This is a genomic window from Psychromonas sp. SP041, assembly GCF_000470315.2.
In the GTDB taxonomy this organism is placed as follows: domain Bacteria; phylum Pseudomonadota; class Gammaproteobacteria; order Enterobacterales; family Psychromonadaceae; genus Psychromonas.
In genome coordinates this window covers 1-40,987 of the sequence record NZ_CBRF02000041.1, presented here as the reverse complement: position 1 = coordinate 40,987, position 40,987 = coordinate 1, and the positions used below count along the sequence as shown (strand labels likewise).

Below are 40,987 nucleotides of genomic sequence, written 5' to 3'. Positions count from 1 at the left end.
AATCAACACCAATTCTAGTATTATTCATTTATTGGACTCCATTTAATATTTTTGTGTGGTAACAATGATATTAGCCTACACGTTGGTAATGGTGTAGGGGAGTCCAATTATCTATTTAGCTCAATTTTCGCCTTGAACTAACTCATTTTTCCTGCGCAAAATTTAGATCACTTATTTAATGTAATCGGTATAATTATTTATTTAAATTCAAGTAATTAAGTGTCTGTTAACTGCTTAGTACAAAGCGCTATTAAATTACAAAATGGCTTGATGCTTGTCTATTTTTTGTGTTTAAAAGTAAAAACTTACCCACAATTAACAATCCTTTCCTGATGTTATTTTTTATTTTTATTTTTATTCTCTTTCTCTTAGGTCAAATATCATTATTTATTCTAAATAGAAAGAAATAATCGTATTTAAAATGAGCCTAGAGATAAATTTTTAAAGGTCATCAATTATAAATTGACAAATTAGTTGCCTAGGCAGTAACATATTTTTATTGTTAGTTGCCTAGGCAAGTAAGTGAGAAAAATAATGCATAACTTAAATACTAAATCATTAGGTATACCATTAGGGAAACTAATAGGTTTAGTTAATCTTCATAAAGAACAATTATTAAATCAATATCTTGCTCCTTTGGGGATGTCATCAGCACAATTTAAAGTGTTAGTGGCTATCCATTACTACGAGATGAACTCCCCAGCTGAAATATGTAAATACCTAAACATTAATGCAGGTTCAATGACCAGAATGGTCGAGCGTTTAGTTAAGAAAGTTTTAATAGACAAGCAGCCGAATCTAGAAGATAAACGTGGTGTGTTATTAAACCTGACTCCTACTGGTGAGTCTTTGTTAACACAATGCATGGACACAATGGAAAATGATGTAGGGCCTTTACTCATTGGCGACCTCTCTCCAAAAGAAGTAGATCAACTTAGTCAATTATTGACACGTTTATTACCTTAGTTTTCTTCACGTTCCATTTAAATTTAAGCTAATCCTAGCCTTTAACCTATAAACAATATGATGAGTAATTCAGTCATGGAAAATACAGAAACTAATACAGCGCCTAATACGACTAAAAGCAAACGTAAAACCTCTTTTATTATATTATTTATCGCACTGGTCGTTATTGGTGTGGCTTGGTTTGCCTATTATGAAGTTTATTCTAAATATTCAGAAGAGACTGATGATGCGTATGTTAATGGTGATTTAGTGGTTATTTCACCGCAAATTTCAGGAACGGTTACCATGGTGCTGCCTGATCAAGGTGACTACGTTGAAAAAGGCCAGGTCATTGTCACTTTAGATTCGAGTGATACTAAAATTGCGTTGCAGGAAGCAGAAGCTAAATTAGGGATTGCAGTACGAGAAGTACGTAGTTTATATGCGGCAGCTGATAACGAAAAAGCAAAAATGCAATCGAGTAAAGTTGCCTATCGACAAGCAGTTAATGATTATAAACGCCGTCAAAATATAGCTAAAGCAGGTGCTATTTCAAAAGAAGATTTAACGCATTACCAAGACTTAGTTGATACAACTAATAGTGCTTATTTAGCATCACAAGAAGCGTTTAAAATGACATTAGCATTAGTTGATAATACCGCAATAGAGAATCACCCAGCAATAAAGTGGGCTGTAGCAGGGGTGCGTAAAAGCTACCTTAATAATATGCGCACAAACATTGTTGCGCCAGTGAGTGGTTATGTTGCTAAACGAGCAGTGCAATTAGGGACTCAAGTGCAACCAAGTAGTCAGTTAATGGTTATTGTGCCGTTGCATGATGTTTGGGTAGATGCGAATTTTAAAGAAAGTCAGATGAAAGATATGCGTATCGGGCAAAAGGTCACGTTAGTATCTGACCTTTATGGTGATGACGTTAAATATAAAGGGGAAGTAGAAAGTCTTGGCATTGGTACTGGCAGTGCTTTTTCATTATTACCTGCGCAAAATGCTAGCGGTAACTGGATCAAAATAGTACAACGTTTACCGGTTAAAATTCATTTAGAAGAAGATAACCAAGCAGAATTCCCGTTAAGAATTGGGCTTTCTATGGTTGCTACAGTAGATATTGAAGATACGACCGGTAATGTGCTATCTCAACATGTTCAACAGGAAGCGCGTCTTGATACTAATGTTTATCAAAAATCATTAGAGGAGGCGGATAAACTCGTCGCCAAGATCCTACACGATAATGTCGGTGTTACTCTTCCTGAAGAAAAATAGAGGCAGTTATGCAGGATCAAACCTATAAGCCGCCAAGTTTAACATTAGCGGTTATTGCTTTAGCATTAGCGACATTTATGCAAGTACTCGATAGTACCATTGCCAATGTTGCTTTACCTACGATTGCCGGTAGTTTAGGTGTCAGTTCAGAACAGAGCACCTGGATTATTACGTCATTTGCCGTCTGTAATGCAATTGCGTTACCGCTGACGGGGTGGCTCTCTCGTCGTATTGGCCAGCTTAGATTATTTATCGTTTCCGTTTCATTATTTACGTTAACTTCTTTTTTATGCGGTATCGCAACCAGTATGCCTGAGTTGATTGCTTTTAGAGCGTTACAAGGCTTCTTTGCTGGACCGATGTTTCCTATGTGTCAGACCTTGTTACTTGCTATTTTTCCCTCTGTAAAGCGTGGGGCAGCATTAGCATTGATTTCTATGGTTACCGTGGTCGCTCCTATTGTTGGACCCATAACAGGTGGTTGGATCACTGATAACTACTCTTGGCCTTGGATATTTTTTATTAATATTCCTATTGGTATTTTCTGTTGTGTCGCCGTATGGCAACAATTGAAAGGACGCGTAGATACTATCGCTAAAATGCCAATTGATTTTATTGGGATAGCTTTACTGGTGTTAGGCGTCGGTATGTTACAAGTAGTGCTCGATCTTGGTAATAATGCGGATTGGTTTGAATCATCTCAAATAGTGATCATGACTTGTATTTCTGTCGTGGCGTTAATTTCTTTTGTGATTTGGGAATTAACTGAAAAAAATCCTATTGTGAATCTATACCTGTTTAAAGATCGTAACTACACCTTTGGTACGATTGCATTGGTACTTAGTTATGCTGCCTTTTTTGCTATTAATGTTATTTTGCCACAGTGGTTACAAATCTACATGGGTTACACGGCTATTTGGGCGGGACTTGCTTCAGCACCGATGGGCATTTTACCGTTAATATTTGCACCGTTAATTGGTAAATATGCACATAAAATGGATATGCGGATTTTAGCCAGCATCTCTTTTGTTGTAATAGGTCTCTCTTGTTTCCTTCGTGCTAACTTTAATACTTCTGTCGACTTTGCTTCTGTTGCTGAAGTGCAGTTATTTATGGGTATTGGTATTGCTTTCATGTTTATGCCATTGACGACTATTTTCTTGTCTAACTTAAACCATGATCAAGTTGCAGATGCTTCAGGCTTAACTACTTTCCTACGTGTATTAGGGGCAAGTTTTGCTTCTTCATTAACGACTTGGATATGGAATCGTCGTGCGGATTTTCATCATGCAAACTTGAGTGAACACGTGAATATCTATAATCCTGGCGCGGTAGAGTATTTAGATAAAATGGGCGGCGCTACGCAGACAAACCTTGCATCGGTTAATTCAGTGGTGACATCGCAATCCTATATGATGTCGTTAAATGATTACTTTTATATGTTAGGTATTTTATTCTTTGTATTAATTGGGATTGTTTGGTTTAGCAAAGGGCCTTTTATAAAGTCTTCTAGCTCGACGTCAGATCCTAAACTACCTACAACTGAAGCTTCTGCTGGGCATTAATCGATGACATAGACTATTTAGCCTTTATATTTTTGATGTCACTTTTTGTCTAATGGCGTTATGCTAACTCAAACTTTGTAAGCTATTGAATATAAAATAGATTGATTAAACATGATTAAAAAGACTCTTAAGAACAAGGCTCTATAAAGTATTAATTAGCACGTTATGCCCAGTAATATATTCTATACAGTATAAATAGAGGAAATAATTTTATGACCGATTTAGAACAACAATTAGCTTTTATTATTGAAATTGACAAACTAAAAGCCGTTTATCGTCAAACCACTGTCAAAGAAGATAAAGATAGATATGAGAATAGTGCAGAGCATAGCTGGCACATCACATTAACGGCACAGTTATTACAAGATTATGCAGAACAACCTATTGATATTAGTCGTGTCGTTAAAATGTTATTGATTCACGATATTATTGAAATTGATGCCGGTGACTTATTTGCTTTTGCCGCATCACAAGATCATGAGCAACAAGCATTAAAAGAAGAAAAAGCCGCTCAACGTTTATTTGGTCTATTACCAGCTGCTCAACATGAACACTATAAAACGCTATGGTTTGAGTTTGAAGAAGCAAAAACAAATGATGCACAGTTTGCAAAAGCGATGGATAGAATATTGCCGTTAGTACAAAACATGAATAATCAAGGTGGTAGCTGGGCTAAGCATAAAATTAGCCAATCACAGGTATTAGAGCGTAATAAATACCTAGAATATATGGCACCTAAATTATGGCAATATGTTTTGGAACAGACCAATACTGCCGTTGCAAAAGGTTGGTTGTTGTAACCATTAATATTTATGCTTCGTGAGGGAATCACTTTTAGTGTTAACGCTGAAAATGGATTCAACCACGAAGTTGTTTCATGTATTTAATATTAAATACAAAAAATAAACATAAAAATAAACGTAAAAAGCAAAGGTAAGTATTAAGCTAACTTCATACTGTTAATCTATTATTTTATGTACTCTTCTTTTCTTTCACTCTTTTATTTTCATTTATATTTATTATGGCGCTAACTAACATTATTATTTGTGCCTCTCTGGTTTTTCTCTTGTAGCTTTCACACTTTGTCCGATGTATTGTTGATCGTTGTTTTACTTTTAAATAAATAAATAAAGTAAGCAACTTATTTGAACAACATGTTACGCAAAATGTAATCCGTAAAAGAGAGATAATATGACCAATAAAGTCGATGCGATTAAGCCTACTGCTGATATTCAACTTCATGTACATGAAACCCATGGGCATCAACGTGAAGATAAATATTTTTGGTTACGTGATGATAATCGAGAAGATCCAAAGGTGCTGGCTTATTTAGAAGAAGAAAATAATTATACAGAACAGCAAATGGCCCCTTTGGCTGAGCTACAACAAAACTTATACGATGAAATGGTAGCAAGACAAGAGCCAGAACTAGAGTCAGTACCTTATTTTAAGAAAGGCTTTTGGTACACCTCTCGTTATGATGAAGGCAAAGACTACAGTGTCTATTCTCGTCGTAAAGGTGTGTTAGACGCTGAAGAAGAGATCTTTTTTGATTGTAATGAACGCGCTGAAGGATTTTCTTATTATCAATTGGGTGATTTAAGTCTGTCACCCAATTCAATGTTATTAGCGTTTACTGAAGATACCGTTAGTCGTCGTCAATACACATTACGTTTTAAAGACTTAGCCACCAATGAAATATTGAGTGAAAGTATTGAAGATGTCACAGATGTGGTGTGGGCAAATGATAATAAAACATTATTCTATGTTAAACAGCATCCGCAAACTTTACTTTCATATCAAGTTTATCGTCATATATTAGGTGATTCTTCTGCTAACGATGAGCTTATTTATGAAGAGAAAGATGATACTTTCTACCTTAATTTATATAAAACGCGTTCAGAAGATTATTTAGTTATTTGTGCTGATAGTACGATGACCTCTGAGTGTCTGATTTTAGATGCAAACCAACCGCAACAAAACTTTACCTGCTTTTTACCAAGACAAAGAGATCACGAATACAGCGTTGATCATTTCCAAGATAAGTTCTTTATTCGCAGTAACTATAGCGGTAAAAACTTCGCGTTACATACACTTGGATCTGATGTTGAAACCTTCCAAGTTGTTGCGCCAAGTGAATGGCAAACATTAGTCCCAGCAAGAGAAAAGGTACTGCTTGAAGGTTATGAACTAATGGATGATTGGTTAGTGGTTGAAGAGCGTTCATTGGGCTTACCGGTTCTACGCCAAATTCATTTTAAAACGGGTGAGTCACGAGAGCTGACTTTTAATGATCCCGTTTATACTGTGTTTAGTTATTATAATCCGCAGTCAAATAGCACTAAGTTTCGTTACCAATATACTTCATTCACAACCCCTTCAAGTGTCTATGAGTTAGACCTTGATAGCGGTGAAACAACGTTATTAAAACAAAGCAAGGTCATGGGCGATTTTGATAGTCAAGATTACCAAAGTGAACGAGTTTGGGTAACGGCTAGAGATGGCGTGGAAGTGCCTGTTTCATTAGTTTATAAGCGTGCTTTATTTAATCATAACAATCCATTGTTGGTTTATGCCTATGGTTCATACGGACATAGTTTAGATATTGGTTTTAGTTCTGCTAACTTAAGTTTGTTAGACCGTGGTTTTGTTTATGCCGTCGCGCATGTTCGCGGTGGTGAAGAACTTGGACGAGATTGGTATGAACAAGGTAAGTTACTGCAAAAGAAAAATACCTTTAATGACTTTGTTGATGTTTCAAAAGCGTTAGTCGAAAAAGACTATGGCGCAAAAGATAACGTTTTTGCAATGGGAGGAAGTGCTGGTGGATTGTTAATGGGAGCCATCGTCAATCAAGCACCTGAACTGTATCGTGGTGTTGTTGCCGCAGTTCCTTTTGTAGATGTCGTGTCGACAATGTTAGATGACACTATTCCATTAACAACGGGTGAATATGATGAATGGGGTAACCCCAATGATCCTGAATATTATCATTATATACTCAGCTATAGCCCTTATGATCAAGTGTCTGCCCAAGCTTATCCAAACATGTTAGTGACAACGGGTTTACATGATTCACAGGTTCAATACTGGGAGCCTGCTAAGTGGGTTGCTAAGCTACGTGAAGTAAAAACCGATGATAATCAATTGCTATTATATACCGACATGGAAGCAGGACACGGTGGTAAGTCAGGGCGCTTTAAGCACTTTGAAGATATTGCGAGAGAGTTTGCCTTCTTGATTGATTTAGCAAGTTAAGAAGTTAACTCATAAAGAGTTGTTGAGGCTAGAAGTTAACGTATTGTAAAAAGGAATACATTGCTGAAGTAAAATACCTCATAGAAACTGACTTACCGTTTTGGTAAGTCAGTTTTTTATTTAGCTAGTCAGTTTATTTAGTCAGAAATTTACTCGCCGTAAATATCAAAACTAAAGTATTTAGCTGCGATTTTATCGTAAGTACCATTTTTACGGATTTCAGCTATCGCGGTATTGAATTTTTCCGCTAGCTTTTTATCTTGTTTACGTAACGCTAATGCTGTGCCTTCACCAACGTAAGCTTTGTCAGTTACTAATTTGCCTTTTAAAGCAAAGTTAGCGCCATTGTCTTTTTGTAAGAAAGCTAACACTAACTGATCTGAGTTTGCGAATGCTGCATCTAAACGGCCATTTTCTAAATCAATGTAAACTTGATCTTGTCCTGTATAACGTTTAATTTCCGCAACGTCACCGTACACATCGGTTACATAATTATCATGTATTGTACCAACTTGAACGCCAATCACTTTGCCTTTCAAACCTGCTTTATCAATGGTAAAGGTTGCTGTTTTAGCTGCTACAAAGCTAGCAGGTGTTTGATAGTATTTATCAGTAAACAGTACGCGTTTTTGACGTTCTTCTGTAATACGCATAGAAGCCATGATCACATCTGATTTTCTTGATAATAACCCCGGGATTAAACCGTCCCATGCAAGTGTGACCCATTCACATTTTAGTGCCGCTTGAGCACATAAAGCATCTGCAATTTCTATATCAAAGCCAATAGGTTTACCGTCTGAATTTTTGTAGTTAAATGGTGGGTAAGTAAAATCAGAAGATAAACGAACGGCCTTTGATTCTGCTGCCTGTAATGGGGTCATAAATATTGATGACAATAATGTTGATGATAATAGTACTGCTATTTTTAACGATTTCATCGTAAGTTCCTTTTAGAGATATTGTTAATTGTTATAAATGGTTAATTTAAGTTTTTTAGAGCGTTTAAGGTTTCAAGCATGCTTTCTTTAGATCCAATAGTAATACGAATACAATCATTTAAAGCAGGCTCATGGATTTGATTTCGCGTTACAATGCCTTGTTCAATGAGATACTGATAACTGTTTACATTATTACTAAATCGAATCAAAACAAAGTTGGTTTCACTACCAAACACATGCTGTACAGAATCTAATAACATTAGCTGACCTTTAAACCATTCACGTACTTGTATAAGTTTACTTGTTTGTTGTTGCATAAGGTGTATTCCATTTTGAGACAATGCTTTTAGCGCAATCTCTGCCGTCGGATCTGCAATTGGGTACGGTGCAATCAGACGATTGATATAAGCCATGACACTGGTGTCTGCAAGTAAAAAACCACAGCGAATTGCAGCCAATCCAAAGGCTTTTGATAAGGTGCGTATAACAATTAAGTGCGGATATTTATGCATTAAATGTAATGCACTGCCATGCTTTGAAAATTCAATATAAGCTTCATCAACCACCACTAATGTAGAATCTTTACTCGCTTCTAATAGGTCAACAATATCGGCTTCATTAATGCCATTACCCGTCGGGTTATTAGGGGAGCATAAAAATAGTAAGGTGCTGCTTGGTAACTGTTTTTTAATGTTTTCTACATCAAGTTGAAAGTTTTCTAATAATGGTACTTTACAGGTTTTTACAGAAAATGAATCAGCACAAAACTCATACATGCCATAAGTGGGAGGGCATATAATGATTTGATCGTTACCCGGACTACAGAAAGTACGAACCAATAAATCAATGGCTTCGTCTGCGCCGCGTACAGCGACTATTTCACAATCTAGTTTGCCCGATTGTTGTTCGCAGTAGTTGAGGTAAGCTTGTGCCGTATCATGGGGTAAAAAATCAGGATAACGATGATAGTGCTCATTACTACCTTGGCTTAAACCTCCATATTGAGCACAGGTTTCAAGTTCATTCGCATTTAGCCATAAATGCCCATTGCCACCAAGGCGACGTGCAGATTGATAAGGGACAAGCTTTTGTACTGCGCTAGGGACTAATTTTGATGCTAATGATTGCATTGACCAACTTCCAACTTAAATAAAAATACAGTGTTATAAATAATTGAATATTTACGCTTTAAATTAGAATAATTATTCATTTTTATTGTTAGCTTGATTAAAGCAAATCTTCATTGAAAGATGAAACGAAAAATAGGTATACTAGCTATGAATAAAAATCATAGCTAGTTATGTGAAAGAAGCATAATCGGTTACTTGTTCGTTCTATTTGCATCAGTCAGTACGAGATAATAATGAATAATCGTTTACCTTCCACTAAAGAGATGCAGGCCTTCATTGTGACTGCGGAGCAACTAAAATTCACACTAGCAGCGCAAATATTGAATGTGACCCAAGGTGCGGTTAGTCGACAAATTATCTCTTTAGAAAAAAAGCTTGATATCACTTTATTTCATCGACATGCGAGAGGCTTAAGCTTAACCGAGAAAGGTCTGCGCTTTTTACCGTTAATAAAACAAGTACTTCAACAAATGAAAAACGCTGTTGAACAAGTTTCAGCTATAAAACCTATCATTAAATTAAAAGTACCTAGCTGTATTACCACTTGGTTACTGCCAAAGGTGATGGCTTTTCAACAAGCCTATCCCGAGATAAAAGTAGAGCTGACCTCTTCCATTAAACATGATATTAATTTCTCATCAGAATCCTTCGATGCGGCTATTTGTTATTGCACTGAGATAAAAGATAAAAGCTTAACGAGCGATCTATTGTTCGAGGAAGTATTAACGCCCGTATGTGCATCTTCCTTATTGCCTGAAGGAACAACTCAGCTAAGCATAGATGAAATGAAAAATATGCCATGGTTGCATTCTACACCGCAGCAAAGTGATTGGTCTTTATGGTTAACTCATGCCAATAGTGCTTCATTAGTTTCAAAACATAATCAACACTTTGCGACTTTGGATGTTGCTGTGAGTGCTGCCAAGCAAGGGTTTGGTATTAGCATTGGTGATCTTGTGTTAGCTTCGTTAGATGTTGAATCTGGTGCACTAGTGATGCCGCATTCATTACAGGTAAAATCAGGTAAAGGTTATTATTTAGCAAGTTCAAAAACATCTAACAATTTGTCATTACCCATATTAGTCGCTTGGCTTCTAGAGCACACTAGATAACATATTTAATGTAATCGGTAATAACTGCCTGACATCAAACTCATTACTGAGCATAAAGTGGCATAAACAAAGAGAGCTGAGTAGAACAGAGAGGGTGACTAAATGTTGTTTGATAAAGGTGAGTCTTACATTTATAAGCATTATATTTATAGATAACACACTTATAGATAATTCGTTTTAATAGATAATTAAAATCTGAACAATGATTATACCAATCTGGATAAATAAATGGCCTATTTAGGCATTAGGGGAAATGGATGCTAGCAAGGCGTTGATTGCAGTAACTAGTTATTCTCATTACAAAATAAACAACGAAGCTAGGGTTCATTTTAACAAGCATAAATGACTAGATAATGACTTAGATTGATATTAACAGCCCTAAAACAAAAAAAGCCCGAGAACAATAAGTTGCCTCGGGCTTTTTTACGCTAGCTGAAAAGTTTATTCAACTGAATCTTCACGTGGAGTACGTTCGTTTGCTTCACGTACTTTTAATGAACGTTCTTGGAACTCTTGTTCATTTAATGCTTCAATTGCGTTTGCTGCATCGCTTTCAGGCATTTCAACAAAACCAAAACCACGGCGCTTACCTGTGTGTTTGTCTTTCATTAAACGTACTGAAATAACTTTACCGTGTTCTGCAAATAATGTGCGAATAGCCATTTCGTTTGCGCGGTAAGGTAAGTTACCAACATATAGTGTTGTCGTTGCAAAATCAGCTTCAGGCGCTGTTGCTGTTGTAGCCGTTTTGCTTGTATTTGCAAATTGAATAAGAAAACCAACTATCACTGCACCAGCGGCGAATAATATCGCGCCATTTAGGCTGATTGAAAGTAGGGTGATGGCAGCTGCACCAATAACGGCAACTGCAACAGAAAGCAACACTGGAGTGTTTGACTTCATAATTTAATAACCTCAAAAATAATAAAAGAAAAGAACTAGAAACGTAAGCGTAGATTCGATATCCCGAAAATAGCTCATAATGCTTTTTTTGAGAATGGTGGCATAATCCCTGCCATTATCAATCCATGAAAAGCAAGCTCTATTGTATGTCAAAAAAACTAATTAGCGTTAATAGATTGCTTGATCATCTTTGATCTTATTGAAGAAAAGTTAAAAATGTGAGGGAAGCCTCGCTGTTTGTGAGGGAAATGTGACCATTTAGTGCTGATTTTTTGTTCTCAATATCTTTTTGAAGATAAATGTTTACTTTTTATTCTGACAAAAAATATAACACGCAGTTAACTGCTAAAGCATTACGACTATAGGTGTTTAAAGATGGAGATTAAAACAGAAATTCGCTAGAATGCACGGCAATTAGGATGCGCAAATTAGGCGTGTTAAAACCAGACATCAAAAGTAAGCATTAAAGTTGCTTAAAACGTATAGAAAATAGCGTTTAAGTTGGCTGCGATAAAGTGGTAATTAAGTAATGATCAACCTGTATCGCAATGCAATATGTAGTCACTAATAAGGTATTAAAAGTATTCATGAAAAATATTCGTAACTTTTCAATTATTGCCCATATCGACCATGGTAAATCAACATTGTCAGATCGTTTAATCAGCACTTGTGGTGGTTTAACTGAGCGTGAAATGGCCGCGCAAGTAACTGATTCTATGGATATCGAACGCGAGCGTGGCATTACCATCAAAGCGCAAAGTGTCACATTAGATTATAAAGCGAAAGACGGTGAAACTTACCAATTAAACTTTATCGACACACCAGGGCATGTAGATTTCTCTTATGAAGTATCACGCTCTTTAGCGGCTTGTGAAGGTGCTTTATTAGTTGTTGATGCAGGTCAAGGTGTTGAAGCTCAAACACTAGCAAACTGTTATACCGCATTAGAAATGGACTTAGAAGTTGTCCCAATCTTAAATAAGATTGATTTGCCAGCAGCGGAACCTGATCGTGTTGCTGAAGAAATTGAAGACATTGTGGGTATCGATGCCACAGACGCAGTGCGTTGTTCTGCTAAAACAGGGCTAGGTATTGATTTAGTGTTAGAAGAGATCGTTCGCATGATCCCGCCGCCAGAAGGTAATTTGGATGGCCCTCTACAGGCATTAATTATCGACTCATGGTTTGATAACTACCAAGGTGTTGTTTCATTGGTACGTATCAAGCACGGTCAAATTAAAGTCGGCGATAGAATGAAAGTAATGACCACAGGTCAAGTTCATTTAGTGACAAAAGTGGGTTACTTTACGCCAAAACAGAAAGAAACAGGTATTTTAAAAGCCGGTGAAGTTGGTTATGTTATTTCTGGTATTAAAGATATTTTAGGTGCGCCAGTAGGGGATACGTTAACACTTGCTGATAACCCATCACCAAAAGCATTACCTGGTTTTAAACGTGTTCAACCGCAGGTTTACGCTGGTTTATTTCCAGTAAGCTCTGACGATTATGAAAACTTCCGTGATGCACTGGGTAAATTAAGTATTAATGATGCGTCATTATTGTATGAACCAGAGAACTCGTCGGCACTAGGGTTTGGTTTCCGTTGTGGTTTCTTAGGTTTACTACACATGGAGATTATTCAAGAGCGTTTAGAGCGTGAATACGATATTGATTTGATTACAACGGCACCAACCGTAATCTATGAAGTTGAAAAAAATAACAACGAAATTGAATACGTAGATAGCCCTGCTAAATTACCAGCGACAAATGATATTAAAGAGATCCGCGAGCCAATTGCTGAGTGTAATATTTTAGTACCTCAAGCTTATTTAGGTAACGTAATCACTTTATGTATTAACAAACGTGGTGTACAAACTAAAATGGCTTATCACGGTAACCAAGTGGCATTAACTTACGAGATCCCAATGGGTGAAGTAGTCATGGACTTCTTTGACCGTTTAAAATCAACAAGTCGTGGTTATGCGTCATTGGAATATAACTTCATTCGTTTCCAATTAGCTGAAATGGTACGTGTTGATGTCATGATCAATGGCGATCGTGTTGATGCATTAGCATTGATTACACATCGTGATAATGCAGAAGGTTATGGACGTGAATTAGTAGAAAAAATGAAAGAATTGATTCCTCGTCAAATGTTTAATATTGCAATACAAGCTGCGATTGGTAGTAAAATTATTGCCCGTTCAACGGTTAAGCAATTAACTAAAAACGTATTGGCAAAATGTTACGGTGGTGATATCAGCCGTAAGAAAAAACTGTTAAAGAAACAGAAAGAAGGTAAGAAGCGAATGAAGTCTGTTGGTAACGTTGATGTTCCTCAAGAGGCTTTCTTAGCGGTGTTACATATCGGTAAAGATAAGTAGTGTTTGATTACTAATTCTTTTGAGTTTGATGATAGAAAATAGTAATTAAAGAATGTTAATGCGCTGGTGTTTAGCCCGCGCATTTTGTATTTTAAACGAGTCATATTAGTTAAAATCCATTAATTAATATGATTTATAAGTGGATAGGAAAAAAAATGGCAAATTCATTTGCATTGATATTAGTAATTTTGACCTTAGTAACCGGTCTGGTTTGGGTTTTCGATAAAATTAAATGGGCTAAAAAACGTAAGCAGGCTTATGCCGATTTACAAGCTCAATCTGAGATTGAGTTAGACGATAAAACTCTGGCAAAAATGGTTCCAGAAAATCCAATTATTGAAAATGCACGTAGTTTATTTCCAGTTATCGCAACCGTCTTTATTTTACGTTCTTTTATTTATGAACCGTTTCAAATTCCATCGGGTTCAATGATGCCAACGCTACTCGTTGGTGATTTTATTTTAGTTGAAAAATTCTCATACGGTATTAAAGAGCCGGTTTGGCAAACAACGTTAATCCCAACTGGTCACCCTGAGCGTGGTGATGTTGCGGTATTTAAATACCCTGAAGATCAACGTGTAGACTTCATCAAACGTATTGTTGGTTTACCGGGCGATAAGATCGTTTATAAAGATAAAGAATTATATATCTTACCTGCATGTGGTGAAGCAAGTTGTGGCGATTATAAAAAACTAGATACCTCGTTCATTGGCGATCAAGATTTCAAACATGAAAGTAACACCGTAAAAGTTTACTCTGAAGTATTAGGTGATGCAGAGCATCAGTTGTTGATTAATCCTTTACGCAGAGAACAAACGCAAGCTTATTACCAACAAAAAGACGTATCAACTTACACTTATGAATGGGTTGTACCAGAAGGCAATTACTTTGTAATGGGTGATAACCGCGATAATAGTCGTGATAGCCGTTTCTGGGGATTTGTACCTGAGCGTAACTTAGTTGGTAAAGCCGTTGCTAAATGGATTAGTTTTGAATTTGACCGTGATGCGAGTGACTTTTTACCTAATTGGGTGCCAAGTAATGTACGTTTTGAACGTATAGGTAGCATCAAATGAAGATGAAAGAACAAGAGTTAAAACGTTTAGAGAAACGCATCGGTTACGAATTTTCAGATTTTTCATTATTGAAGCAAGCTTTAACACACCGAAGTGCGCTTGGTTTACATAATGAACGTTTAGAGTTTTTAGGCGATTCAATTTTAAGTTTTGCTATCTCAACTGATTTATATAAACGTTTTCCTAAAGTTGATGAAGGCGACTTAAGCCGTATGCGTGCGACCTTAGTCTGTGGAAAAATGTTATCAGAAGTAGGGCGTGAATTTGTATTGAGTGATTGCTTGATCTTAGGGCCTGGCGAATTAAAGAGCGGTGGCTTCCGTCGTGATTCAATTATCGCTGATGGCGTTGAAGCTATTATTGGTGCTGTTTTCTTAGATTCTAATATCGATGTGGTGAATAAATTAGTATTAAGTTGGTTTGAAAGCCGTCTTAATACCATTCAACCTGGTATTGGCCAAAAAGATCCTAAGACACGTTTACAAGAGCATTTACAATCTCGTAAACAGCCTTTACCACTTTATGAAGTGCTTGATGTTAAAGGTGAAGCTCACAATCAACAATTCACTATGAGCTGTGAAATTGAAGGTATGCAACAAGTGCAAGGCAAGGGTACTAGTCGTCGTAAAGCTGAGCAAGTTGCTGCACAAACTATGTTAACCGCATTGTTAGGTGACAAATAATGTTACTTCTTAATGCTATTTATTTACCTGTATTACTAACTTTAACTTTCATCTATTTAGGAGCTAAATAATGACACAAAAATGTGGCTTAGTCGCAATCGTCGGGCGTCCTAATGTAGGGAAATCAACGCTTATTAATGCATTGCTTGGTCAAAAAGTAAGTATTACTTCACGTAAAGCACAAACAACGCGTCACCGTATTCTTGGTATTGATACTGATGGTGATTATCAAACCATCTTTGTTGATACACCTGGATTACATATTGAAGAAAAACGTGCCATTAACCGTTTAATGAATCGTGCCGCATCAAGCTCAATCAATGATGTAGAAATGATTGTGTTTGTAGTTGAAGGGACACATTGGACTGCTGATGACGAAATGGTATTAAGAAAATTTGAATACCTAAAATGCCCAGTGATTTTAGCGGTTAATAAGATTGATAACGTCGAAGATAAAGAATTATTATTACCGCATCTACAGAAGATCGGTAAGCTTTATAACTTTGCGCATATTTTGCCTATGTCAGCTAAATCGGGTGATAACGTTGAAAAAATTCGTGAGTGGGCTAAAGGCGTTTTACCTGAATCTGAGTTTTATTTCCCAGAAGATTACATTACAGACCGTTCTTCACGTTTCATGGCATCTGAAATTGTACGCGAAAAGCTAATGCGCTTTTTAGGTGATGAATTACCGTATTCAGTCACCGTTGAAATCGAACAATTTAAACAAAAAGCTAATGGTATTTTGCATATTAATGCTCTGATCTTAGTAGAGCGTGATGGTCAAAAACGTATGGTTATCGGTAATAAAGGCGAAAAGCTGAAAGCGATAGGCATGCAAGCACGAATCGATATGGAAGAGCTATTTGACTCTAAAGTATTCCTAGAAATTTGGGTTAAAGTTAAATCTGGTTGGGCTGATGACGATCGTGCATTACGTTCATTGGGTTATGGCGATGATTATAACGGTTAATAGACGTTAATAGGTTTTAGCTTAGCCATTTACTGGCAAAAGCTTTGACCTTTCAAATGGTTATTTTCTGCTTATAGAGGCTATTTAATGTCTATTGAGTGCCACAATGCTTTTATACTTCACCGTCGTCCTTACGGTGAAACTAGTCAACTTGTTGACCTGTTTTGCCAAGACGTCGGTAAAGTAAGCCTTATTTTTAAAGGCGGACGTAGTAGTACTCGCATGAAACGCGGCATGGCTCAGCCATTCACGTTATTGCTCGCCAGTTATTTTGGCCGTGGTAGTTTAAAAACGGTTAAGTCTCTAGAGGCGCAAACTCAAGTTGTACCTCTACATGGGCAACGTTTATATATTGCGATGTACGTTAACGAGCTGCTATATCGTTTATTGCAAGCTGAGACGGCCTGCGATGGTCTTTTTGAATGTTATCAACGTACTCTTATTAGTATTGCCCGTGATGACGACCCACAAAAAGCACTACGTTTATTTGAATTAACATTATTAGAAACATTAGGTTATGGTATTAACTTCGATCATGATGTTTACAGTGATGACATTATCGAATCAGGTTTTCAATATCAATATCAACAGCAACTTGGTTTCTTTGCTAAACAAGCTATTTGTAAACCAGAACAGGTTTATGATGGGCAAGATATAATTAATCTATCGCAACGCGAACTAGATAGTGAAGCAACTTTAAAAATGGCAAAACGTTTTTGCCGTCAAGCATTAGCCAATTTGTTAGGTGATAAACCCTTACATAGTCGTGCACTTTTCGCCGCTAAATAAAAAGTTTGGGTCATTTCAACGCGTTAAAAATCAGACCAAAGTAAAGAATTAATAGCAACAGCATAAAGGAAATAACATGAGCAAAATTTTATTAGGTGTAAATATCGACCATGTTGCAACACTTCGTAATGCACGTGGTACATGTTACCCAGAACCAGCACATTTAGCCGCAGTAGCAGAAACCTCTGGTGCTGATGGTATTACTATTCATCTCCGTGAAGATCGTCGTCATATCCATGATCGTGACGTTGCCGTGTTAGCACAAACATTACAGACTCGTATGAATCTTGAAATGGCAGTAACCGATGAAATGGTCGAAATTGCACTAAAAACTAAACCAACATTTGTTTGTTTAGTCCCAGAAAAACGTGAAGAACTCACCACTGAAGGTGGTTTAGATGTAGTGGGTAATTACGATAAAATCGCTAATGCAGTAAGTCGTTTAAATGCGGCGAACATTCAAGTGAGTTTGTTTATTGACCCTGAAGCGGCACAAATTGATGCTGCCGTTAAAATGAAAGCGGCGTATGTTGAATTACATACAGGTCAATATGCAGATGCTAAAAATGACGATATCCAAGAAGCTGAGTTAGCACGTGTTGCTAAAGCGGCAACCTATGGTCATAAAGCGGGTATTAAAGTTAATGCCGGTCATGGTTTAAATTATCACAATGTTAAGCCTATCGCAGCGTTACCTGAAATCATCGAGCTTAATATTGGTCATGCCATTGTTGCTCGTGCATTAATAGATGGTTTCTCTGTTGCAGTAAGTGAGATGAAACGTTTGATGATTGAAGGTCGTAATCATAGTTTATAGGCAATAACGTATAAGTAAGCTATAAGTAAGTATTTATAAGTCATTATTTGACTATTAATAAGCATTAATCGAACTGAATGATTAATGCTTATAATTCTGCTTTTATACTTAAGCTGACTTACAGTCTACTTATATTAATCATAATATATTTATTGTTTCATTCCCCGTTGTAGAGGTGTCACGTGAGTTCAGATCTTTATATTGAGCAGTTACGAACCCAATTTCCTATTTTAGATCAGCAAGTAAATGAGCATCAGCTTGTTTATCTCGATAACGCCGCCACTACGCAAAAGCCACAATCAGTCATTGATGCTATCTGCCATTATTACCAAACCAGTAATGCCAATGTGCATCGAGCTAGTCACGCGTTAAGTAACCAAGCAACGTCATTATTTGAACAAAGCCGAGTCAAAGTACAAACATTTATTAATGCACAACGTTCAGAAGAAATCATTTGGACAAAAGGCACAACCGAAGGCATTAATCTATTAGCTAACGTATTTGCAGATCAGTTACAGGCTGGCGATGAAATTATTATTAGTGCTTTAGAGCATCATGCCAATATTGTACCTTGGCAAATGCTTGCTAAAAAAACAGGTGCAATGCTTAAAGTCATTCCTTTAACTGAACAGCATTGTTTAGATTTAATTACCTTTCAATCTTTACTCACATCAAGCACTAAAATTGTTTCTATTGCGCATGTTTCCAATGCACTTGGTGTTATTAATCCCATTAAAGAAGTGATTGAATTAGCACATCAACAAGGCGCTAAAGTGATTATAGATGGGGCACAAGCTGTTGCGCATATTGATGTAGATGTACAACAACTTGATTGTGATTTTTACCTCTTCTCTGGGCATAAATTATTTGGCCCAACAGGTATCGGTGTGTTGTATGGGAAACAGGATTTATTAAATCAACTTCCTCCATGGCAAGGCGGCGGTGAAATGATTCAAACTGTCACCTTTGAAGAAACCACCTACAACCAACTACCTTTCAAATTTGAAGCGGGTACGCCTAATATTGCAGGTGCTATTGGCCTAGGCGCAGCCATTGATTTTGTAAATGCTCTAGACACTGAATGTTGTCAAAATCATGAACAAAGCTTAATTGAATATACTGAAAACGCCCTAAGTGAGATGCCTGAAATAAACCTATTTGCCAAAGGATTAACAAAGTCAGGTGCCATCAGCTTTATTGTGAAAGGTGAGCACAGCGCAGATATTGCCATGTTATTAAATGCACAGGGTATTGCTGTTAGAAGTGGAACGCATTGTGCGATGCCATTAATGTCAGTATTAAATTGTAGCGGTACAGTGAGAGTATCTTTTTCTGTTTATAACACATTGGACGAAGCCAAAGTGTTTGTCGATGCATTACAAAAGGTGATTGAGCTTTTAGGTGATTAAGTAGACTCTCAATTAAATTCTTAACTAAACCAAAGTATCGATTAGACTATTAAGTAAGGTTTTAATTAAGCGATTAATTAAGTCCATTTTTCTTCGAAGTATTTATTTAGGAACTATTATGTCAGCAAACTTAACGCAACTATTATCAATCATGCAGCAACTACGTACACCTGAAACAGGGTGCCCATGGGATCTTAAGCAAACCTTTGATAGCGTGGTGCCCCATACCATTGAAGAAGCTTATGAAGTGGCAGATGCTATTGCGAACAAAGACTTTGATGACTTAAAAGGGGAGTTAGGGGACTTATTATTCCAAGTTGTTTTTTATGCTCAGTTAGCAAAGGAACAAGGTTTATTTGAGTTTGATGACATTCTAGAAGTATTAAACGAAAAGTTGATACGTCGACATCCTCACGTGTTTTCTACTTCAGAGTTTACAACTGATGCAGAAATCAATGCCAATTGGGAAGCAGAAAAAGAAAAAGAGCGCCTTAAAAAAGCCAAGTCTTTAAACACAGAAGAAAGTATTTTAGATAACATTCCACTTGCTTTACCTTCATTAACACGTGCTTATAAAATTCAAAAACGTGCCGCGAGTGTTGGTTTCGATTGGGCTGAATTAGAACCTGTTATTGCTAAAATTCATGAAGAGATTGATGAAGTCTTAGTCGAAGTCAAAAGAACTGACTTAACTGAAGCGCAACAAAAAGAAAGAATTGTTGATGAGTTAGGTGATCTATTATTTGCTAACGTTAATCTCGTTCGTCATTTAAAAGCGAATCCAGAACAAGTACTAAATCAAGCGAACCAAAAGTTTTCATCAAGATTTAAGCTTGTAGAGCAACACGTTAAGTCTTTAGGAAAAGAGATGGGTGATTGCACATTGAATGAGTTAGATTCAATTTGGAACGAAATCAAAAAAGTTAAAAAATAGTACCTCATTTATTATCATGGTCGATGTTGGCATTATTTTTAATAGTAATTGCCAATTTTTTATTCTTGATGGTGGTCAATAAGATGTTTGCTTAGCTTTTTTAATCAATTATTTGTCACTCCAAGTGATATGAAAGTTAAGATATTGAGTATTATCAGTTAATATGGCAAGAATTAAGCATTTAAAAATTATTTTTTACCTCCATTACTATTAAAGTATTAGCATTTGTTTTTATTGGTAAGAGGCTGTCTCAACTCGTGAATATTGTGTTAGCAATAGTGCAGTAGTCGCGATAAATAGTTAAGTGCTTATAAGCGTTAAACATTCAAATAATTAGTATCGATTTTATTAAATCTGTCATCTACTTAGGTTAATAACAAATAGCTGCAAAGTGGGTGTGAGTTTCCTTTATTTATTGAAAGAAGTGATTTATGGCATTAGTGGTTGGTCAAAACATCTTAATTGAAAAGATTGGTTGTGTTGAAGTTGATTTTGCATGGCGTAGCTTGAAAAGTGACTTGAATTTGACTATTCATGCCGTCGCTTTCTCTAATGGTGCTGTGCTTGCAGAGTCCCCTGTTGATCCCAAAAAGTGGACACAGCCTGATGCCGTAAATCAAGATAATTCTGGACGGCATTTTACTATTCAATTTCCACAACTTGCTTCAAAGGTTGATAGGATTGCTTTTTATGGTTTTTTACCTGAAAACAGTCATTATTCTTTAAAACAGATGAGCCATTTTCAAATTAGAGTTAACGATTTATCCCTCGGTCGATTAGCTAAAATGGATGTGCAAGCGTTTAATGATACACATAAAGGTGTGTTGCTTTTTGAGTTTTATAAACATAACAACATGTGGAAGTTAGGCTATAAAAGTTTACCTTTGAAGACCAGTTATTTAACGACTTTAACCCAGTTAGGGCTCCGTTTTATTAAGTCGGCTGCGTCTGGAGACTCACAAGCTGCATCAATGCCTCAGCATGAAGAAAGTGAAGTAGAAACGGTGACTCATTCATTAAATAATAGTTTTATTGATAATGTTGAATTAAAAAAAGGTCAGAACTTATCACTAAGCGAGCACTTTAATCACTGCTCTGCGATCTCCTGTAAGCTTAATGTCGTGCCTAAAATTGATGATTTAGCATTAAATGTGGTCGCCATCAATCGTGATAATAAAGTCAATAATATTAAAGATTTTTTATATCACGAAAATACAATATTACGTGGAGAGGGGGTTAAACTCGATGATTCGGAGATTTCGATTAATCTTGACCTCTTGCCATCAGATGTCACTAAAATTCAAATTTTAATAACCAGACGAGCTAGCAGTAAGCGTATTAATAGTGCTGACTTTATTGAGTTGAGCTTGAGCAATACCTACACTGAACAGAAAATGGCAAAGTATGTCTGCGAAACGACTGATAAAAATTATAATACGATGGTGTTGTTAAACTTTTATCGTCATCACAAAGGTTGGTCAATTCGAGCTGTTGGGCAAGGTTTTTCAAGTGGTTTAGAGAAAATCGGAGAGCGTTATCAATTTTCACCCCCTAAATTACGTTATGTCCCTCCTCAAGCACCATTATCATCCATATCATTAGAGCAAGAAATTGCAGCTTTTGAAGCAGAGAATAAAACGGCAGTAGATAAGCATAAAAAAATGCAGTCTTTATCTTATATGTTGATGGGGATAGCAGCATTACTTGTGCTGTTAACGTTTAGCCGTTTATTGTTTTTACCGCTTGCATGTTTATTAGGTGGGCTCGGATGGTATTTATTCCAGCGTGCTTCTAAAGCATTAAAGGTAATTCAAGATGAGCGTTTTGAACGTTTAGTTTTAAATATGATCAAAGGCAATAATTATCAACTAACCCCCTTTGATATTGCGACTCACTGTCGAGTTAATATTGAAAGAGCAACAGAAATGTTAGACAAGCTTTGTGACCAGGGGCTAGGACATACTGCGATTAATAGAGAGGGGGCTATTTTTTATGATTTCTCTAGTCTTAAAAACTCAACGCGGTGATTTGTTTAAACATAAATATCAAATGCAAAAATAACCACCCCGTACCGGAGATCTTTCTATTCAGGGACTGATAGGCTTTTATGAGTTGTTTTTAACGTCATAAAAGTCGTCAATATAATAGGATTTCGGCCGCTTAAATGTTGTTTTTACAATAGAAATAAATATTATCGGTAAATATAGAGAAAAGATTGTCGAAAATCAGCGCGCTTGCTATAATATCTTCCCATCTAAATGTTCAATATTCTTCATTTTTGATAACAATGCCACATAATTTATAAACATCACTTAAATTAACTAAGTTGATGCTTTTTGCTGTGTGATTGTTTTTATGTGGGATACCGGCTTCTTTCTACTCTTTAATTCTCAGGGTTATTATGACAACAAAATATATATTCGTAACTGGTGGTGTGGTTTCATCACTTGGTAAAGGTATTGCAGCAGGTTCTCTTGCCGCAATTTTAGAAGCGCGTGGTTTAGACGTAACGATTCTGAAACTTGACCCATATATTAACGTTGACCCTGGGACGATGAGCCCAATTCAGCATGGTGAAGTATTTGTAACCGACGATGGTGCAGAAACGGATCTAGACTTAGGTCACTACGAACGCTTTATTCGTACCAAAATGACTAAACGTAATAACTTTACAACAGGCCGTATTTACTCTGACGTACTGGCTAAAGAACGTCGTGGTGATTACCTTGGTGCAACTATTCAGGTTATCCCGCATATTACTAATGAAATTCAAGCGCGTGTTATTGCTGGCGGTGAAGGACATGATGTAGCGATAGTTGAACTAGGTGGAACGGTTGGTGATATTGAATCACAACCTTTCATTGAAGCTATTCGTCAATTAGGTTTAAAAGTAGGCCAAGAAAATGCAATGTTCATGCATTTGACTCTATTGCCTTACTTGAAAACAGCGGGTGAAATTAAAACTAAACCAACACAACATTCTGTAAAAGAGTTGCGTAGTTTAGGTATTCAGCCTGACATTCTTATCTGTCGTAGTGAAGTAAGCTTCCCTGCGAATGAACGTGCGAAGATTGCATTGTTCTGTAATGTGCAAGAGAAGTCAGTTATCTCATTACGCGATGTAGATTCAATCTACAAAATCCCAGCATTATTAAAACAACAAGGTTTAGATCAAATCTGTGTTGAACGCTTTGGTTTAGATTGTCCTGAAGCAGATTTAAGCGAATGGGAAAAAGTAGTTTCTGAAGAAGCCAATACAACCAGTGAAGTTATTATTGGTATGGTGGGTAAATATACTGAATTACCTGATGCTTACAAATCAGTGAATGAAGCATTAAAACATGGCGGCTTAAAAAATGCTGCGACAGTTAAAATTAAATACATTGATTCACAAGACGTTGAAATCAAAGGTCTAGGTGTATTAGAAGGCATTGATGCAATCCTCATCCCAGGTGGATTTGGTGAACGTGGTGTAGAAGGTAAAATTTTAGCGGCACAATATGCACGTGAAAACAAAATTCCTTACTTAGGTATTTGTTTAGGTATGCAAGTGGCACTTATTGAGTTTGCACGTAATGTCGCAGGTCTTGAAAATGCACATTCAACAGAATTTAATGCTGATACAAAATATCCAGTCGTTGGTTTAATCACTGAATGGATTGATAAATCTGGTGAAGTTGAACAACGTACTGAAGAGTCAGATCTTGGTGGTACGATGCGCGTTGGTTCTCAAAAATGTCATTTAGCGGACAAATCTAAAGTATTAGAAATGTACGGTAGTAAAGAAATCTTTGAACGTCATCGTCATCGTTATGAAGTTAATAACAATCTATTACCAGCGATTAAAAAAGCAGGGTTGAAGATTACTGGCTTGTCAGAAGACAAAAAATTAGTAGAAATAATTGAAAATCCAAATCACCCTTGGTTTGTTGCTGCGCAATTCCATCCGGAATTCACATCAACACCGCGTGATGGTCACCCATTGTTTAAAGGGTTCATAAAAGCTGCGATAGATCATCAACAAGGTCGTTTTTCATAGTTTTTGTTGACCAGGTCACGTTATTTTGTTAAAAAATTGCACAATAAAATGTTGTTTAATTTATTGAGCAACTTGTTACAAAGAATTTTAAAATTTAATTTTTATTAAAACAAAGGAATAATCATGTCAAACATAGTTAAAGTACTTGGTCGTGAAATCATGGATTCACGTGGTAACCCAACTGTAGAAGCTGAAGTTCATCTTGCTGACGGTTCTATCGGTATGGCTGCTGCGCCTTCTGGTGCATCTACTGGTTCTCGTGAAGCTCTTGAACTACGTGACGGCGATAAAGCTCGTTACTTAGGTAAAGGCGTTCTTAAAGCTGTTGCAGCTGTAAACGGTCCAATCGCTGAAGCACTAGCTGGTAAAGATGCAACTGCACAAGCTGAACTTGACCAAATCATGATCGACCTAGACGGTACTGAAAACAAAGCTAAATTTGGCGCAAATGCTATCCTAGCTGTTTCTCTAGCTGCTGCTAAAGCGGCTGCAATCTCTAAGAAAGTACCTCTATACGCTCACATTGCTGACTTAAACGGTACTTCTGGTGTTTACTCTATGCCTCTTCCAATGATGAACATCATCAATGGTGGCGAGCACGCAGATAACTCTGTAGATATCCAAGAATTCATGATCCAACCTGTTGGCGCTCCTAACTTCCGTGAAGGCCTACGTATGGGTGCTGAAGTATTCCATAGTCTAGCTAAAGTACTTAAAGCTGACGGTCACTCAACGGCTGTTGGTGATGAAGGTGGTTTTGCTCCTAACCTTGAGTCTAACGAAGCTGCACTTGCTGCAATCGAAAAAGCAGTTGCAAATGCTGGTTACGTATTAGGTAAAGACATCACATTAGCGATGGATTGTGCTGCATCTGAGTTCTACGACAAAGAAGCAAACATCTACGACCTTAAAGGTGAAGGTAAAAAATTCACTTCAGAAGAATTCAACTTCTTCCTACAAGATCTTACTAAAAAATACCCAATCGTTTCTATCGAAGACGGTCTTGACGAGTCTGATTGGGATGGTTTCGCACACCAAACTAAACTAATGGGTGATAAAATCCAATTAGTTGGTGACGATCTATTCGTAACAAACACTAAGATTCTTAAGCGTGGTATCGACAACGGTATTGCTAACTCAATCTTAATTAAGTTTAACCAAATCGGTTCTTTAACTGAAACTTTAGCTGCAATCAAAATGGCTAAAGACGCTGGTTTCACTGTTGTTATCTCTCACCGTTCAGGTGAAACTGAAGATTCAACAATTGCTGACCTAGCTGTTGGTACTGCTGCTGGCCAAATCAAAACAGGTTCATTGAGCCGTTCTGACCGTGTTGCTAAGTACAACCAACTTCTACGTATCGAAGAAGCTCTAGGCGCTGCTGCACCTTACAATGGTATTAAAGAAGTTAAAGGTCAGTAATATTAGTATTTAACTTAGGTTAAGATTAATATTCTACTTTGATTTATAAATCCTCACTTCGGTGGGGATTTTTTTTGCCTATTGTTTGGTGAAATAATATTAAGCAGTTCAGACCGTGTTGCAGCACTTTATTAACGACGGTCACCAACAAATATAAGTTAATTTATAATTATAAATTAACTTATATTTTACGTAGTTAAGTTGCGCTAGGCACAGCTGCACCTCATTAACTTCAGCCTTAAAGAAGTTAAAGGTCAGTAATATTTAACGCTAACTTCGGTTAGACAAAATATTCTACTTTGATTTATAAATCCTCACTTCGGTGGGGATTTTTTTTGTCTATTGTTTGGTGAAAGAACATTAAGCCGTTCAGACCGTGTTGCAGCACTTTATTAACGACGGGCAACCAACTTCTACGTCGCTAAGTTGTTCTAGGCGCAGCTGCACTTCTTTAACTTCAGTCTTAAAGAAGTTAAAGGTCAGTAATATTTAACGCTAACTTCGGTTAGACAAAATATTCTACTTTGATTTATAAATCCTCACTTCGGTGGGGATTTTTTTGCCTGTTTTTTGGTGAAAGAACATTAAGCCGTGCAGATCGTGTTGCAGCACTTTATTAATGAGGGGCAACCAACTTCTACGTTGCTAAGTTGTTCTAGGCGCAGCTGCACTTCTTTAACTTCAGCCTTAAAGAAGTTAAAGGTCAGTAATATTTAACGCTAACTTCGGTTAGACAAAATATTCAACTTTGATTTACAAATCCTCACTTCGGTGGGGATTATTTTGCCTGTTTTTTTGAGGTTTGAATAAGCACTAGTGATTTTTAATGATGGTTTATTGCTTTATAAAAAATAAATAAGTTGTTTATTAAGCACCATGGTTACTTTGTCATGTCGGTTCTTATTTTGATTTTGGGGCGCTGGCTTTAGCCTGCATTTTTTGTGTGTTTGTGTTGAGAGGATGAAATAAAGGAGAGTATTAAGGGGGATTCAACTCATCGATATATCATCTCTAGATTAAAGCTTAATTTTAGAAGCGGAAAATTCACTTAACATTGGGTTAGGGCATATCTTATTTAACTAACTCAGCGTAAAATGCGCGCTTTTAATAATATGAATCCCCCTTTGGAGCTGTGATGCCTTCTCTTATCGATATACTTGGCTGGACAAGTGTCTTTTTTTACGTCTTTTTAATGGTTTTTAATGGCATGAAAAATGTACGACTTGCTTCGTTCCTTTCTGTTATTAATGATGTCTCGTGGGGAGTGATGATAGGGGTGATGCCTAAGGTTTTATTAAACCTCGTGGTTGGTAGTGTTACTTTATACCGTTACTTGTGTGATTTTACTGATTTCTCTCAGAAAATGACGCGTTTAATCTTAGTTATTATGATTGCTTTCCTATTGTATGCAACGTACTTTTCAGTCAATGATTATCTTGCTAATCCATCGTTAGGATTGTTATTAACGTGGGCAGACTTTGCCATTATATTAACAGCGCTTAGTTTTAAAAAATTACGTCTTTTTCAATTGTTCATGTGGATATCTGCTTTTGTTGGTGGGTATGCTTATTATTTATTAGGCATCGATCAAATGGTCGTCATTAAACTGATTGTGGCCTGTATTATGTCCCATAAATTATTTATTCATCCATTATTTCCACAATTAGAAAGCAAGCTGCTTTTCTGGAAAAAATAAGTTTTATTCAAATGAACGTTATTCAACCTAATTTAGCGCCTTTTAGTTGATTTTAATTTTCTGTTTAATGTGGGATGATTAACTTTTTTAAATACTGAGTTTAAATATCATGCGCTTGCTGTTAGCTATCTTTATTTTTATATTTTCATTATTGCAATACCATTTATGGTTTGGAAAGAATGGATTACAGGATAATCGAGAATATTCTAAAGAAGTAGAATTGGCGACAGCTGGTAATACAGAATTAACAACACGTAACCAAATGATGTTTTCAGAAATCGACAATCTAAAAACGGGGACGGAAGCAATAGAAGAACGGGCTCGTAATGAGTTAGGTTTAGTGAAAGAAGGTGAGACCTTTTTCCGTATTGTACCGAAGGAAGATAACTAGATGAGTGAACTTTCTTTCTCTGTTGTTATACCCGCGGCAGGTATCGGTAAACGTGTTGGTGCCGATACTCCTAAACAATATTTAGCTATTTTAGATAAAACCATCATTGAACATAGTATTGCCCCTTTCCTTGCCCATCCCGATATTAAAAAAGTCATTGTTTCTGTCGCTAAAAATGATCAATGGTTTAAAACATTAAGTGTTGCTCAGCACCCAAAATTAACCATCGTTGAAGGTGGTAAAGAACGAGTTGATTCAGTACTTAATGCATTAAAAACATTACCAAATAATGATTATGTTTTAGTGCATGATGCAGCGCGTCCTTGTTTGCAAACAAGTGATATTGATAAATTAATTTCTCATGCGCGGGCGACTGAAACGGGCGCAATGCTAGCGTGTCGTGTACGCGATACAATGAAACGTACCGATCAAGACAATCAAATAGAGCATACGGTTGAACGACAAAACTTATGGCATGCACTCACGCCACAAATGTTTAATAATCAACAACTCATTACCGCTATCAGTAATATCGATGAACAACACCTGATTACCGACGAAGCCTCTGCTATTGAACTCGCTGGCGGCTCTGTCACTATTATTGAAGGACGCAGTGATAACTTAAAAGTCACTCAGTCTGAAGATCTGTTATTAGCAGAATTTTACCTATCAAAACTTGGCTCTTGAGACTGAAAGTTTAATGTTTAAAGCTTCATGTTTAAAATTTAGCGCTCAAAGTGAGTTATTAAAATTTAGTTATCAAAGTTTGGTTATCAAAATTTGGTTATCAAAATTTAGTTATCAAAATTAAGGAAACAATATGATCCGTATCGGACATGGTTATGATGTGCATAAATTTGGCGGTGAAGGCCCAATTACCATTGCAGGTATAAAGATTCCTCATGACAAAGGTTTATTAGCGCACTCCGATGGCGATGTTGCTATTCATGCACTTTGTGATGCAATACTTGGCGCTTTAGCGCTTGGTGATATCGGTCGCCACTTTCCAGATAATGATGATGCTTTTAAAGGCATTGATAGCCGAGAGTTATTGGTGAATGTATATCGTCAAGCGAAAGAGAAAGGTTACCGCTTAGGTAATGCCGATATTACCATTATTGCGCAAGCCCCTAAAATGGCGCCTTTTATTGGTCAAATGTGTGCTGAATTAACACGTCTGTTAGAGACTGATGAAAACAATATCAATGTTAAAGCGACAACGACCGAAGAGCTAGGCCCTATGGGACGCAAAGAAGGTATTGCAAGTCATGCTGTCGTTATCCTGTTGAAGGAAGCACAATGAGTGACATTCAGCCCGAAAAGAAAATCTATTCATTAGATTTTAATTATTTGTATGGCAAACCAACCTGTACTGCACGATTTAAACAACATTGTGAAGACTTTAGAGTAGAAGAGCACTTAGACTTTGAATTAACCGGTGAAGGCGAACACGTTTGTTTATGGGTAAAGAAAATAAGTGAGAATACTGATTATTTAGCCAGACAGTTTGCTAAGTTTGCGGGTATTGCTGCTAAGAATGTGAGTTATGCCGGTCTTAAAGATCGTCACGCAGAAACTTACCAATGGTTCTCGCTTTATATTCCAGGAAAAATAACCCCTGACTTCAGTACGTTTGAATCTGAAGGCGTGACCATTTTAAAAGTGATTCGTCATAATAAAAAACTACGTACTGGCTGCCTTGATGGCAATAAATTTGCCATCGTATTACGTGAAGTCTCAGATAAAAGTACCTTACAAATTGCATTAGATAAAGCACAAAATGGTGTGCCTAACTATTTTGGTAACCAACGCTTTGGTTTTGATGGGCATAATGTTAATGCAGCTTTGCAGTTGTTTAACGGTCGAAAAATAAAAGATAGATTCAAGCGTGGTATGTACTTAAGTGCAGCACGAAGCTATTTATTTAATCGAGTCATATCTCAGCGTATTAGCGATAATTTACAATCATCTCCATTGTTAGGTGACTGTGTTCAATTCGTGGCTAATCGTTCTTTTTTCCCTTTACCTGATTTATCTGAACAAACGTTGCAACGTTTAACGGCTCGTGAGGTCTGTTTAACAGCCCCATTATGGGGAGCGGGCGAATTAACCTCTACCGATGAGGCTAAACAATATGAATTAGATTGCTTAGCAGAGTTTGAAGACTTACAGGCAGGCTTAGCTAAAGAAGGGTTAAAACAAGAACGACGTCCTTTGTTATTAATACCTGAACAGTTTAGTTATCAATGGTTAGATGATTCGTCAGTGAAAGTTGAATTTTATTTACCGTCAGGTTGCTACGCGACCAGTGTCATACGTGAACTGATCGAGATAAGTGGATGATGTTATTGATTAGCAATGATGATGGCGTAATGGCACCAGGTTTATTGGCATTACAACAGCATCTAAGTCAAATAACAGATGTGCAAACAATGGTGGTCGCGCCTGAAAGAAATCATAGTGGCGCAAGTAATTCTCTGACACTTGAGCAACCTTTAAGAAGACAAACCTTAGAGAACGGATTTATATCCATTAACGGTACACCAACAGATTGTGTACATTTAGCGTTATATAAACTCTGTGAAACACCACCTAAGTTAGTCGTTTCTGGTATTAATGCTGGCGCTAATATGGGCGATGATGTCTTATATTCAGGGACAGTTGCTGCGGCAATGGAAGGGCGTTTCTTAGGGTTGCCAGCTGTTGCGGTTTCGTTGAATGGGACTGATCATTATGAAAGTGCTGCTCGTTATGCCAAACAACTTGTTGAACGTTTATTAGCGTCACCTTTAGCCCAACATCAAGTGATTAATATTAATGTGCCTGACTTGCCTTATGATCAAATTAAAGGGGTAAAAATAACCCGTTTAGGAAAACGTCATCAAGCAGAGTCGGTTATAGAAAGCGTTGATCCAAGAGGCCGAGAAATATTTTGGATTGGTCCTCCTGGTAATATTGCCGATGCAGGCGAGGGAACCGACTTTAATGCGGTTGAACAAGGTTATGTATCGGTAACACCACTTAAAGTGGATTTAACAGCGACGGAACAATTACCTATTTTAGAACAATGGCTAAATGCAACTATTAAACTAAACGATTAAAAAACAGTTAAACAACATAGTTAAACAACATAGTTAAAAAATTATAGTTAATTACTGCTGTTAAAAAATTTAGACATTTAAAACTACCAAAGAGAAATACTGTGAAAATTTTTGCCCCTTTGTATGAAAAAGTAATGTGCTGGTCAAAGCATAAAAATGCACCATTTTATCTTTACCTTACTGCATTTGTTGAATCTATTTTCTGGCCGATTCCAGTTGATATCATGTTAGCACCGATGGCCTTAGCAAAACGTCACCTCGCTTGGCGCTTCGCATTGGGGGCAACTATCTTTTCTGTATTAGGCGGCGCTGCTGGTTATTATCTTGGTAGTGCTTTATATGACCCTGTGGTGTTACCGTTTATTGAAACGATGGGGTATCAAGGTAAAATGGTTACAGCACAATCATGGTTTATTGAATGGGGAATCATGGTTATTTTCATTGCTAGCTTTACACCGATCCCATTTAAAGTGTTTACTATAACAGCAGGCGTAATGGGGATGGTATTTTGGCCATTTATATTAACTGCCTTGGTAGGACGTGGTTTACGTTTCTTTTTGGTCGCTGGGCTAATGGTATTAGGTGGAGAAAAAATGGAAGCTAAATTGAGTAAGTATATCGATGCACTAGGTTGGGTGACAATTATTGCCGCCGCTATTTTATATTTTATGTTAAAGCATTAATTGACTGTGAAATATTTATTACTCCTCCCTTTGATTTTCTTAACTGCCTGCTCTTCGCCAGGTGGCCGAGCTCCTGTATCTGATGTTAAATCAAAATCTACTCCTTATGTTGCCAGTGGTAAGAGCATCAAAGAAGGACAAGAGAAGTATTTAGTACAGACTGGCGATACGCTTTATTCCATTGCTTGGCGTGCTGGGGTGAATGTAAATACCTTAATTAAACGTAATCATTTAAAAAAGCCTTATATCATTAGAAGTGGACAAATTTTAACGTTACGTAAAAGTAACCCTAAGGTGATACCTGCTCCTAAAGTTACGTCTAATTCACAAGGTCAACAAAAAGAGAGCTCTGAAAGCTGTTTAAATCAAAAATGTAAAAAAAATAACCAATTAGGGGTTGTTAAAGTAAATCCAAAAGTCTACTCTAAGAATGTTGTTGATAAAAATGTGATTAAAAAGACACAAGTCACAAAATCGGTCACACAACAAGTAACGCAGAAAAAAGTGCCAGTAAAAGCACCAGAAAAAGTAATTACAAAAGTAGCTGATTGGCAATGGCCAAGTGAAGGTAAGTTAATTAAAACCTTTGCTAGTTCAACCCAGGGAATGAAAGGAATATCTATTTCAAACTCTCGTGGTTCATCAGTTTACGCAGCGGCTTCAGGTGAAGTTGTTTACGCGGGTAGTGGGTTAAGAGGATATGGAAATTTAATCATCATTAAACATAATTATGATTACCTCAGTGCTTATGCACACAATGACAAACTACTCATAAAAGAAAATGAGCACGTTAAAATAGGACAAAAAATAGCTGTAATGGGGGATAGTGGAACGGATAGCGTTCGTTTACATTTTGACATTCGCTACCGTGGAAAATCTGTTGATCCTTTGCGTTATTTGCCCAAGAGGTAATGATGCTTTAAATGCAGCGAACGATTAATTCTCTAAATATATTAGAAAATTAATACAGTGCATTTTAATAGTTCATAAAAGATTAATCGGTATAAAGGGAGTGTTAACCATGGTAGGAACAGCCTCAATTAATAGAGAAAAAACGAGTACAGAAAAATATAGTAATCATGTCGTTAGCGATGGTAACCAACAAGGATTTAAGGTTGTCAAAGCCAATACATCTCGTACCAAAGGTGCAGAAGCTGAAAAATTTTCAGCAGGCACTGGCCATAAGGTCATGGATGCGACTCAACTTTACCTCGGAGAGATAGGTTACACTCCTTTATTAACAGCCCCAGAAGAAATTTATTATTCTCGCCGTTCACAGCGCGGTGACGAAGTTGCTCGTAAACGTATGATAGAAAGTAACTTACGTCTCGTTGTTAAAATATCTCGTCGTTATAATAATCGCGGATTGTCATTACTCGACTTAGTTGAAGAAGGTAATTTAGGCTTAATTCGTGCCGTTGAAAAGTTCGACCCTGAAAAAGGCTTCCGTTTTTCAACTTACGCAACGTGGTGGATACGTCAAACCATCGAACGTGCCATTATGAATCAAAGCCGCACGATACGTTTACCCATTCATATTGTTAAAAAATTAAATATCTACTTACGTACAGCAAGAGACTTAGCACATAAGTTAACGCACGAACCAACACCGGAAGATATTGCAAAAGAATTAGATGTTTCAGCAAAAGAAGTGTCAAAAATATTAAAATTGAATGAACGCATTAGTTCAGTTGATACGCCGCTTGGTCAAAGTTCAAACACTGAATTATTAGATATCATTCCTGATAGCAATGAATCGACACCTGAAAATACCTTACAAACCAATAATATGAAGTTACGTATTGTCGACTGGCTGGAAGATCTAAATCCAAAGCAGCGTGAAGTGCTAGCAAGACGTTTTGGCTTATTAGGCTATGAAGCAGATACTTTAGAAAACGTAGGTAAAGAGATTGGATTAACACGAGAACGCGTTCGTCAGATTCAAGTTGAAGCATTAAAAGCGCTTCGTGAAGTCTTATCTGAGCAAGGTTTATCGATTGATTCTTTATTTCAGCTTTAATTAACTTAGCGTACTTAAAGGCTGCATTTGCAAATATTTAAAAGTAGTCTTTAAAAAAATCTTTAAATATAAGCTTCAAAAAACAATTTTAGCATTAAATAAAAACGCATCCAATGGATGCGTTTTTTTGTTTGTACGATATGAGTTTAGCTTTTACTACATTAATTCAGATTGAGAAAAGCTAAAGGAAGCATCGATCTCTCTTAGCTCTTTAGCTAATAAGAGTTGTGCTTTCGCATTTTCAATTTCACGCCATTTACGTGGTTTAGCTTTTCGCTTTGCTGGAGCTGCGTATAAATTATCTATATTCATGTCGGCTTCATTAAACTGAGTCTGTTGCATGTTATATCCTTAACTTTACGTACCAGTATGTTTGTTGGTATGGATACAATAAAGTTGCTAAGTGACAATTTTATGACATAACTGTTTTAGTTTAATTACGCTTTATCTACCTATTTAGTCTTAAGGCTATAAATAATCTTTTGTCCTATGCTTCTTCATCAGGTTTTATTTTACCTTTATTGATGATTTTAAACGTTAGGGGATAGAGATGATTATGCTAAGTCATAGAGGTTTCACCTTTATAGAGCTCATGATTACACTTGTTATTTTGGGGATTGTGATTGCCATATCAACGGCATCTTTTCAAAGTTTAATCACAGATCAAGCTTTATCAAAAACCGCTAGCCAAGTTTATTACACTCTCCAATTAGCTAAAACAGAAGCGATTAAACGCAATCAAAAAATCTATGTGCAATTCTGCCAACAACAATCGACTTGGAAAATGGGGATGAGTGATTTTTCAGGTTGCGATTGTTTTAGCGCTAATTCATGTCAGTTAGACGGTGTAGAAAAAGTACAAGATTTAGCGGATGGAGATAAAGTATTAATTGATGAGAACGATATCAATTTTACAAATTATCAAGCTTCCTATGGTGCTCTGCGTTTTTCTGTTGAAACAGGATCCGTTGTATTAACTAGTCGAGATAATAAAAAACTATCTGTAATACAAAGTGCAATGAGGCTAAGAGTTTGTGCGCCTGATGAAGCCTATTTGGGGTATAAACAATGTTAAGTATAATCGCTAAAGCTACAAATCAATTCAGCACCGAAGCAGTGCCTAATAAAGAGCTTAATAAAGAACTTAGCAAAGAGCCTAGAAAACTTAACATAGGTCTTAGTACTAGCAGTAATGGTGCACGTCGCACAGAAGCGAGGTTAACATTTAATACGAAATCCAGTGCGACAAGCAATATAATAAAACAGCCGCAAAAAGGGTTTACGTTTGTTGAAGTATTAATCTGTTTATTATTAGGCTCTTTGTTATTAAGCATGGTCATCGGTTTGTATGTTACTAATATTAGTCATAGTACCAAAACACTACAAATGTCACGTCTACGTACGGATCTACAAGCATTAGTTGGTGTGATTGAAAACGATATTCGCCGAGCAGGTTATGGTGGCGATCAGTTTATGGTCGGATTAGCGCAAGATAAAGTGATTGATTCAAGTAATACCAACAATCAAAAGTGTATTGTTTACTCTTATAATTATAATGATGCTACGACACCAACGAGCTCACATTTAATGGGCTTTCGTTATTCGACGAACTCTAAAAGCATCCAGTTTGGTAGAAAAGTAAATCGACAAGCCAGTAACTGTTTGACCGAAGGTTATTGGGTAAACTTAACCGATCCTGATTTTTTAAAAATTACAGCATTAAGTTTTATAGAAACCTCTAATACTAATCCAGCATCACAAATCACATTACGCAGCATTAAAATCAATATCACCGGAGAACTTGTCGAAAATAGTGAATACAGCTATCAAATAGCAACGCATGTACAAGTACGTAATCGTGAACATCACTAAGCCTGAGCAAATAGCTGCCTATTGATCAGGTATTGTTTAGATAGGATGATTTACGAGCTCTGTTTTAGATCACATGTATTAACCTGACTATTTCGAGTGTTTTATGTTTTGACTTAGGGGCGCATGGCGAATTAAGCGGAGCCTAGTGTTATGAGCGGAGGAGCTCTGCGAGTCCTGTTTTTAGTTGCTTGTGGTTATTTTCTTTTGACCTCGGGGCGCATGGCGAATTAGGCAAAGCCTAGTGTTATGAGCGGAGGAGCTCTGCGAGTCCTGTTTTCAGCTTGCAGGTTTTTGTGTGTGCTCTTTAATATTGAGCTTACTGCCATTCAATTTACCTTTTACAATTCAACACACAAAAGATCCTGCATGCTTTAGCTTGCAGATTTTTGGTTGTATGTGTTTTCTTTTTAATGAAGATTTTACTACCATTCAATTTACCTTTTCAAATTCAACACAAAAAATCCTGCAGGCTAAAGTCAGCGCCCGAATAGAAAAGAAAAAGCAATATAAACTCCGCGCTCCGATAGAAAAGCAATATAAACTCTGCAGACTAAAGTCAGCTGCTAATAGAAAATCAATACGACAATCCTGCCTGCTAACACTAATATCCTAATAAAAATCAATAAAAATCAATAAAAATCAATAAAAATCAATAAAAATCAATAAAAATTCCTGAGTTATATCTTTTTTACTATAACTTTCAGGTCTTTATATAAAACTCCATCAAGCATCTTTATTAAACTAAATGCCATCTTATTATTAAAATCTTATCTTTTTAATACTGATTAATTAATAAAAGTCGATACAATAGCATTATCAACTCACAAGGAAGTCACCGCATTGAACATCGCCGCTAAATCATGGATAACTGCTTATTTTGTTTGCTTCTTTTTTATTTGGGGCGTCTTTTTACCTTTTTGGAGCGTTTGGTTAGCAAGCAAAGGGGTTAGCCCTGAACAGATAGGGACCTTATTTTCCTTAGGGTTAGTATTACGCTTTGTCAGTAATATTGGTTTATTACCACGCTTAAAAACAGCTAAAGGACCATTGAAGATGGTCTGTTATCTCACCTTTAGTGTGCTCATGTGTCTGTTACTATTGGTATATTTTCAAGGTTGGTATGCACTAGCTGCAGCGACATTATTACTTAACTTTTTATTAGCGCCTATGGTTCCTTTAGGCGATATCATTGGCACGCGTTTAGTTAAACAAATTCAAATTAATTACGGCAAAGTACGGTTGTGGGGATCGGTTAGCTTTATTGTTGGTTCTACCTTTGTAGGGTGGACAATCGGTGAGTTTGGGCATGAAAGTATTTTATGGTTAATTATTGTGGCGGTCTTTTTTAACTATTGTTTAAGCCTGATTAAGTTAAACCCACAACTACAAGAGCAAGCTAAACCTAAGCAACATAATAACAGCAACTTAATGTCGTTAATCAAACAGCCAAAAGTGATTTATTTCATTTTAGTGATGGGATTAATACAAGGTAGTCACGCCGCTTATTATTCCTTTAGCGCTTTGTATTGGACCTCAATGGGGATCTCTGAATTTAATATTGCCTTATTATGGGGGCTGAGTGTCTTTGCTGAAGTACTATTAATGCGTTTTAACGACAAATTATTTGGTAGTTGGTCCGTTAAACAGATGTGCCTTTTAGCGTTAATCGCTGGGTTAATTCGTTGGGGCGTGCTATCACAAACTACTGATATGGCGTTATTGATATTGGTGCAAACATTCCATGCCTTTACTTTTGCATTAGCTCACTTAGCAGCAATGCGTTTTATCGCGATGCAGGAAGAACATTTAATGGTCGGTTATCAAACGCTATATTCAAGTGTTGCTCTTGGGTTAGTGATGGCAGTACTTACCTTTATTTCTGGTTGGATATATGCCCCTCAAGACAGCACTCTATTTATATGGATGGCGTGTATTATGTTGCCGGTCTTTTTCTTATTAAAAAAATGGAAGTGTGATTAAACTTTATCAAGCCTTCTTTAAATTCAACCTCTCATTATTCAGACATGAGAGGTTGAACTTGAACTTATTCAGCCTTTTGTTATCCAATACCTTGAAATTGACAATTTAATCCCCATTTTATAGGTGTATTCATTCTGTTAATTGAGGTCTCTATGTTTGCACGGTTATTTTTAATTTTTACTGGTGTGTCATTACTAGAAATATTTGTATTAGTTAAAGTCGGTGGATTTTTAGGGGCATGGCCAACTATCTTGCTCGTCATTATTACCGCGTTAATTGGTTCTGCTTTAGTGCGCAGCCAAGGTTTACAACTCGTACAAAAATTACAAGACCGCATGGCCGCTGGTGAAATGCCAGGACAACAATTAATTGAAGGGATGATGTTGATTATCACTGGGATATTATTAGTTACCCCAGGTTTTGTAACTGACTTATGTGGCTTGTTATTATTACAACCAACTATTCGTGGTGGCATTGCTAAATTACTCTTAGCCAATGTGAAATTTGCACCACAATCATCAATGGGTGGTTTCTCTAGTCAGGGTTTTGGACAGGCAACTGGAAAGGACGATTCAGTCATTGAAGGTGAGTTTGAACATAAGGAAGATAAAAGAATAGATTAAATATTGTGATTTGATCTAAATATTTGGTAATAAAAATGTCATATAGTTTGCGTAATATACGTGCATCGTTTATTAATGCGCTGCTTATTAATACATTAGATTGGCAACTAACATCAATGCAACATCAAAGTAAAAAACAATAATAAAAATAGAAGGTAAAATGATGAAAATCAATCGTACCAGTACTTTAAGAGTATTTAAAAAATACCAACCTCGTCAAATTGCAAAATTTGCAAAAGGTTTTTTTAATGGCCGTATTTTTATTGCTGGCTTAGGCCGCTTCAGAGTTGTTGATGGCAAAGTTGTCGCTTATAAACATTTAATTGCAGAACAGAAAGTCTTAATGGCTGTGAGCGAAATTAATAGAATGGTGTTAGAGCTCTCTCATCCAAAGGCGGTTACCGCATAATCTATTTGTAATCGTACTTTAGCGCTAAGTGTTTCTTAAGCTTTAATCGCGCTTAATCTTCTTGCTCAAAATACCAAATACAGACCAGCTTATTTGTTTTCATTGACTTAAAATGAAGATGAGCTGGTTTTTTGTTTTAACGAGAAAATTATTTTAATGATTTTTTTCTAAACTGACTTGAATCGTACCTTTTTGACCCCATCACATAACCAACTATAAGCAACTTAATCTGTTAACTATCAAAGGAAGTCATAATGTCTATTCGTCCTCTACATGATCGCGTTATTTTAAAGCGTACTGAGAAAGAAACTAAATCTGCTGGTGGTATCGTTTTAACTGGTAGCGCTGCTGAAAAATCAACTCGTGGTGAAGTTATCGCCGTGGGTAAAGGTCGTATTTTGGAAAATGGTGAAGTAAGACCATTAGATGTAAAAGTAGGTGATACTGTTATTTTCAGTGAAGGCTACGGTTTGAAAACAGAAAAAATTGAAGGCGAAGAAGTCCTTATCTTAAGTGAAAATGACATTTTAGCGATTGTTGAATAGTTGACTCATCGCTAACAATTGCTGTTTATTCTCTTGTTTTGAAAACAAAAATTAAAGAAAAGTAAAAGGAAAATATAATGTCTGCTAAAGAAGTTAAATTTGGTAATGATGCTCGAATCAAAATGCTGGATGGCGTAAACATTTTAGCCAATGCTGTACGTGTAACACTAGGTCCTAAAGGCCGTAACGTGGTTATCGACAAAAGCTTTGGTGCTCCTCAAATCACTAAAGATGGCGTGACTGTTGCCAAAGAGATCGAACTTTCTGACAAGTTTGAAAACATGGGCGCACAAATGGTTAAAGAAGTTGCTTCTCAAACTAATGATGCAGCCGGTGACGGAACAACAACCGCAACAGTACTAGCACAATCAATCATCACTGAAGGCCTAAAAGCAGTTGCAGCGGGTATGAACCCAATGGACCTAAAACGTGGTATCGACCAAACAGTTAAAGCCGCTGTTGTTGAATTGAAAAAACTATCGACGCCTTGTTCTGATTCTAAAGCAATCACACAAGTAGGAACAATCTCTGCTAACTCTGATGTAGAAATTGGCGAAATCATTGCAACAGCAATGCAAAAAGTAGGTAACGAAGGTGTTATCACTGTTGAAGAAGGCCAAGGCTTAGAAACTGAGCTAGAAGTGGTTGAAGGTATGCAATTCGACCGTGGTTACCTATCTCCTTACTTCATGACAAACCAAGAAGCAGGTACTGTTGAGCTAGATAGCCCATTCATTCTAATCGTTGATAAAAAAATCGGTAACATCCGTGAATTATTACCAACATTAGAAGCAGTGGCTAAAGCATCAAAACCATTATTAATTATTGCTGAAGACGTTGAAGGCGAAGCGCTAGCAACATTAGTAGTTAACAACATGCGTGGCATCGTGAAAGTAGCGGCTGTTAAAGCACCTGGTTTCGGCGATCGTCGTAAAGCAATGCTACAAGATATTGCCATCCTAACAGCGGGTACAGTTATCTCTGAAGAGATTGGTCTAGACCTTGAGAAAGTAACACTTGAAGATCTTGGTCAAGCTAAACGTATCGTTATCAATAAAGACGAAACAACGATCATCGATGGTGCAGGTCAACAAGATGCTATTTCAGCACGTGTTAGCCAAATCAAACAACAAATCGAAGCGTCTTCATCTGACTACGATAAAGAAAAACTTCAAGAACGTTCTGCTAAATTAGCAGGCGGTGTTGCGGTCATTAAAGTTGGCGCATCAACTGAAGTAGAAATGAAAGAGAAAAAAGACCGTGTTGACGATGCATTACACGCAACACGCGCAGCAGTTGAAGAAGGTGTGGTTGCCGGTGGTGGTGTTGCACTAGTACGTGTTGCTGGTCTATTAAAAGATCTAAAAGGCGACAACGACGACCAAAACGTAGGTATTCGTGTTGCACTTCGTGCGATGGAATCTCCATTACGTCAAATCGTTGCTAACTGTGGTGAAGAAGCATCAGTAGTCGCAAGCAATGTACAAAAAGGCACTGCAAACTACGGTTACAACGCAACAACTGGCGAATACGGCGATATGTTAGAAATGGGTATTCTTGACCCAACTAAAGTAACACGTAGCGCACTACAGTTTGCAGCATCAGTAGCAGGCCTAATGATCACAACTGAATGTATGATCACAGACTTACCAGTAGACGCACCAGCTGCGCCTATGCCTGATATGGGCGGCATGGGTGGCATGATGTAATTCTGACTGCATAAATCGTCTACTTCATCGTTGCTTTACCACTCGTTTAAGAAACACTAAACGTCGTGGACAAAGCGCCTTGAATTAAACAATTTCTGCTATCCAGAATGGCATTGCTGTTTACATTATTTAAAAGCTCACTTCGGTGGGCTTTTTTGTTTTTAAAAGACTGTATAAATCGTCTACTTCATCGTTGCTTTACCACTCGTTTAAGAAACACTAAACGTCGTGGACAAAGCGCCTTGAATTAAACAATTTCTGCTATCCAGAATGGCATTGCTGTTTACATTATTTAAAAGC

General features: G+C 36.9%; 37 protein-coding genes. 33 read left to right on the top strand and 4 right to left on the bottom strand.

The features are described 5' to 3' along the window. Nucleotides 1-534: 534 nt before the first annotated feature. The 5 genes from SP041_RS17860 to SP041_RS17840 all read left to right on the top strand — a co-directional run bounded on the left by SP041_RS17860 (nucleotide 535) and on the right by SP041_RS17840 (nucleotide 7,049). Entirely contained in the window at nucleotides 535-966 is a 432-nt protein-coding gene (locus SP041_RS17860; RefSeq protein ID WP_037047977.1) for a MarR family transcriptional regulator, read from the top strand. Between the two features lie 75 nt (nucleotides 967-1,041). Then, nucleotides 1,042-2,226: an efflux RND transporter periplasmic adaptor subunit gene (locus SP041_RS17855; RefSeq protein ID WP_025562923.1), complete on the top strand. Its 1,185-nt coding sequence runs from the start codon at nucleotides 1,042-1,044 to the stop codon at nucleotides 2,224-2,226. An 8-nt stretch (nucleotides 2,227-2,234) separates the two neighbouring features. After that, complete coding sequence (locus tag SP041_RS17850; RefSeq protein ID WP_025562922.1) at nucleotides 2,235-3,791, top strand: DHA2 family efflux MFS transporter permease subunit; 1,557 nt, start codon at nucleotides 2,235-2,237, stop codon at nucleotides 3,789-3,791. Nucleotides 3,792-4,003: 212 nt separating this feature from the next. Then, the gene (locus tag SP041_RS17845; protein ID WP_025562921.1) at nucleotides 4,004-4,591 is read left to right on the top strand and encodes an HD domain-containing protein; all 588 of its coding nucleotides are present in this window, start codon (nucleotides 4,004-4,006) and stop codon (nucleotides 4,589-4,591) included. A 391-nt stretch (nucleotides 4,592-4,982) separates the two neighbouring features. Next, nucleotides 4,983-7,049: an oligopeptidase B gene (locus SP041_RS17840; protein ID WP_025562920.1), complete on the top strand. Its 2,067-nt coding sequence runs from the start codon at nucleotides 4,983-4,985 to the stop codon at nucleotides 7,047-7,049. Nucleotides 7,050-7,198: 149 nt separating this feature from the next. Here SP041_RS17840 and SP041_RS17835 read toward each other — a convergent pair whose 3' ends face one another. Then, nucleotides 7,199-7,987 carry a transporter substrate-binding domain-containing protein gene (locus SP041_RS17835; protein ID WP_025562919.1) on the bottom strand — a complete coding sequence of 263 codons (789 nt, stop codon included), beginning with the start codon at nucleotides 7,985-7,987 and terminating at the stop codon, nucleotides 7,199-7,201. A gap of 41 nt (nucleotides 7,988-8,028) precedes the next feature. Continuing rightward, a complete protein-coding gene (gene hisC / locus SP041_RS17830; RefSeq protein WP_025562918.1) occupies nucleotides 8,029-9,117 on the bottom strand; it encodes a histidinol-phosphate transaminase in 1,089 nt (362 codons plus the stop codon). 233 nt (nucleotides 9,118-9,350) lie between these two features. Between hisC and SP041_RS17825 the strand changes: the two genes are divergently transcribed. Further along, nucleotides 9,351-10,229: a LysR substrate-binding domain-containing protein gene (locus tag SP041_RS17825; protein WP_025562917.1), complete on the top strand. Its 879-nt coding sequence runs from the start codon at nucleotides 9,351-9,353 to the stop codon at nucleotides 10,227-10,229. 441 nt (nucleotides 10,230-10,670) lie between these two features. Here the strand turns inward: SP041_RS17825 and SP041_RS17820 are convergent, their stop codons facing one another. Then, nucleotides 10,671-11,132, bottom strand: coding sequence for an RNA-binding protein (locus SP041_RS17820; protein ID WP_025562916.1), 462 nt, complete (start codon nucleotides 11,130-11,132; stop codon nucleotides 10,671-10,673). 587 nt (nucleotides 11,133-11,719) lie between these two features. Between SP041_RS17820 and lepA the strand changes: the two genes are divergently transcribed. The 20 genes from lepA (at nucleotide 11,720) to rpoS (ending at nucleotide 33,549) form a co-directional block, all read left to right on the top strand. After that, nucleotides 11,720-13,516, top strand: a complete 1,797-nt coding sequence (lepA, locus tag SP041_RS17815; RefSeq protein ID WP_025562915.1) for a translation elongation factor 4 — start codon at nucleotides 11,720-11,722, stop codon at nucleotides 13,514-13,516. Nucleotides 13,517-13,671: 155 nt separating this feature from the next. Then, nucleotides 13,672-14,592: a signal peptidase I gene (lepB, locus tag SP041_RS17810; RefSeq protein ID WP_025562914.1), complete on the top strand. Its 921-nt coding sequence runs from the start codon at nucleotides 13,672-13,674 to the stop codon at nucleotides 14,590-14,592. Continuing rightward, nucleotides 14,589-15,275, top strand: a complete 687-nt coding sequence (gene rnc / locus SP041_RS17805) for a ribonuclease III (RefSeq protein WP_081695326.1) — start codon at nucleotides 14,589-14,591, stop codon at nucleotides 15,273-15,275. The genes lepB and rnc overlap by 4 nt, the downstream gene beginning before the upstream one ends. Nucleotides 15,276-15,345: 70 nt before the next feature. After that, on the top strand, nucleotides 15,346-16,248 hold the full coding sequence (era, locus tag SP041_RS17800; protein ID WP_025562911.1) for a GTPase Era: 903 nt from the start codon (nucleotides 15,346-15,348) through the stop codon (nucleotides 16,246-16,248). An 87-nt stretch (nucleotides 16,249-16,335) separates the two neighbouring features. Beyond that, nucleotides 16,336-17,037, top strand: a complete 702-nt coding sequence (gene recO / locus SP041_RS17795; protein WP_025562910.1) for a DNA repair protein RecO — start codon at nucleotides 16,336-16,338, stop codon at nucleotides 17,035-17,037. A 76-nt stretch (nucleotides 17,038-17,113) separates the two neighbouring features. Next, nucleotides 17,114-17,854 carry a pyridoxine 5'-phosphate synthase gene (pdxJ, locus tag SP041_RS17790; protein WP_025562909.1) on the top strand — a complete coding sequence of 247 codons (741 nt, stop codon included), beginning with the start codon at nucleotides 17,114-17,116 and terminating at the stop codon, nucleotides 17,852-17,854. Nucleotides 17,855-18,036: 182 nt separating this feature from the next. After that, entirely contained in the window at nucleotides 18,037-19,263 is a 1,227-nt protein-coding gene (locus SP041_RS17785; RefSeq protein WP_025562908.1) for a cysteine desulfurase, read from the top strand. A 118-nt stretch (nucleotides 19,264-19,381) separates the two neighbouring features. Continuing rightward, nucleotides 19,382-20,197, top strand: coding sequence for a nucleoside triphosphate pyrophosphohydrolase (gene mazG / locus SP041_RS17780; protein WP_025562907.1), 816 nt, complete (start codon nucleotides 19,382-19,384; stop codon nucleotides 20,195-20,197). Between the two features lie 431 nt (nucleotides 20,198-20,628). Continuing rightward, nucleotides 20,629-22,224, top strand: a complete 1,596-nt coding sequence (locus tag SP041_RS17775; protein ID WP_025562906.1) for a TerD family protein — start codon at nucleotides 20,629-20,631, stop codon at nucleotides 22,222-22,224. A gap of 374 nt (nucleotides 22,225-22,598) precedes the next feature. Then, nucleotides 22,599-24,236, top strand: coding sequence for a CTP synthase (locus SP041_RS17770; protein ID WP_025562905.1), 1,638 nt, complete (start codon nucleotides 22,599-22,601; stop codon nucleotides 24,234-24,236). Nucleotides 24,237-24,359: 123 nt separating this feature from the next. Beyond that, the gene (eno, locus tag SP041_RS17765) at nucleotides 24,360-25,658 is read left to right on the top strand and encodes a phosphopyruvate hydratase (RefSeq protein WP_025562904.1); all 1,299 of its coding nucleotides are present in this window, start codon (nucleotides 24,360-24,362) and stop codon (nucleotides 25,656-25,658) included. Nucleotides 25,659-26,793: 1,135 nt separating this feature from the next. Beyond that, a complete protein-coding gene (locus tag SP041_RS17760; RefSeq protein WP_037048901.1) occupies nucleotides 26,794-27,354 on the top strand; it encodes a hypothetical protein in 561 nt (186 codons plus the stop codon). Between the two features lie 109 nt (nucleotides 27,355-27,463). After that, on the top strand, nucleotides 27,464-27,745 hold the full coding sequence (gene ftsB, locus SP041_RS17755) for a cell division protein FtsB (RefSeq protein WP_025564511.1): 282 nt from the start codon (nucleotides 27,464-27,466) through the stop codon (nucleotides 27,743-27,745). Continuing rightward, nucleotides 27,746-28,432 carry a 2-C-methyl-D-erythritol 4-phosphate cytidylyltransferase gene (ispD, locus tag SP041_RS17750; protein ID WP_025564513.1) on the top strand — a complete coding sequence of 229 codons (687 nt, stop codon included), beginning with the start codon at nucleotides 27,746-27,748 and terminating at the stop codon, nucleotides 28,430-28,432. A gap of 133 nt (nucleotides 28,433-28,565) precedes the next feature. Next, complete coding sequence (ispF, locus tag SP041_RS17745; RefSeq protein WP_025564515.1) at nucleotides 28,566-29,048, top strand: 2-C-methyl-D-erythritol 2,4-cyclodiphosphate synthase; 483 nt, start codon at nucleotides 28,566-28,568, stop codon at nucleotides 29,046-29,048. Next, the gene (truD, locus tag SP041_RS17740; protein ID WP_025564516.1) at nucleotides 29,045-30,088 is read left to right on the top strand and encodes a tRNA pseudouridine(13) synthase TruD; all 1,044 of its coding nucleotides are present in this window, start codon (nucleotides 29,045-29,047) and stop codon (nucleotides 30,086-30,088) included. The genes ispF and truD overlap by 4 nt, the downstream gene beginning before the upstream one ends. Further along, nucleotides 30,085-30,846 carry a 5'/3'-nucleotidase SurE gene (surE, locus tag SP041_RS17735; RefSeq protein WP_025564518.1) on the top strand — a complete coding sequence of 254 codons (762 nt, stop codon included), beginning with the start codon at nucleotides 30,085-30,087 and terminating at the stop codon, nucleotides 30,844-30,846. Before truD ends, surE begins: the two co-directional genes overlap by 4 nt. Nucleotides 30,847-30,947: 101 nt before the next feature. Continuing rightward, nucleotides 30,948-31,529 (top strand): YqaA family protein, encoded by a 582-nt coding sequence (locus SP041_RS17730; RefSeq protein WP_025564520.1) that lies wholly within the window; start codon nucleotides 30,948-30,950, stop codon nucleotides 31,527-31,529. 6 nt (nucleotides 31,530-31,535) lie between these two features. Next, nucleotides 31,536-32,441: a peptidoglycan DD-metalloendopeptidase family protein gene (locus SP041_RS17725; RefSeq protein ID WP_025564522.1), complete on the top strand. Its 906-nt coding sequence runs from the start codon at nucleotides 31,536-31,538 to the stop codon at nucleotides 32,439-32,441. Between the two features lie 109 nt (nucleotides 32,442-32,550). After that, nucleotides 32,551-33,549, top strand: a complete 999-nt coding sequence (gene rpoS / locus SP041_RS17720) for an RNA polymerase sigma factor RpoS (protein ID WP_025564523.1) — start codon at nucleotides 32,551-32,553, stop codon at nucleotides 33,547-33,549. Nucleotides 33,550-33,705: 156 nt separating this feature from the next. On the opposite strand, the gene SP041_RS17715 is transcribed toward rpoS, so the two are convergent. Then, nucleotides 33,706-33,891, bottom strand: coding sequence for a DUF3545 family protein (locus tag SP041_RS17715; protein WP_025564524.1), 186 nt, complete (start codon nucleotides 33,889-33,891; stop codon nucleotides 33,706-33,708). Between the two features lie 214 nt (nucleotides 33,892-34,105). Between SP041_RS17715 and SP041_RS17710 the strand changes: the two genes are divergently transcribed. The 7 genes from SP041_RS17710 (at nucleotide 34,106) to groL (ending at nucleotide 40,687) form a co-directional block, all read left to right on the top strand. Continuing rightward, nucleotides 34,106-34,624, top strand: coding sequence for a GspH/FimT family pseudopilin (locus tag SP041_RS17710; protein WP_240791500.1), 519 nt, complete (start codon nucleotides 34,106-34,108; stop codon nucleotides 34,622-34,624). Then, nucleotides 34,618-35,421, top strand: a complete 804-nt coding sequence (locus tag SP041_RS17705; protein ID WP_025564529.1) for a prepilin-type N-terminal cleavage/methylation domain-containing protein — start codon at nucleotides 34,618-34,620, stop codon at nucleotides 35,419-35,421. Before SP041_RS17710 ends, SP041_RS17705 begins: the two co-directional genes overlap by 7 nt. 840 nt (nucleotides 35,422-36,261) lie before the next feature. Beyond that, nucleotides 36,262-37,401 (top strand): 3-phenylpropionate MFS transporter, encoded by a 1,140-nt coding sequence (locus tag SP041_RS17700; RefSeq protein WP_025565173.1) that lies wholly within the window; start codon nucleotides 36,262-36,264, stop codon nucleotides 37,399-37,401. A gap of 152 nt (nucleotides 37,402-37,553) precedes the next feature. Then, complete coding sequence (locus SP041_RS17695) at nucleotides 37,554-38,024, top strand: FxsA family protein (protein WP_025565174.1); 471 nt, start codon at nucleotides 37,554-37,556, stop codon at nucleotides 38,022-38,024. Nucleotides 38,025-38,187: 163 nt separating this feature from the next. After that, nucleotides 38,188-38,433, top strand: coding sequence for a DUF1107 family protein (locus tag SP041_RS17690; protein ID WP_025565175.1), 246 nt, complete (start codon nucleotides 38,188-38,190; stop codon nucleotides 38,431-38,433). Between the two features lie 254 nt (nucleotides 38,434-38,687). After that, a complete protein-coding gene (locus SP041_RS17685) occupies nucleotides 38,688-38,978 on the top strand; it encodes a co-chaperone GroES (RefSeq protein ID WP_025565176.1) in 291 nt (96 codons plus the stop codon). A 77-nt stretch (nucleotides 38,979-39,055) separates the two neighbouring features. Further along, nucleotides 39,056-40,687 (top strand): chaperonin GroEL, encoded by a 1,632-nt coding sequence (groL, locus tag SP041_RS17680; protein WP_025565177.1) that lies wholly within the window; start codon nucleotides 39,056-39,058, stop codon nucleotides 40,685-40,687. The last annotated feature ends 300 nt before the right edge of the window (nucleotides 40,688-40,987 follow it).

Excerpts from the sequence above, each read along its gene's own strand:
- SP041_RS17860 (WP_037047977.1), top strand. The coding sequence starts at position 535 with ATGCATAACTTAAATACTAAATCATTAGGTATACCATTAGGGAAACTA.
- SP041_RS17855 (WP_025562923.1), top strand. The coding sequence starts at position 1,042 with ATGGAAAATACAGAAACTAATACAGCGCCTAATACGACTAAAAGCAAA.
- SP041_RS17850 (WP_025562922.1), top strand. The coding sequence starts at position 2,235 with ATGCAGGATCAAACCTATAAGCCGCCAAGTTTAACATTAGCGGTTATT.
- SP041_RS17845 (WP_025562921.1), top strand. The coding sequence starts at position 4,004 with ATGACCGATTTAGAACAACAATTAGCTTTTATTATTGAAATTGACAAA.
- SP041_RS17840 (WP_025562920.1), top strand. The coding sequence starts at position 4,983 with ATGACCAATAAAGTCGATGCGATTAAGCCTACTGCTGATATTCAACTT.
- SP041_RS17835 (WP_025562919.1), bottom strand. The coding sequence starts at position 7,987 with ATGAAATCGTTAAAAATAGCAGTACTATTATCATCAACATTATTGTCA.
- hisC (WP_025562918.1), bottom strand. The coding sequence starts at position 9,117 with ATGCAATCATTAGCATCAAAATTAGTCCCTAGCGCAGTACAAAAGCTT.
- SP041_RS17825 (WP_025562917.1), top strand. The coding sequence starts at position 9,351 with ATGAATAATCGTTTACCTTCCACTAAAGAGATGCAGGCCTTCATTGTG.
- SP041_RS17820 (WP_025562916.1), bottom strand. The coding sequence starts at position 11,132 with ATGAAGTCAAACACTCCAGTGTTGCTTTCTGTTGCAGTTGCCGTTATT.
- lepA (WP_025562915.1), top strand. The coding sequence starts at position 11,720 with ATGAAAAATATTCGTAACTTTTCAATTATTGCCCATATCGACCATGGT.
- lepB (WP_025562914.1), top strand. The coding sequence starts at position 13,672 with ATGGCAAATTCATTTGCATTGATATTAGTAATTTTGACCTTAGTAACC.
- rnc (WP_081695326.1), top strand. The coding sequence starts at position 14,589 with ATGAAGATGAAAGAACAAGAGTTAAAACGTTTAGAGAAACGCATCGGT.
- era (WP_025562911.1), top strand. The coding sequence starts at position 15,346 with ATGACACAAAAATGTGGCTTAGTCGCAATCGTCGGGCGTCCTAATGTA.
- recO (WP_025562910.1), top strand. The coding sequence starts at position 16,336 with ATGTCTATTGAGTGCCACAATGCTTTTATACTTCACCGTCGTCCTTAC.
- pdxJ (WP_025562909.1), top strand. The coding sequence starts at position 17,114 with ATGAGCAAAATTTTATTAGGTGTAAATATCGACCATGTTGCAACACTT.
- mazG (WP_025562907.1), top strand. The coding sequence starts at position 19,382 with ATGTCAGCAAACTTAACGCAACTATTATCAATCATGCAGCAACTACGT.
- SP041_RS17775 (WP_025562906.1), top strand. The coding sequence starts at position 20,629 with ATGGCATTAGTGGTTGGTCAAAACATCTTAATTGAAAAGATTGGTTGT.
- SP041_RS17770 (WP_025562905.1), top strand. The coding sequence starts at position 22,599 with ATGACAACAAAATATATATTCGTAACTGGTGGTGTGGTTTCATCACTT.
- eno (WP_025562904.1), top strand. The coding sequence starts at position 24,360 with ATGTCAAACATAGTTAAAGTACTTGGTCGTGAAATCATGGATTCACGT.
- SP041_RS17760 (WP_037048901.1), top strand. The coding sequence starts at position 26,794 with ATGCCTTCTCTTATCGATATACTTGGCTGGACAAGTGTCTTTTTTTAC.
- ftsB (WP_025564511.1), top strand. The coding sequence starts at position 27,464 with ATGCGCTTGCTGTTAGCTATCTTTATTTTTATATTTTCATTATTGCAA.
- ispD (WP_025564513.1), top strand. The coding sequence starts at position 27,746 with ATGAGTGAACTTTCTTTCTCTGTTGTTATACCCGCGGCAGGTATCGGT.
- ispF (WP_025564515.1), top strand. The coding sequence starts at position 28,566 with ATGATCCGTATCGGACATGGTTATGATGTGCATAAATTTGGCGGTGAA.
- truD (WP_025564516.1), top strand. The coding sequence starts at position 29,045 with ATGAGTGACATTCAGCCCGAAAAGAAAATCTATTCATTAGATTTTAAT.
- surE (WP_025564518.1), top strand. The coding sequence starts at position 30,085 with ATGATGTTATTGATTAGCAATGATGATGGCGTAATGGCACCAGGTTTA.
- rpoS (WP_025564523.1), top strand. The coding sequence starts at position 32,551 with ATGGTAGGAACAGCCTCAATTAATAGAGAAAAAACGAGTACAGAAAAA.
- SP041_RS17715 (WP_025564524.1), bottom strand. The coding sequence starts at position 33,891 with ATGCAACAGACTCAGTTTAATGAAGCCGACATGAATATAGATAATTTA.
- SP041_RS17710 (WP_240791500.1), top strand. The coding sequence starts at position 34,106 with ATGCTAAGTCATAGAGGTTTCACCTTTATAGAGCTCATGATTACACTT.
- SP041_RS17705 (WP_025564529.1), top strand. The coding sequence starts at position 34,618 with ATGTTAAGTATAATCGCTAAAGCTACAAATCAATTCAGCACCGAAGCA.
- SP041_RS17695 (WP_025565174.1), top strand. The coding sequence starts at position 37,554 with ATGTTTGCACGGTTATTTTTAATTTTTACTGGTGTGTCATTACTAGAA.
- SP041_RS17690 (WP_025565175.1), top strand. The coding sequence starts at position 38,188 with ATGAAAATCAATCGTACCAGTACTTTAAGAGTATTTAAAAAATACCAA.
- SP041_RS17685 (WP_025565176.1), top strand. The coding sequence starts at position 38,688 with ATGTCTATTCGTCCTCTACATGATCGCGTTATTTTAAAGCGTACTGAG.
- groL (WP_025565177.1), top strand. The coding sequence starts at position 39,056 with ATGTCTGCTAAAGAAGTTAAATTTGGTAATGATGCTCGAATCAAAATG.